This is a genomic window from Luteimonas deserti, assembly GCF_013425765.1.
Taxonomy (GTDB): Bacteria; Pseudomonadota; Gammaproteobacteria; order Xanthomonadales; family Xanthomonadaceae; genus Luteimonas; species Luteimonas deserti.
In genome coordinates this window covers 1-55463 of the sequence record NZ_JACCJZ010000015.1, presented here as the reverse complement: position 1 = coordinate 55463, position 55463 = coordinate 1, and the positions used below count along the sequence as shown (strand labels likewise).

At 69.1% G+C, this 55463-nt stretch carries 53 protein-coding genes, 2 tRNA genes and 1 pseudogene (1 of these 56 running past the window's edge); 36 read left to right on the top strand and 20 right to left on the bottom strand.

Annotation, left to right across the window (positions count from 1 at the left end; translation table 11 throughout):
• The 9 genes from thrS to H0E82_RS08005 form a co-directional block, all read left to right on the top strand.
• Window positions 1-600 carry the final stretch of a threonine--tRNA ligase gene (gene thrS, locus H0E82_RS08045; RefSeq protein WP_180544948.1) on the top strand. 1308 nt of this gene lie to the left of the window's left edge, so 600 of the gene's 1908 nt are visible here — the last part of the coding sequence; its start codon lies beyond the left edge, outside the window; the stop codon is at window positions 598-600.
• Between the two features lie 90 nt (window positions 601-690).
• Window positions 691-1212 carry a translation initiation factor IF-3 gene (gene infC / locus H0E82_RS08040; protein WP_425600328.1) on the top strand — a complete coding sequence of 174 codons (522 nt, stop codon included), beginning with the start codon at window positions 691-693 and terminating at the stop codon, window positions 1210-1212.
• 301 nt (window positions 1213-1513) lie between these two features.
• The gene (rpmI, locus tag H0E82_RS08035; protein ID WP_180544947.1) at window positions 1514-1711 is read left to right on the top strand and encodes a 50S ribosomal protein L35; all 198 of its coding nucleotides are present in this window, start codon (window positions 1514-1516) and stop codon (window positions 1709-1711) included.
• A 12-nt stretch (window positions 1712-1723) separates the two neighbouring features.
• Window positions 1724-2083, top strand: a complete 360-nt coding sequence (gene rplT, locus H0E82_RS08030; protein ID WP_180544946.1) for a 50S ribosomal protein L20 — start codon at window positions 1724-1726, stop codon at window positions 2081-2083.
• A 168-nt stretch (window positions 2084-2251) separates the two neighbouring features.
• Complete coding sequence (pheS, locus tag H0E82_RS08025) at window positions 2252-3247, top strand: phenylalanine--tRNA ligase subunit alpha (RefSeq protein ID WP_180544945.1); 996 nt, start codon at window positions 2252-2254, stop codon at window positions 3245-3247.
• Between the two features lie 123 nt (window positions 3248-3370).
• A complete protein-coding gene (gene pheT / locus H0E82_RS08020) occupies window positions 3371-5761 on the top strand; it encodes a phenylalanine--tRNA ligase subunit beta (protein ID WP_180544944.1) in 2391 nt (796 codons plus the stop codon).
• 21 nt (window positions 5762-5782) lie between these two features.
• A complete protein-coding gene (locus tag H0E82_RS08015) occupies window positions 5783-6094 on the top strand; it encodes an integration host factor subunit alpha (RefSeq protein ID WP_180544943.1) in 312 nt (103 codons plus the stop codon).
• Complete coding sequence (locus H0E82_RS08010) at window positions 6087-6443, top strand: MerR family transcriptional regulator (protein ID WP_096209477.1); 357 nt, start codon at window positions 6087-6089, stop codon at window positions 6441-6443. The genes H0E82_RS08015 and H0E82_RS08010 overlap by 8 nt, the downstream gene beginning before the upstream one ends.
• 45 nt (window positions 6444-6488) lie before the next feature.
• Window positions 6489-6565: transfer RNA gene (locus H0E82_RS08005), tRNA-Pro, on the top strand.
• Between the two features lie 1007 nt (window positions 6566-7572).
• Here H0E82_RS08005 and H0E82_RS08000 read toward each other — a convergent pair.
• The 3 genes and pseudogenes from H0E82_RS08000 to H0E82_RS17075 all read right to left on the bottom strand — a co-directional run.
• Window positions 7573-8346 (bottom strand): hypothetical protein, encoded by a 774-nt coding sequence (locus tag H0E82_RS08000; RefSeq protein WP_180544942.1) that lies wholly within the window; start codon window positions 8344-8346, stop codon window positions 7573-7575.
• A 175-nt stretch (window positions 8347-8521) separates the two neighbouring features.
• A complete protein-coding gene (locus H0E82_RS07995; protein WP_235974236.1) occupies window positions 8522-8698 on the bottom strand; it encodes a tyrosine-type recombinase/integrase in 177 nt (58 codons plus the stop codon).
• A 442-nt stretch (window positions 8699-9140) separates the two neighbouring features.
• Window positions 9141-9254 (bottom strand): annotated as a pseudogene (locus H0E82_RS17075) (SOS response-associated peptidase family protein); the annotation flags it as partial.
• 176 nt (window positions 9255-9430) lie between these two features.
• Here H0E82_RS17075 and H0E82_RS07990 point away from each other — a divergent pair.
• A complete protein-coding gene (locus tag H0E82_RS07990) occupies window positions 9431-10525 on the top strand; it encodes a TraB/GumN family protein (protein ID WP_219338464.1) in 1095 nt (364 codons plus the stop codon).
• Between the two features lie 13 nt (window positions 10526-10538).
• On the opposite strand, the gene dxs is transcribed toward H0E82_RS07990, so the two are convergent.
• The 5 genes from dxs to H0E82_RS07965 all read right to left on the bottom strand — a co-directional run bounded on the left by dxs (window position 10539) and on the right by H0E82_RS07965 (window position 16946).
• Entirely contained in the window at window positions 10539-12455 is a 1917-nt protein-coding gene (gene dxs / locus H0E82_RS07985) for a 1-deoxy-D-xylulose-5-phosphate synthase (RefSeq protein WP_180544940.1), read from the bottom strand.
• Between the two features lie 62 nt (window positions 12456-12517).
• On the bottom strand, window positions 12518-13705 hold the full coding sequence (locus H0E82_RS07980; RefSeq protein ID WP_180544939.1) for a serine/threonine-protein kinase: 1188 nt from the start codon (window positions 13703-13705) through the stop codon (window positions 12518-12520).
• Between the two features lie 135 nt (window positions 13706-13840).
• The gene (locus H0E82_RS07975; protein ID WP_180544938.1) at window positions 13841-14509 is read right to left on the bottom strand and encodes an HNH endonuclease; all 669 of its coding nucleotides are present in this window, start codon (window positions 14507-14509) and stop codon (window positions 13841-13843) included.
• A 109-nt stretch (window positions 14510-14618) separates the two neighbouring features.
• On the bottom strand, window positions 14619-16409 hold the full coding sequence (locus H0E82_RS07970; protein WP_180544937.1) for an acyl-CoA dehydrogenase C-terminal domain-containing protein: 1791 nt from the start codon (window positions 16407-16409) through the stop codon (window positions 14619-14621).
• A 63-nt stretch (window positions 16410-16472) separates the two neighbouring features.
• The gene (locus H0E82_RS07965) at window positions 16473-16946 is read right to left on the bottom strand and encodes an LEA/WHy family protein (RefSeq protein ID WP_180544936.1); all 474 of its coding nucleotides are present in this window, start codon (window positions 16944-16946) and stop codon (window positions 16473-16475) included.
• A gap of 145 nt (window positions 16947-17091) precedes the next feature.
• On the opposite strand from H0E82_RS07965, the gene H0E82_RS07960 reads away from it, so the two are divergent.
• The 3 genes from H0E82_RS07960 (at window position 17092) to H0E82_RS07950 (ending at window position 19118) form a co-directional block, all read left to right on the top strand.
• Window positions 17092-17167, top strand: a tRNA-Phe gene (locus H0E82_RS07960).
• 121 nt (window positions 17168-17288) lie between these two features.
• A complete protein-coding gene (locus H0E82_RS07955) occupies window positions 17289-18560 on the top strand; it encodes a cation:proton antiporter (protein WP_180544935.1) in 1272 nt (423 codons plus the stop codon).
• A 72-nt stretch (window positions 18561-18632) separates the two neighbouring features.
• Window positions 18633-19118, top strand: a complete 486-nt coding sequence (locus tag H0E82_RS07950) for a DUF6491 family protein (protein ID WP_219338469.1) — start codon at window positions 18633-18635, stop codon at window positions 19116-19118.
• On the opposite strand, the gene H0E82_RS07945 is transcribed toward H0E82_RS07950, so the two are convergent.
• Genes H0E82_RS07945 through ftsY form a run of 4 tightly spaced genes read right to left on the bottom strand, consistent with a single transcriptional unit; the run spans window position 19094 to window position 22980 of the window.
• Complete coding sequence (locus H0E82_RS07945; RefSeq protein ID WP_180544934.1) at window positions 19094-19369, bottom strand: oxidative damage protection protein; 276 nt, start codon at window positions 19367-19369, stop codon at window positions 19094-19096. The two genes, H0E82_RS07950 and H0E82_RS07945, sit on opposite strands and share 25 nt — an antisense overlap.
• 1 nt (window position 19370) lies before the next feature.
• On the bottom strand, window positions 19371-20441 hold the full coding sequence (gene mutY / locus H0E82_RS07940; protein WP_180544933.1) for an A/G-specific adenine glycosylase: 1071 nt from the start codon (window positions 20439-20441) through the stop codon (window positions 19371-19373).
• Complete coding sequence (locus tag H0E82_RS07935; RefSeq protein ID WP_180544932.1) at window positions 20438-21715, bottom strand: AsmA family protein; 1278 nt, start codon at window positions 21713-21715, stop codon at window positions 20438-20440. The genes mutY and H0E82_RS07935 overlap by 4 nt, the downstream gene beginning before the upstream one ends.
• Window positions 21712-22980, bottom strand: coding sequence for a signal recognition particle-docking protein FtsY (ftsY, locus tag H0E82_RS07930; RefSeq protein WP_180545001.1), 1269 nt, complete (start codon window positions 22978-22980; stop codon window positions 21712-21714). Before ftsY ends, H0E82_RS07935 begins: the two co-directional genes overlap by 4 nt.
• 81 nt (window positions 22981-23061) lie before the next feature.
• Between ftsY and rsmD the strand changes: the two genes are divergently transcribed.
• The 7 genes from rsmD to H0E82_RS07895 all read left to right on the top strand — a co-directional run bounded on the left by rsmD (window position 23062) and on the right by H0E82_RS07895 (window position 28310).
• On the top strand, window positions 23062-23622 hold the full coding sequence (gene rsmD / locus H0E82_RS07925; protein ID WP_180544931.1) for a 16S rRNA (guanine(966)-N(2))-methyltransferase RsmD: 561 nt from the start codon (window positions 23062-23064) through the stop codon (window positions 23620-23622).
• Between the two features lie 61 nt (window positions 23623-23683).
• Window positions 23684-24178 (top strand): pantetheine-phosphate adenylyltransferase, encoded by a 495-nt coding sequence (gene coaD, locus H0E82_RS07920; protein WP_180544930.1) that lies wholly within the window; start codon window positions 23684-23686, stop codon window positions 24176-24178.
• A gap of 46 nt (window positions 24179-24224) precedes the next feature.
• The gene (locus tag H0E82_RS07915) at window positions 24225-24776 is read left to right on the top strand and encodes a hypothetical protein (RefSeq protein ID WP_180544929.1); all 552 of its coding nucleotides are present in this window, start codon (window positions 24225-24227) and stop codon (window positions 24774-24776) included.
• A 157-nt stretch (window positions 24777-24933) separates the two neighbouring features.
• Window positions 24934-25188 carry a YfhL family 4Fe-4S dicluster ferredoxin gene (locus tag H0E82_RS07910; RefSeq protein ID WP_180544928.1) on the top strand — a complete coding sequence of 85 codons (255 nt, stop codon included), beginning with the start codon at window positions 24934-24936 and terminating at the stop codon, window positions 25186-25188.
• Window positions 25185-26963: a gamma-glutamyltransferase gene (gene ggt / locus H0E82_RS07905; protein ID WP_180544927.1), complete on the top strand. Its 1779-nt coding sequence runs from the start codon at window positions 25185-25187 to the stop codon at window positions 26961-26963. Before H0E82_RS07910 ends, ggt begins: the two co-directional genes overlap by 4 nt.
• A 43-nt stretch (window positions 26964-27006) precedes the next feature.
• Entirely contained in the window at window positions 27007-27906 is a 900-nt protein-coding gene (locus H0E82_RS07900) for an MBL fold metallo-hydrolase (RefSeq protein ID WP_180544926.1), read from the top strand.
• Window positions 27903-28310, top strand: a complete 408-nt coding sequence (locus tag H0E82_RS07895; protein WP_180544925.1) for an MAPEG family protein — start codon at window positions 27903-27905, stop codon at window positions 28308-28310. The genes H0E82_RS07900 and H0E82_RS07895 overlap by 4 nt, the downstream gene beginning before the upstream one ends.
• 66 nt (window positions 28311-28376) lie before the next feature.
• Here the strand turns inward: H0E82_RS07895 and upp are convergent, their stop codons facing one another.
• Together upp and H0E82_RS07885 are read right to left on the bottom strand one after the other, a co-directional pair.
• Complete coding sequence (gene upp, locus H0E82_RS07890; protein ID WP_180544924.1) at window positions 28377-29009, bottom strand: uracil phosphoribosyltransferase; 633 nt, start codon at window positions 29007-29009, stop codon at window positions 28377-28379.
• Window positions 29010-29162: 153 nt separating this feature from the next.
• Complete coding sequence (locus tag H0E82_RS07885; RefSeq protein WP_180544923.1) at window positions 29163-31973, bottom strand: TonB-dependent receptor; 2811 nt, start codon at window positions 31971-31973, stop codon at window positions 29163-29165.
• A 320-nt stretch (window positions 31974-32293) separates the two neighbouring features.
• On the opposite strand from H0E82_RS07885, the gene H0E82_RS07880 reads away from it, so the two are divergent.
• On the top strand, window positions 32294-33694 hold the full coding sequence (locus tag H0E82_RS07880; RefSeq protein WP_180544922.1) for a purple acid phosphatase family protein: 1401 nt from the start codon (window positions 32294-32296) through the stop codon (window positions 33692-33694).
• Window positions 33695-33809: 115 nt separating this feature from the next.
• Here H0E82_RS07880 and H0E82_RS07875 read toward each other — a convergent pair whose 3' ends face one another.
• Together H0E82_RS07875 and H0E82_RS07870 are read right to left on the bottom strand one after the other, a co-directional pair.
• The gene (locus H0E82_RS07875; protein ID WP_180544921.1) at window positions 33810-34487 is read right to left on the bottom strand and encodes a hypothetical protein; all 678 of its coding nucleotides are present in this window, start codon (window positions 34485-34487) and stop codon (window positions 33810-33812) included.
• A 47-nt stretch (window positions 34488-34534) separates the two neighbouring features.
• The gene (locus H0E82_RS07870; protein ID WP_180544920.1) at window positions 34535-36034 is read right to left on the bottom strand and encodes an aminotransferase class III-fold pyridoxal phosphate-dependent enzyme; all 1500 of its coding nucleotides are present in this window, start codon (window positions 36032-36034) and stop codon (window positions 34535-34537) included.
• Between the two features lie 179 nt (window positions 36035-36213).
• On the opposite strand from H0E82_RS07870, the gene H0E82_RS07865 reads away from it, so the two are divergent.
• Window positions 36214-36645, top strand: a complete 432-nt coding sequence (locus H0E82_RS07865; RefSeq protein ID WP_180544919.1) for an Lrp/AsnC family transcriptional regulator — start codon at window positions 36214-36216, stop codon at window positions 36643-36645.
• Window positions 36646-37061: 416 nt separating this feature from the next.
• A complete protein-coding gene (gene queA / locus H0E82_RS07860) occupies window positions 37062-38120 on the top strand; it encodes a tRNA preQ1(34) S-adenosylmethionine ribosyltransferase-isomerase QueA (RefSeq protein ID WP_180544918.1) in 1059 nt (352 codons plus the stop codon).
• Window positions 38121-38236: 116 nt separating this feature from the next.
• On the opposite strand, the gene H0E82_RS07855 is transcribed toward queA, so the two are convergent.
• Entirely contained in the window at window positions 38237-39250 is a 1014-nt protein-coding gene (locus H0E82_RS07855; RefSeq protein WP_180544917.1) for a lysozyme inhibitor LprI family protein, read from the bottom strand.
• Window positions 39251-39301: 51 nt separating this feature from the next.
• On the opposite strand from H0E82_RS07855, the gene tgt reads away from it, so the two are divergent.
• From tgt to secF, 4 genes are all read left to right on the top strand, one after another.
• Window positions 39302-40438 carry a tRNA guanosine(34) transglycosylase Tgt gene (gene tgt / locus H0E82_RS07850; protein WP_180544916.1) on the top strand — a complete coding sequence of 379 codons (1137 nt, stop codon included), beginning with the start codon at window positions 39302-39304 and terminating at the stop codon, window positions 40436-40438.
• 103 nt (window positions 40439-40541) lie between these two features.
• Complete coding sequence (gene yajC, locus H0E82_RS07845; protein ID WP_180544915.1) at window positions 40542-40880, top strand: preprotein translocase subunit YajC; 339 nt, start codon at window positions 40542-40544, stop codon at window positions 40878-40880.
• Between the two features lie 135 nt (window positions 40881-41015).
• Window positions 41016-42899 (top strand): protein translocase subunit SecD, encoded by a 1884-nt coding sequence (secD, locus tag H0E82_RS07840; protein WP_180544914.1) that lies wholly within the window; start codon window positions 41016-41018, stop codon window positions 42897-42899.
• Window positions 42900-42912: 13 nt separating this feature from the next.
• Entirely contained in the window at window positions 42913-43878 is a 966-nt protein-coding gene (gene secF, locus H0E82_RS07835; RefSeq protein WP_180544913.1) for a protein translocase subunit SecF, read from the top strand.
• A 283-nt stretch (window positions 43879-44161) separates the two neighbouring features.
• Here secF and H0E82_RS07830 read toward each other — a convergent pair whose 3' ends face one another.
• On the bottom strand, window positions 44162-44989 hold the full coding sequence (locus tag H0E82_RS07830) for an inositol monophosphatase family protein (RefSeq protein ID WP_180544912.1): 828 nt from the start codon (window positions 44987-44989) through the stop codon (window positions 44162-44164).
• An 87-nt stretch (window positions 44990-45076) separates the two neighbouring features.
• Between H0E82_RS07830 and H0E82_RS07825 the strand changes: the two genes are divergently transcribed.
• The 3 genes from H0E82_RS07825 to H0E82_RS07815 all read left to right on the top strand — a co-directional run bounded on the left by H0E82_RS07825 (window position 45077) and on the right by H0E82_RS07815 (window position 49020).
• On the top strand, window positions 45077-45889 hold the full coding sequence (locus tag H0E82_RS07825; protein WP_180544911.1) for an RNA methyltransferase: 813 nt from the start codon (window positions 45077-45079) through the stop codon (window positions 45887-45889).
• 72 nt (window positions 45890-45961) lie between these two features.
• Window positions 45962-46891, top strand: coding sequence for a phosphate/phosphite/phosphonate ABC transporter substrate-binding protein (locus H0E82_RS07820; RefSeq protein ID WP_180544910.1), 930 nt, complete (start codon window positions 45962-45964; stop codon window positions 46889-46891).
• A gap of 47 nt (window positions 46892-46938) precedes the next feature.
• Complete coding sequence (locus H0E82_RS07815) at window positions 46939-49020, top strand: putative bifunctional diguanylate cyclase/phosphodiesterase (protein WP_180545000.1); 2082 nt, start codon at window positions 46939-46941, stop codon at window positions 49018-49020.
• 33 nt (window positions 49021-49053) lie between these two features.
• Here H0E82_RS07815 and H0E82_RS07810 read toward each other — a convergent pair whose 3' ends face one another.
• Both H0E82_RS07810 and H0E82_RS07805 read right to left on the bottom strand, forming a co-directional pair.
• Window positions 49054-49695, bottom strand: coding sequence for an exopolysaccharide biosynthesis protein (locus tag H0E82_RS07810; RefSeq protein WP_180544909.1), 642 nt, complete (start codon window positions 49693-49695; stop codon window positions 49054-49056).
• Window positions 49685-51022: a hemolysin family protein gene (locus H0E82_RS07805; RefSeq protein WP_180544908.1), complete on the bottom strand. Its 1338-nt coding sequence runs from the start codon at window positions 51020-51022 to the stop codon at window positions 49685-49687. The genes H0E82_RS07810 and H0E82_RS07805 overlap by 11 nt, the downstream gene beginning before the upstream one ends.
• A 288-nt stretch (window positions 51023-51310) precedes the next feature.
• Between H0E82_RS07805 and H0E82_RS07800 the strand changes: the two genes are divergently transcribed.
• The 6 genes from H0E82_RS07800 (at window position 51311) to H0E82_RS07775 (ending at window position 55183) form a co-directional block, all read left to right on the top strand.
• Window positions 51311-51937 carry a DUF47 domain-containing protein gene (locus H0E82_RS07800; protein WP_180544907.1) on the top strand — a complete coding sequence of 209 codons (627 nt, stop codon included), beginning with the start codon at window positions 51311-51313 and terminating at the stop codon, window positions 51935-51937.
• Window positions 51938-51949: 12 nt separating this feature from the next.
• Window positions 51950-53077: an inorganic phosphate transporter gene (locus H0E82_RS07795; protein WP_180544906.1), complete on the top strand. Its 1128-nt coding sequence runs from the start codon at window positions 51950-51952 to the stop codon at window positions 53075-53077.
• A gap of 109 nt (window positions 53078-53186) precedes the next feature.
• Window positions 53187-53561 (top strand): SpoIIAA family protein, encoded by a 375-nt coding sequence (locus tag H0E82_RS07790; RefSeq protein WP_180544905.1) that lies wholly within the window; start codon window positions 53187-53189, stop codon window positions 53559-53561.
• A gap of 127 nt (window positions 53562-53688) precedes the next feature.
• Complete coding sequence (gene crcB, locus H0E82_RS07785; protein ID WP_180544904.1) at window positions 53689-54069, top strand: fluoride efflux transporter CrcB; 381 nt, start codon at window positions 53689-53691, stop codon at window positions 54067-54069.
• Between the two features lie 46 nt (window positions 54070-54115).
• Window positions 54116-54472 (top strand): MGMT family protein, encoded by a 357-nt coding sequence (locus H0E82_RS07780; RefSeq protein WP_180544903.1) that lies wholly within the window; start codon window positions 54116-54118, stop codon window positions 54470-54472.
• 63 nt (window positions 54473-54535) lie between these two features.
• On the top strand, window positions 54536-55183 hold the full coding sequence (locus tag H0E82_RS07775) for a rhomboid family intramembrane serine protease (RefSeq protein WP_180544902.1): 648 nt from the start codon (window positions 54536-54538) through the stop codon (window positions 55181-55183).
• The last annotated feature ends 280 nt before the right edge of the window (window positions 55184-55463 follow it).

Here is a 55463-nt window from a genome sequence, read left to right as displayed (position 1 = left end):
GCCGAGGACGCGCTGCGCAGTGCGCTGCGCTCGGCCGGCGTCGAGTGGTTGGAGCTGCCCGGCGAGGGCGCGTTCTACGGACCGAAGATCGAGTACCACCTCAAGGACGCGATCGGCCGCACCTGGCAGCTCGGCACGATGCAGGTCGATTTCATGATGCCGGGGCGCCTGGGCGCGGAGTACGTCGACGAGCACAGCCAGAAGAAGCATCCGGTGATGCTGCACCGGGCGATCGTCGGCTCGATGGAGCGTTTCATCGGCATCCTGATCGAGCACCACGCCGGCCAGTTCCCGAGCTGGCTGGCCCCGGTGCAGGCAGTGGTGATGAACATCACCGACGCCCAGGCCGATTTCGTTTCAGAGGTTCGGAAATCCCTTTCAAATCAAGGGGTCCGGATCGAGGCCGATTTGCGGAACGAGAAGATCGGCTATAAGATCCGCGAACATACGCTGCAGCGCGTGCCGTATCTGCTCGTGACCGGGGACCGCGAGAAGGAGAACGGCGCAGTGGCGGTTCGGACACGGACCGGGGAGGATCTTGGCACCATGTCGATCGCAGATTTCGTTTCGCGCATTCGCGCGGAGCACGTTTCAGCATGAAACCTTCACCGGTGCAGCGCCAGGATGGTCTGCGCCGGACGGCCCGCAGCCTGACAGGTCGCGGCATGTTCCACACTGGAGAATCCGAGCATTAGCACCCCTGACAAACAGAACCGCCGCAACAGTGACATCCGCGTTCCGCGGGTCCGCGTCATCGGCTCCGACGGCGAAATGATCGGCGTGCTCTCGCGCGACGATGCGTTGCGCGCCGCCGAGGAAGAGGGCCTCGATCTCGTTGAGATCCAGCCCAACGCCGATCCGCCGGTCTGCAAGATCATGGACTTCGGCAAGTTCAAGTTCGAGATGCAGAAGAAGGCCAACGAGGCCAAGAAGAAGACCCGCCAGCAGGAGATCAAGGAACTCAAGTTCCGGCCGGTCACCGACGAGGGCGACTACCAGATCAAGCTGCGCAAGATGCGGGGCTTCCTGGAAGAGGGCGACAAGATCAAGGTCAACATCCGCTTCCGTGGCCGCGAGATGAGCCACCAGGAACTGGGCCGTGAAATGGCCGCCCGCATCGAGGCCGATCTGGGCGACGACATCGTCATCGAGTCGCGCCCGCGTCTCGAAGGCCGGCAGATGGTGATGATGATCGCGCCGAAGAAGAAGTAAGCGGCCGCGGGCCCCCGCGGTCGGTGCTCCGGAAAGGCGCGGCCATGGCCGCGCCTTTTTCGCGTTCGGACACAGGCGGGTGCCGGTGCCCGGCCACTGCTTCAGACCGTGCCGGCATTTGCAAGCCCGGGTCCGGCGCGGCATAATGCGCGGCTCCCGGTTCGCCGGGTGGCATCACCCACATTCCAGGACCGGCCTGGATCCTTCGGGATCAAAGGCTTAGACATTGGCATGGGCAGGATGGAAAGCGTGGCGCAGGCCACCGCCCGGTCAGTACTCGTATCCCAAAAGGACTCTCGCAATGCCCAAGATCAAGACGCACCGGGGCGCCGCCAAGCGGTTCCGGAAGACCGCGTCCGGCAAGTACAAGGCCGGTCACGCAAACCGTAGCCACATCCTCACGAAGAAGGCCACCAAGCGGAAGCGCAGCCTTCGTCAGACGAACCACATCCAGGCATGCGACAGCGGTCGTCTGGACCGCATGCTGCCGTATCTCTGAGGGGACTGAACCATGGCACGAGTCAAGCGTGGCGTTCAGGCGCGCCGCCGTCACAAGAAGGTCCTCGGCCGCGCGAAGGGCTATTACAACGCCCGTCGCAAGGTCTTCCGCGTCGCCAAGCAGGCCGTCATCAAGGCCGAGCAGTACGCGTACATCGGTCGCAAGCTCAAGAAGCGCGACTACCGTTCGCTGTGGATCACGCGTATCAACGCGGCGGCCCGCTTGAACGGCATGAACTACAGCCGTTTCATGAACGGTCTGCTGAAGGCCGGCATCACGCTGGACCGCAAGGTTCTGGCCGACATCGCCGTGCACGATGCCACCGCGTTCACCGCGCTCGCCGACAAGGCGAGGGACGCGCTGGCGGCCTGATCCGCCGCCTCCACCATGAAGCGGCAGATGCCGCCGGATCCGTCCGGTGGCCGACGTGGGGAAGGGCGCAGGTCCTTCCCCATTGTTGTTTTCGGGACCCGCCCCACCGCGCGGTGCGCGGTATTCCGATCCGCTCCCGGATCCCAGACCTGACGGGTGTGTAGTGCGATGAGTGAAATCGAATCCCTGACGACCCGGGCCCTGGCCGACATCGCGGCGGCCGATGCCCCCCAGGCGCTGGAAGCGCTGCGTGTCGGCCTGCTCGGCAAGAGCGGCAGCGTCACCGCCCAGCTCAAAGCCCTCGGCACGTTGCCGGCGGAGCAGCGCAAGGCGGCGGGCGAAGCCATCAACCGCGCGCGCGATGCGATCGGCGAAGCGCTGGCCGCGCGCAAGATCGCCCTCGAAGACGCCGCCCTGGACGCTGTCCTCGCCGCGCAGACCCTCGACGTGACCCTGCCCGGGCGCGACGGCGGGCGCGGCGGCGTGCATCCGGTCAGTCGTACCCTCGAGCGTATCGCCGACATTTTCGGTCGCCTCGGCTACGAGCTCGCCGACGGCCCCGAGATCGAGGACGACTGGCACAACTTCGAAGCGCTGAATTTTCCGCCGCACCACCCCGCGCGCGCGATGCACGACACCTTCTACTTCGGCGACGGTCGCCTGTTGCGCACGCACACATCGGGCGTGCAGGTGCGCTACATGGGCGCGCACGCGCCCCCGCTGCGGATGATCGCAGCCGGCAAGGTCTATCGCTCCGACAGTGACCAGACCCATTCGCCGATGTTCCACCAGGTCGAAGGACTGCTGGTCGACGAGCATGCGACCTTCGCCGACCTCAAGGGCACGCTCAGCGAGTTCGTCCGCGCGTTCTTCGAGCGCGACTTCGAGATGCGCTTCCGTCCCAGCTACTTCCCGTTCGTCGAACCCGGCGCGGAAGTCGACATCGCCTGGCAGCAGTCCGACGGCAGCACGCGCTGGCTCGAGGTGCTGGGCTGCGGCATGGTCCATCCGAATGTACTGAAGGCCGTCGGCATCGATCCCGAGCGCTACACCGGCTTCGCGTTCGGCCTCGGCGTCGAGCGATTCGCGATGCTGCGCTACGGCGTCGACGACCTGCGCGCGTTCTTCGACAACGACGTCAGGTTCCTCAGGCAGTTCGCCTGAGCGCCGGGACCGCTGGTCCGTGATCCGTGATCCGGCACAGCGGTTCGCGCGCGTGCTCGCCGGTCGCGGAAGCGGGGCGTCGTCGAATTCCCAATCACGAATCAAGAATCACGGAATTTCACCATGAAATTCAGCGAGAACTGGCTGCGCCAGCACGTTCGGACCGATGCGAGCCGCGATGAACTCGTGGCCACGCTGACCGCCATCGGCCTCGAGGTCGAAGATATGGTGTCGCTGGGCGACGCGCTGGAAGGCGTCGTCGTGGCGCGCATCGTGTCGGCCGAGCGCCATCCGGAGGCCGACCGCCTGCAGGTCTGCCTGGTGGACGCGGGGCTGGACGCGCCGTTGCAGATCGTCTGCGGCGCACCCAATGCGCGGCCGGGTCTGGTCGCGCCGCTCGCGCGGATCGGAACGCGTATCGGCGAGCTGACGATCAAGGCGGCCAAGCTGCGCGGCGTCGAGTCGAACGGCATGCTTTGCTCGGCCAGAGAACTGGGCATCGATGCCGATGCGTCGGGCCTGCTCGAGCTGCCCGCGGATGCGCCGGTCGGTGCGCCGCTGGCCGCGTATCTCGGCCTGCCGGACGCGAGTATCGAGATCAAGCTCACGCCCAATCGTGCCGATTGCTTCAGCGTGCACGGCATCGCGTTCGACGTGGCCGCCGCCTGCGGCAGCCGGGTGGTCCCGATCGAGGCGGAGCCGGTGCCGGCCGCCAGCGAGGCCGCGCTGTCCGTGGTGCTCGGCGCCGGCGCCGACGCGCCGCGCTATCTGGGGCGCGTGATCGAGGGGGTCGATGCCACCCGTCCAACCCCGGTTTGGATGGCCGAGCGGCTCCGCCGCAGCGGCATCCGCCCCGTGCGGTTTCTGGTCGACGTCACCCAGTACGTCATGCTCGAGCTGGGACAGCCGATGCATGCCTTCGATCGCGACCGGCTGACCGGTCCGGTCGGCGTACGCCGCGCGCACGCGGGCGAGACGCTCACGCTGCTGGACGGCCGTGACGTGTCGCTCGATGCGGAGTTCCTCGCGATCACCGACGGCGCGCCCGGCGCGGACCGGGTGGTCGCGCTGGCCGGCGTGATGGGCGGCTTCGACACGCGCGTGACCGAATCGACCCGCAACGTCTTTCTCGAGGCGGCGCACTTCGCGCCCGACGCGATCATCGGCCGCAGCCGCCGGCTCGGCCTGCACACCGACGCGGCCCACCGCTTCGAACGCGGCGTCGATCCTGCGCTCCCGCCGCTGGCGATCGAGCGCGCGACGCGCCTGATCCTCGATGTCGCGGGCGGCACGCCCGGCCCGCTGACGGATGTCGCGCTGGACGCACATCGCGCGCAACCGAAGACGATCGGTCTGCGCCGCGCCCGCCTGCAGCGGGTGCTGGGGCTCTCGATCGACGATGCGGACGTCGAGCGCATCCTGCACGCGCTGGGACTGGATGTCTCCGCCGCAGCCGATGGCTGGCGGGTCGTCGCACCGACCCGCCGATTCGATCTCGCGATCGAGGAGGACCTGATCGAGGAGGTCATCCGCATCCACGGCTACGACCGCGTGCCGACGACGCTCCCTGGCGGCGCGACCCGGATCGCGGTGCCCAGCGAAGCCCGGGTGGCCGAGGCCGAACTGCGGCGTCAGATGGTGGCCCGCGACTGTCTGGAGACGATCAACTTCGCGTTCGTGGACGCAGCGCTGCTCGCAGCGTGGAACGCCGGGGCCGGCAGTGTGCCGCTGGCCAACCCGCTCAGCGGCGAGCTCGGCGTCATGCGTCCGGCCCTGCTGCCCGGCCTGGTGGCCGCGGTCGGCCGCAACCTCGCGCGGCAGCAGTCGCGCGTGCGGCTGTTCGAGCTCGGCAAGGTGTTTCGCGCATCCGCGGAGGCGTCGACGGCGCCGGTCGAGACGCTGCGCGTGGCAGCCGCGGTCGCAGGCGCTGCACGTGCCGAGCAGTGGAGCGAGGTTGCGCGCCCGACCGACTACTTCGATCTCAAGGGTGACCTCGAGGCCCTCGCGCGGATCGCCGGCACCCGCCTGACGTTCGCGCGCTCGACCGCGCCGCACGGCCACCCCGGGCGCTCGGCCGACATCCTGCACGACGGGGTGCACGTCGGCTGGATCGGCGAGCTGCACCCGCGTCTGCTGCGCGCGCTCGACATCGATGCCCCCGTCCTCGCGTTCGAGCTCGACGCCGCGACCCTGCAGGGCCGTTCGCTGCCGCGCGTGGCACCACTGTCGCGTTTCCCTTCAGTGCGCCGCGACCTCGCCGTGGTCGCGCCGGAGGCCGTGTCGTGGTCTGCGCTCGAATCCGCCGTACGCGCAGCTGCGGGACCGCTTTTGGCCGATATCAGGCTGTTCGACCGTTATGCCGGGCAGGGGGTCGAAACCGGGTCCAGGAGTCTCGCCATTGGCTTGATTCTGCAGGAAAATTCCCGCACTCTCACCGACCGCGATGTCGACGGCGTCGTGGCGGAAGTGGTCGCCGCGCTGCAGCGTGAACATGGCGCGGCACTTCGGAGCTGAGGTCTCACAGGGGGTTGCAGCGTGGCGTTGACGAAGGCCGACATGGCCGAAAAACTCTACGAGGAAGTCGGGCTGAACAAGCGTGAGGCGAAGGAGTTCGTCGATGCGTTCTTCGACGTCCTCCGCGAGGCGCTGCAGCAGGGCCGGCAAGTCAAGCTGTCGGGTTTCGGCAACTTCGATCTGCGCCGCAAGAACGAGCGCCCCGGACGCAATCCCAAGACCGGCGAGGAGATTCCGATTTCCGCGCGGACCGTGGTGACCTTCCGGCCGGGCCAGAAGCTGAAGGAGCGCGTCGAGGCCTACACCGGCCTGACCGGAGCCGCGCATGCTTGATCCCGGCAGCAACCGCGAACTTCCGCCGATTCCGGCCAAGCGCTACTTCACCATCGGTGAGGTCAGCGAGCTGTGCGACGTCAAACCCCACGTGCTGCGCTACTGGGAGACCGAGTTCCCGAGTCTCGAACCGGTCAAGCGGCGCGGCAACCGGCGCTATTACCAACGGCACGACGTGCTGATGGTGCGCCAGATCCGTGGACTGCTGTACGAGCAGGGCTACACCATCGGCGGTGCGCGCCTGCGTCTGGAAGGCGAGGGCGCGAAGCAGGAATCCGCGCTCAGCAACCAGATCGTGCGCCAGGTGCGCATGGAGCTCGAGGACGTGCTGCAACTGCTCAAGCGTTGACGGCGATGGGCGAAACGCCCGCATGGCGGTATAATTTCCAGATTCCGGGGTATAGCGCAGCCTGGTAGCGCACTTGTCTGGGGGACAAGTGGTCGTCGGTTCAAATCCGGCTACCCCGACCAATTTACGGTTTGAATCAGCGGCTTGCAGCTTCCACTGCAGGCCGCTTTTTCGTTGCAACCCTATCGCATCCCTATGGCAACCCTATCGGACGCCGCGGGTGCCGACTCGGCGAAGCCGTGTGATGGATTTCTCCCGCTCCGCGCAGGGGCGCGGAACAGCGCTGTGGCACCTGTATCCACGCACCTAGGCACGCAACTCAGCCTCATCGGATGATTGGCTCATCGAGCCAACGCGTGGCTCTCGAAGGAGGCGAGTGAAATGAAGCGGCCTGACGCCCATGAGCCTCAGGGCTGCCATCGAAGCTGATGCTCAGGCAGTTGCTACTGGTATGGACGAGCGCTCGCCGCGCAATACGAGAAAGGGCCCTTCTCAGGAAGGGCCCTCAAGGCACGGCAGTGGCAGGTCCGGCGACTAGTTGTTCACGTCTCCCTCAAGTTCTGGTCTCCATCCACCACTACCAGGCAAAGAGCTCCGCATGGCTGTGTAGCCACTAACTACTTCTTGTCTTTGGCATGCACCGCTGACACAAACGTTAACCATCTGAATATTTACTTGGAGCCAACAACTCCCCATGAACCAGGAACATACGCGCCACCGTAGATCGTAGCCGCCCCACCGCCCCCAGGGCCCTGCCACGTGCCTGCATTCTCACGGGCGGTCTGACCGCACGGAATATCAATATAAAGCTGTGTCATGCCGCTCATGCCAGCCACGGAAGTGCTCGGGTAGACGTGGCCCTGATAGTTATTAGCCCGCCACGCCGCCGCACCATAGATTGCCTCGCCCTGTTCGTCCAGCTCGGAGAGAAAGGCCGCGTTAGCAGGGTTGGATCGATTTCCTGAGACCCATTCGACCGCAATGTCCAAAATCTCACTTTGACAATAAGGGGGCTAAGAGAATCACGGTACATGCGTACACGATCGGTGCGACGATCAGGAGACCGGTCGCCGCTGCCACGGTCGCTCGTTTCATAATCAGTCTTTTGAATTAAGTGATAGGTGGTTTTTCAGTCTGGGATGGTGGGGCGCGGGTCCATCGGTGGAGCGTTCGGTCCGACGAGCTCTCTCCGCCGCTGCAGGAGAGCGTTGTAGTGAGCGAGCGCCTGAGATTCGGCTTCAAGTTTCTGCGATGGATCCGGCTGAGCTGGAAGCAGCATGTCCCTGACGAGCCCCATCTTTGTGTCGCCTAACATCTCCAGAACGCGGGTGTATGAGTAAGCCTTGGGGACGTCTCGCCCTGTCTGCGAGCCTGCGTAGTAGCCAGCCATGCTCAACAAGGGGTATGTATAGCCCTTTGCTACTTGGTCTAAGAGCCGTACCTCCGCACTCTCATCGCCTTCCATCAACTTCCGCATGTCGAGAAAGGTCTGGGCCACTTGGTCTCCCCTCCGCGACGCCTGTTCGAGTGCAGCGTCCGTAGCGACCGAGTAAGCTTGAATCTGCTCCTTAGTTGGATAGCCGTTACGCTGCAACCATGCTTGCTCGGCTTTTGATTGGGGGCCGAACATATCGTCCTCGAGCGCTGTGTTATGCCGATCCTTTTTGATGCCGGGAAAAGGGTCAGAAACAATCTGCGCAGCGCCAGTTGCAGTTACGCCAGATGCTGCGGGCGACGTTAAGTGCAATGGATCATCGTTAGCGGGAATCGTTGTATCGGTGGGAGCGTTCGCCGAGAGCGCCGGCCCAGCCTGTGGTGAATTTCGATAGCGGAAAAGTGCCGTAAGCCCGACGGCGAGCACAGTTAGACAAAGAAAGACAGCAATCCACTTTGTACGTCCCACAGGTCTCTCCTCTGATCTCTCATTTTCAACAATGAACGAGCGTTAAGTATCTGGGTCGTGGGTGGACCTTGTCCTCTGGTGTAGGGAATTTCCGAGCCAATCACTGGGCTCGCGATCCACTACGTGCAGGATGTTTTCTATCTTCTAAGGCGAGGTTCCTCAGGCTCGATGAGAGTCAAGGACCGTTATGTCCCTGCAGATAGACAGCCGTCATGGCCTCGCTGGCGTGTCCCATCAGCGCCTGGACCTGCTGGAGCGTCCACCCCTGATCGCGCAGCAGCGCGCCGCCCAGGCTTCGGATCTCATGGAACGTTGGCGAATTGTCGACCGTGTTTCGATCCTCAGTTAGCAAGGTCAGGTCATCGGCTCAGTATTCAGCGATGGCGGTATCGGCTGCATTGGCGCGACAGGGTTTATGAGGGCCATGCCGCGTCCCAGGCGCAAGCGATTCGGTTCATGGGCAGGTGGATCACAGCGCGGGGCATGGAGGCTCCGGTCATCGACGCAAAAGAAAAGCGCTTGTTCCTAGTGCCGCTCGGAGATTTCCTGCGCGATTACGCGAACGCCGGCGGTGTCGTCCTTGGCTCCACGCCTAGATGGAGCGGCAGGTTCGGCACGATGATGCCGGCGTCGACAACGTCGTCAGGCAGATACGGAAGGGCCGTCAGCGAATCGAGCCCTTGACTCGCCGCGTTGTAGTCGAGCCACACCAAGCGATGTGTCGGCTTCGAGGATAGCAAAGAGACCACAGCGTTAAAGGGGCCGCAGCTTCGCTTCGGCTCGCCGATCTGAGCTCATGCAGCCTCCCGATGCTCGTAATAGGGGTGCCGCTTGTCGTCGGAGATCGCGTAGAGCGCGTCGAGGTTGTCGGGGTCTGGACATAGCCGAGCGTCCAGATGCTCCGGTCGCGGGACGCAACCGGCGTGGGGCGGGGTGGATGAAGCAAGTGCCGCCGTCAGATGCACGTGTTGCGGCGCATCGCTTCCACATCGCGCATGTCGATGCGCGCATGACCAACCGCCCTTGCGTAGTCCCCGGCGCCGTCGTATTAGTCGCGCTCGACTCAGAGAGGCGCGAACGGACGATGCGGACTTCACGAAAGATGTGGCTTCTCGGGTTGCTCGCCTGCATGGCGGCAGGTGCGTCGGCGCAGGAGCCGACGGTCGAACTTCCAGCGGGACACGCCGACGATGGGCGCGGCATCGTCGACATGAACGTGGTCGTGGTGTCCGGATCGCAGCCGGGGCCAGGCCTTTGGCGCGTGCGGCGCGGCGAGAACACGCTCTACATACTCGGCAGGCAGTCGCCGCTGCCCAAGGGCATCAGCTGGCGCTCGGAGGAGGTACGTGAGGTGCTCGCCGAAGCCGGCGTCGTCCTCGGGCCGCCGGGCATGCGCGTGGGCGCCGGTATCGGCATTTTCCGTGGCTTGACGATGTTGCCGGCAGCCATGCGTGCGTCGAGAAATCCCGACGGTGCCACTTTGGATGAACTGCTGCCGGCGGATGTCTACCAGCGCTGGTCGGTGCTCAAGGCGCGCTACATCGGGCGTGACCGTGGCATCGAGCGCAAGCGGCCGGCGATCGCGGTGTACGAGCTGTATCGCGCCGCGCTCGAGGCCAATGGCCTGCGCGAGGGGGCCGTGATCACGCCAGTGCTCGACGAGGTCCTCAAGGCGCGCGGCATGACGCTGACGCCAACGACGCTCGAGGTCAAGATCGACGATCCACGCGCGGCGCTGGCCGAGTTCCGCAAGGAAGGCTTGAAGCCCGAGGACGTGGCCTGCGTGCGCGACACGCTCGACCTCATCGAGCGGGGATTGCCGCAGGTCGCGGCGCGGGCCAATGCTTGGGCGGTCGGGGATCTCGATGTGCTGCGGGCGACCGCCGGACAGAGCAGCCAGGTGCAGGCCTGCATGTCGTCCTTTCTGCAGACCGAGACCGCGCGCAAGCGCGGGCTCGACGATCTCGATGCCCAGGTGCGTGCGCATTGGGTGAAGGCGGCCGACGAGGCGCTCACCCGCCACCGCGTCTCCTTCGCAACGCTGTCGATCGACGATCTGCTGGGCACGTCCGGGTATCTCGCCGCCTTGCGACCGCGCGTAGACGCGGTGCTGGCGCCGGACGAGCCGGATGTCGTCGAGGACGAGGATGACGCGACACGGGGTGTCGCGACACCCTGAACCGGGCGGACGATCAGCCCGCCGCGGCCTGGCTGGTGATGGACGGCCGGGCCGCGAGGTCCGGCCAGCGTTCGAGCACCGCGGCGCGGATGCCTGCGGCATCGAGTCGAGCTTCGGCCAGCAGGTCCTCGCGGCTGGCGTGATGCTGGAACGCATCCGGCAGCCCCAGGTGCAGCATCGGAAGCAGCACGCCTTCGGCATTGAGCAGTTCGGCGACGCCCGAGCCCGCGCCGCCTGCGACGACATTGTCCTCGAGTGTCACGAATGCATCGTGGTTCCGGGCCAGCTCGAGCACGAGTGCACGATCGAGGGGGCGCACGAAGCGCATGTTCACCACGCTGAGGTCGAGTTCCGCCGCGACCGTTTCAGCCGCCGGCACGATCGCACCAAAGGCGAGCAGGGCCACGCGGCGACCGCGCCTGCGCACTTCGGCCTTGCCGATCGGCAGGGTCTCGAGGCGGGCGTCGAGCGCCACGCCTGGACCGGTGCCGCGCGGGTAGCGCACCGCGGCGGGGCCCGCGTGGCGGAATCCCGTGGTGAGCATCTTCCTGCACTCGTTCTCGTCCGCGGGTGCCATCAGCACCATGTTCGGCACGCAGCGCAGGAAGCTCAGGTCGAGGTTGCCGGCATGCGTGGCGCCATCGGGGCCGACCACGCCGCCGCGGTCGATCGCGAACAGCACGTCGAGCTTCTGCACCGCGACATCGTGGACCAACTGGTCGTAGGCGCGTTGCAGGAAGGTCGAATAGATCGCGACCACCGGCTTGGCGCCTTCACACGCCATGCCTGCGGCAAGGGTGACGGCGTGCTGCTCCGCGATCGCGGTATCGAAATAGCGCTGCGGATATTCCTTCGAGAACCGCACCAGACCCGAGCCTTCGCGCATCGCCGGCGTGATGCCGAGCAGGCGGTCGTCGGCCGCGGCCATGTCGCACAGCCAGTCGCCGAACACATCGGTGTAGGTGGGCTTCTTCGCGCCGCCGGCCTTGGCCACCAGGCCCTTCACGGGATCGAACGGCGCGACCGCGTGATAACCGATCTGGTCGCCCTCGGCGAGTTCGTAGCCCTTGCCCTTCGTGGTGATGACGTGCAACAGCTGCGGGCCCTTGAGACCCTTGAGCGTCTTCAGGGTTTCGACCAGCGCCTTGACGTCGTGGCCATCGATCGGACCGGTGTAGTGGAAGCCCATTTCCTCGAACAGCGTGGACGGCACGAACATGCCCTTCCAGTGTTCCTCCCAGCGGCGCACGAAGCGTGCCGTGGGGTTGTTCTTGTCGCCGAGCAGCTTCTTGCCGCCTTCGCGCAGCGCATTGAGCGTGCGGTTGCCGGTGGCGCGGCCGAGCATCTTGGTCAGGCCCCCGACCGCCTCGCTGATCGACATGCGGTTGTCGTTGAGGATCACCAGCACGTCGGGCTCGGGCTCCATGCCGCCGGCGTGGTTGAGGGCCTCGTAGGCCATGCCGGCCGTCATCGCGCCGTCGCCGATCACCGCGACCACGCGCCGCGCGTTGCCGGCGTGCGCATTGGCGACCGCCATGCCCAGCGCGGCGGAGATCGAGGTCGAGGAATGTCCGACGCCGAAGGTGTCGAACTCGGATTCCTCGCGCTTGGGAAACGGCGCCACGCCGTCCTTCTGCTTGACCGTATGGATGCGGTCGCGCCGGCCGGTCAGGATCTTGTGCGGATAGGTCTGATGGCCGACGTCCCAGACGATGCGGTCGTCCGGCGTTTCGTAGAGGTAGTGCAGAACAGTGGTGAGCTCGATCACACCGAGGCCGGCGCCGAAATGGCCCCCGCTGCGCCCGACGGATTCGATCAGGTAGGCACGCAGCTCGTCGGCGATCGCGGGCAGTTCGGATTCGTCGAACTGGCGGAGGTCGGACGGCGCGTCGATGCGCGCAAGGCGCGGATAGCGCGAGGAGTCGATCATGCCCCGCATTGTACGACCTGCCCCCGGGAGGAGGTCACACGGCGGTCATGTGCCGGACGGATTCAGCGTCGGCGCAGGCGGGAGAAGAAGCCGCTGGATTTCTGCGCGTCGGTCGCATCCTCGGGCACGTCGATCACCGGCTCGGCGTAACCGGTGGCCAGGCTCGCATTCACGAACCGGTAGACCTCGTCGGCCGGCAGGCCGCTCGCGGCGATGACCTCTTCGAGGGTCGCCGGCCCTTTCATCATCGCGGTGGCGATGCGGAAATGACGCGGGTACTCGCGTTCCGTCTGGGGCCACTTGTTGAGCACGTAACGGGCGTCCGGATCGTGCCCCGGCGCGAGGCTGCCGTCTCCCGCCAGCAGCGCGCCCAGCCAGCGCAACCGCAGCAGCGGCTGCGCCGGGCCCGCGGCGGCGGTGTCCCGCGCCCACTGGGCGTCGTCCAATGATTCGAGCGCCTCGCGTGCCACCAGGCCCTGGAAGTAGGGCGTCATCGGCTTGAGCGTGGTCGGGCCGTGGTAGAGCTGCGCATCGAGATCGATCAGCAGGGTCGGGCCGGTGTCGGTGCGGTATCGGCGGCGACCGCGCAGGGCCCGGCCCGCCAGCCAGTCGACCAGCGGGAGCTCGTCCGCCAGCTGCGCATCGACTGCGGTCTCCACCGGCAGGCCGGCATCCGAAGGCACGGACGGAACGAGCGCCGCCCACGCACCGTTCGCCGGCGTGGCAACGGCGGGCGCATCGTCTCCGGCTTTCTCGCGATCCCCCTGCGTCGGCACGTGCACCGGGGCGGCCTCCACGGCGGTGGCCGACGGCGCCGACTCGGCCGGGCGCGTGGCCTGGGCCTGTGCGGGCGCCGGTGCAGGCGCAGCCGGCGCCGGCGTGATGCGTGCCGCATCGTCGGCCTGCCGTGGGGCCGCCGCTGCGGTACCGCCCAGCGGGATACCTTCGCTGTCCGCGATTTCGCGCAACAGGACCACAAGGGCCGCTTCGTCGAACGGACGCCCCAGGCGGAAATGCGTCTGGACCCGGGGCGCCGAGGTCAGGCCGATGACCTGCTTGCCGGCGGCATGCAGGCGCAGCCAGCTCATCGGCCCGTACATGCTGTCCATGTCGACGATGACCAGACGCGATTCCGGCTCCGAGACCAGCGCACAGGTATCGCCGAGCTGCCGGTTCGCACTGGCGAAGGCGGCGCGCAGGGCGGTTTCGGTGGCGCTGTCCATTCCGCTCAGGGCGATGGTCACGGGCATGCGGGGTTTACCGTCGGAACAATGCCGCGAGTGTAGCGAGACGCATGCGCGCTGTGGGCGGGGACCGGAATCGGCCGGTCCGAAACGTGCGCTTCAACCGGAGCCCGCGTGCACCGCGCGAAGCGACGGCGGACGTCAGGCCAGCGCGTGTCGCCGCCGCTTGGGCAGGTGCGATTTCAGGAAACTCATCTGGTCGGCCAGGATGCCGCGATTGCTGAGGATCAGATGCTCGATCCAGCTGGGACGGAACGGGACCGCGAGCAGCGGCATCGAGGCCTGCTGCGGGGTGCGCCCGCCCTTGCGCGAGTTGCAGTGCACGCAGGCCGAGACGACGTTCTCCCAGATGTCGAGCCCGCCCTGGGACAAGGGATCGACGTGATCGCGGGTCAGCAGCTGACGGCTGAAATGGCGACCGCAATACAGGCACAGCGACTGGTCGCGTGCGAACAGGGCCGTGTTGGTCAGGGCGGGCGTGGGATCCACCGCGGACGCGCGGACATGGCTGCGCCCGGCGATGATCGGGTGCAACTCCATCCGGCTCTGCCGTCCGGTGGCTCGGCACAGTCCTCCGTAGAGCGTCATGCAGGGCTCGCCGAGGGTCCACGCGACCGCGCCGCGGGCGTACAGGCAGGCGGCGTCCTGCCAACTGATCCAGTTCAATGCGCGGCCGTGCGCGTCGAGCGCGAGCAGTCTGACCACGTCGCGACGCGAAGGCCGGGCGTCCGGGTCGAGGGAGAGCAGCGGGGCCGGCGCCTGTGCGGAACCGGTGGGGACGTGGCGATGTCGCGCGCGATCGGTCTCCATCGGGGATCGAGCATATACCCGAACCATGACGGTTTGTGCAATCGGGCCGCGGTCCGACAAGGCCGCCCTTCGCGGGACGACGCGGGCGCCGCGCCCGCGTCGTCGCGACTCAGCTGTCGAAGGCCTCGTCCGGAACCGAGAGCAGGGTCGCCGGTCCGCTGGTGATGGCCGCGGCGTGCATCGCGGTGCGCGGCAGGATGCGCGCGAAGTAGAAGCGGGCGGTTTCGCGCTTGCCTGCCTTGAACGTCTCGGGGTGCGAGGACGCGTCCGCCACCGCGACGCTGCGGGCCCACCAGTAGGCGAGCGCGACGTAGCCCGAGAAGAACATGTAGTCGTAGGCGGCCGCGCCGATCTCCTCCGGATCCGCTGCCGCGCGCTCGGCGATCGATCCGGTGATCTGCTGCCACTGCGCGGCATGCGCACGCAGCGGTCCGGTGAACTCGGCGAGCGTGGGTGTGCCTTCGTGCTCGGCGCAGAACGTCTCGATCATCCCGAGAAACACGCGCAGTCCGGCACCCTGCAGTTGCAGCACCTTGCGGCCCATCAGGTCCAGCGCCTGGATGCCGGTGGTGCCCTCGTACAGTGTGGTGATGCGCGCATCGCGGGCGAGCTGCTCCATGCCGTGCTCGGCGATGTAGCCGTGACCGCCGTAGCACTGCAGAGCGTGCGAGGTGCACTCGTTGCCCCACTCGGTGAGGCAACCCTTGACGATCGGAGTGAGGAAGCCCAGCAGATCGTCGGCGTCCTTGCGCGCGGCCGCATCCGCGCCGTGCGCGGCGCCGTCGACCAGCGAGCCGGCGTGGTAGGCCAGCAGACGTCCACCCTCGGTCAGCGCCTTGCAGGTCAGCAGCATCCGGCGCACGTCGGGCTGGACCAGAATCGGGTCTGCGGGCTTGGCCGGCAGCTTCGGCCCCGACAGTGCTCGCGACTGCAGCCGCTCGCGCGCGTAGCGCAACGCGTTCTCGTAGGCGCGGGTGGCCAGGCCCAGACCCTGCACGCCGACCCCGAGCCGCGCGGTGTTCATCATCGTGAACATCGCCATCAGGCCCTTGTGCGGCTGGCCGACGAGATAGCCTTCGGCGCCGTCGAAATTCATCACGCACGTCGCCGAGCCGTGGATGCCCATCTTGTGCTCGACCGCCCCGCATCGCACGGCATTGCGCCCGCCCACCGTGCCGTCGCGGGCGACCCGCAGCTTGGGCACGACGAACAGCGAGATGCCGCGGCTGCCCTCAGGCGCATCGGGCAGGCGCGCGAGCACCAGGTGGACGATGTTGGGCGTCAGGTCGTGCTCGCCGGCGGTGATGAAGATCTTCGTGCCGGTGATCGCATAGACATCGGTGCCGACGGGCTCGGCGCGGGTCTTGAGCATGCCCAGATCGGTGCCGCAGTGCGGCTCGGTCAGACACATGGTGCCGGTCCAGGTGCCCGCGATCAGCGGCTTGAGGAAGACCTCCTTCTGCCAGGCTTCGCCGTGATGGTGCAGCGCATTGACCGCGCCGTGGGAGAGCAGCGGGAAATTGCTCCACGCCAGATTGGCCGCGTCGATCATCTCCTCGAGGCAGATCCCGATCGCGTGCGGCATGTTCATGCCACCGAACTCGGTCGGGGCGCTCATGCCGGTCCAGCCGCCTTCGACGAACTGGTCGTACGCGGCCTTGAAGCCGTCGGGCGTGGTCACGGCGCCGGTGGTCTTGTCGAAGCGCACGCCCTGCACGTCGCCGACACGGTTGAGCGGAGCGAGCACGGTCTCGCACAGCCGCGCGCATTCGTCGAGCACGGCGTCGACGGTGTCGCGGGTGGCGTCCTCGAAGCCGAGCCTCGCGAAAAGCGACTCGACCTGCAGCACGTCGTGCAGGGCGAAGCGGATGTCGTTCATTGGGGCGATATAGGTGCTCATGGACTCAACTCGTCGGACGGAAGGCGCGGCGCAGGCCGGCGGAATCGAAGCGGGTGCAGCGGATCAGCGCAGTACGCCGGGCAGGCCCGGGACCGGGCTCAAGGCGCTCTCGCGGCGGACGCGGTAGTCGCGGGCATTGCCCCTGTCCTCGGGCGCGGCGCGCAGGCTGCCCTCGATGCGATAGGCCAGCGAGCGTCCGCCCGCGAGCGCATCGGCCACGTGCAGGCGTGCCTGCGACGTCGGATCGAGTGCCAGTGTCACGACGTCGGCGGATTCCGAGCCGATGGTCAGCGCCGACGTTGAGGCGAGCGTCCCGGCCGGTTCGCCATCGACGCGCAGGTCCAGCTGCACCGCGTCGAAGCGCATCGGGATGCTGCTGTAGTTCTGCAGGCGCACGTCCACCGACCAGCTGCCATCGGCGGCGACGGTGACCTGCTGCAGGCTCGCGGCCGGTTCGGACACCCGACGCGGCCCGGTGGCGCACGCGGCGACCACGCAGGTCCCGAGCAGGACGATCAGCAGCTTCCGTGGATTCATCGTGGTCTCCGGCATCGTGGCAACAGCCGGATGTTAGCGCGTCGTCGGCCCGCGCCGCCGGGGGGCGGCCGCCGTGCACGCGGGGGCGTGACGCGGGAACGGTTGCCGTTCCTGCGTCCGCCCCGTATCATGCGCGTCCCGCAGTGGCCGGGTAGCTCAGTTGGTAGAGCAGGGGATTGAAAATCCCCGTGTCGGGGGTTCGATTCCCTCCCCGGCCACCATTGCGACACGCTTGATGAGGCCCGCAGCAATGCGGGTCTCTTTTTTTGTGTCGCCCGCAGAGGGGCGGGGATATGGCGGGCTATCATCGCGCCGCGCCGACGAGGCGCTGGAGACCGCGAGATGCCGACTGCCCAGTTGTCCGTGTACTTCTTCCTGCAGGTTGCAGTGATCCTGCTGGTCTGCCGTCTGGTGGGGCGGCTGGCGCAGCGGCTCGGGCAGCCGCAGGTGGTCGGCGAAATGATCGCGGGTGTCACCCTCGGCCCGTCGCTGTTCGGCTGGTTGCTGCCGGATCTGCAGGCGGCGCTGTTTCCCGCGCAGACCCTGGACACGTTGTACGTGTTCGCGCAGTTCGGCGTGGGCTTCTACATGTTCCTGGTCGGCACGGAGTTCCGCGGCGACCATTTCCGAAGCCGCGCGCGCGGTGCGTTCATGGTGTCGGTGGCCGGTATCGCAGTGCCGTTCGCACTTGCGTTCCTGATTACGCCGTGGCTGATGGGCCTGCCGAACCTGTTCTCGGAGAGCATCAAGCCCGCGGACGCGTCGCTGTTCCTCGGAGCGGCAATCGCGATCACCGCGTTCCCGATGCTGGCGCGGATCATCCACGAACGTGGGCTGTCGGGCACGCCGATGGGCACGTTGGCCCTGACCGCGGGAGCGGTCGACGATGCCGCGGCGTGGTGCATCCTGGCCGTCGTGCTGGCCAGCTTCGGCGGCAGCTGGGACAGCGCCTGGCTGGCGATCGGCGGTGGCGTTGCCTATGCGGTGTTCATGCTCACCGTCGGTCGCAGGCTGCTGCGCCGTCTTGCCAGCGCCGTACGTCCCGACGCGCCGCTCGGCTCGACGACGCTGGCGGTGGTGCTGATCCTGTTCTGCCTGAGCGCGTGGACGATGGACGCGGTGGGCATCCATGCGGTGTTCGGTGGTTTCCTGCTGGGTGCCTGCATGCCCAAGGGCGCGCTGGTGGAGAAGCTGCGCGCCATGCTGCAGCCGTTCGTCGTGGTGTTCTTCCTGCCGATGTTCTTCACCTTCTCCGGCCTGAAGACCGACCTCGGCATGGTGTTCGAGCCGCAGATGCTGCTCGCGGCCGGAGCGATCCTGCTGGCCTCGTTCGCCGGCAAGGGCCTGGCCTGCTGGGGCGCCGCGCGGCTCGCGGGCGAGAGTCCGCGCGATGCGCAGGCGATCGGCGCACTGATGAACGCACGCGGCCTGATGGAACTGATCCTGATCAACATCGGCCTGCAGGCCAGTGTCATCAAGCAGGGACTTTTTTCGATCCTGGTGCTGATGGCGATCGTGACCACACTGATGGCCACGCCGCTGTTCAACTGGATCATGCGTCGCGGTCGTGCAACTGCCGCCAACGACGTGCCGACCCCCTCCGGCGCAGGCTGAACGCGGCGCATGCGCGAAGGCTTCATGAGGTGCGGCGCACGATCAGGTTCCATTCGCCAGGCAGAGGTCCCGATGCTGATCCCGCACCCGCGCCGCCTGCTCGTGCTGGTCCTGCTCGTGCTGCTCGCGGGCTGCGCAACCCAGCGTCCCTCGGATGCCGACCGGTATGCCCTCTATGCCGCCCACGCGGGTGCGGAAACCGACCACTTCCGCTATTTCGGGCGCATCAATGGCTGGACGCCGCTCGGCGACAGTGCGCTGGCGGTGTGGACGCGGCCGGGTGAAGCATGGCTTCTGGATCTGGCGGGACCCTGCCACGACCTGCAGTCCACACCGGCGATCGGCCTCACCAGCACCATGAGTCGGGTGAGCGCGCGTTTCGACCGGGTTCTGGTGCGCAGCCGCGGCACGATCGAGATGCCCTGCCACATCCGTACCATCCGTCCACTCGACACCCGCGCCATCCGCGATGCGGAGCGGCGCAATCCTGACGATACGACCCCGGTGGACCGGCCTTCCGGGGCGTCTCCGGCTCAGCCCTCCGGCTCGGGGACGTAACCCGCGACGCTGCCGGTCTGGCGTTCGAACAGGTACTTGCGCATTTCGCCTTCGAGAAAGGCGCGGTGCTTCGGATCGAGCGGCGACAGCCGGTTCTCGTTGATCAGCATCGTCTGGTGGGCCAGCCAGCGCGACCATGCGGGCTTGCCGATCCCGGCGAAGACCTGCTGGCCCAACCCGCCCGGCCATGGTGCGAAGTCGAGGCCATCGGCTTCGGTCTGGTCGTGCACGCAGTAGACGCGTCGGCTCATGTCAGTCCTCCAGGGCGCGCGGGGGCGCGAGCAGCAACGTGCGGATCGGGGCGGGGATGCCGAGCGCGGCGAGATCCTCGCGCGCCACCCAGCGCAGCGCGTCATTGTCGCGCACCCCGTTACGCGGCGCGAGGCCACCCCAGCGCACCGGATGCAGGCGCAGCCGGTAGTGGCTGAACCCGTGGTCGATCGACGGCAGGCGGGCAGGCGTGTCGAGGTCCACGGCATCCAGCAGTCCGGCCGCGTGCGCACCGAGCCAGCCCTGCACCTCGTCACCCGGTGCGAGCTGCGGCAGCGACCACAGCGACGCCCATACCCCGCTCGCCGGGCGCCTTTGCAGCAGTACGCGGCCTGCGCGGTCCTCGAGCACCAGCACGGTCGCCTCGCGCTGCGGCAGCACCTTGCTCGGCCTCGGCGTGGGCAGTTCGTCGACCCGGCCCTGCGCGAACGCCGCGCAATCGTCCGCCACCGGGCACAGCAGGCAGGCGGGTGCATGGCGGGTGCAGAGGGTCGCGCCGAAATCCATCTGCGCCTGGGTGTAATCGGCCAGGCGTGCCGGCGGCAGCAGGGTGTCGGCGATGGCCCACAGCGCGGCTTCCACCTTGGGCAGGCCCGGCCAGCCGTCCACGGCGTGGCGCCGCGCGAGTACCCGCTTGACGTTGCCGTCGAGAATCGCGGCAGGCTCGCCCCAGGCCTGCGACAGGATCGCAGCCGCCGTGCTCCGGCCGACACCGGGCAAGGCGACCAGCGCCTCGAGATTGCGCGGCAGATCCCCATCGTGCAGATCCACGCAGCGTTTCGCCGCGGCATGCAGGTTGCGCGCGCGGGCGTAGTAGCCGAGCCCCGACCACAATGCGAGTACCTCGTCCTGCGGTGCGGCCGCGAGCGCGCGCAGGTCCGGCAGCGCGGTGACGAAGCGCTCGAAGTACGGCACGACCACCCGCACCTGGGTCTGCTGGAGCATGATTTCCGAAAGCCACACGCGATAGGGCGTGCGCGGGTGCTGCCAAGGCAGATCGTGCCGGCCGTGGACGTCGAACCAGGCGAGCAGCCGCGCGGCATACGCAGTCATGGAGCGCCGTCCTCGAAATCGATCTGCACGCCTTCGAGCACCGCGCCCGGCAGCTCCAGCCGCCCGGCGGTCAGGCGGCCGCGAAGCGGCGGCAGCGGGCTGCCGGTGTCGAACGCGTCGAACCACTGCAGCACGGCCCGCAGGCGGGTGTCGCCGTCGAAGCGCGCGCCGGCATGCTCGATTCGGAACGCGAGCGGTGCGTCGAGCGTCGATGGGCCGGTGTAGCGCAGTGCGAAGGGCAGGGGCGATCCGTCCGCGGACAGGGGCGCAGGAAGCGACGGCCAGGCGTCAGGCCAGTGCGCGAGGCGGCCGTCGAGGGCGAGCACGAGGCCTTGGTCGAGCACGATCCGCCCGCCGGTCGCGAGGGTGGGCACCGGGCCCTGGCCGCGGATCGCGATGCCGACCGGCGCGAGTTCGAGTCGCCCCGCGCGATAGGCGAGGCTGCCGTGCAGGCCGAAGGCGAACGGCAGGCTGGTCGCGCGGGCACGCCAGTGCGCCTCGCCGGCGATCCGGACCGGCGACAAGCGGAGCCCGGGCATGGCGTCGTCGTCGGCGCGCGCCGCATGGAGATGCAGCCGGGTATCGAGACGCCCGGTCGGCAGCCGCAGTCCGAGCGTGCCGTCGGCGTCGAGGCGCTTCGCACCCGCCAGACGGTCACTGCGCATCCGCAGCCGGAACGGCGCCGTCACCGCGCCGGCGATCGCGCTGCCTTCGATCCGCAGGTCAACCGGACGATCGGCTTGCAGCGAGGGCGCGTCGAGCGCGAGTCCTTCGATCCGCCAGGTGTCCGCGTCGACCACGCCGTCGCGGATGCGCACGCCGTCGGTGAATGCCGGCGAGGGGCCGTCTCCCGGCGGACGCGTCCCCAGCCAGCGCAACAGGGCGGGCAGGTGCAGGATGGGCGAATCGAGCTCGACACGCGCGATCTCGAACACCTCGCCGCGGCTGCGAATGGTCGACCACGGCAGCGAGAGCAGGACGCGATCGGCGCGCAGCAGCGCGGTCGCCTCACCGGGCATGCGCGCCGTCACGTCGCGCGCCACCAGTTGCGGGGTGCCGCGCAGGCGATACTCGATGTCGCCATCGAAGGTGATCTCGAGACCCAGCGCCGGGCCGAGCCGGTCCAGCGCCAGCCGCACCGCGCGTTCCGGTGGCAGCAGCACGTACACGGAACCGGCGAGCAGGCCGAGGCCGACCACGACTGCCAGCACGAGGCGCCGCCAGCGCCGACGTCGCGGCCCCGATGCCTCGGGCGCCGGGGCCGCCGTGGTCACGCGCCGAGCGTCTCCGGCAGCATCGCGTCGACGAAGGCTTCGGCATCGAACACCCGCAGGTCCTCGGGGCGTTCGCCGATGCCGGCGAAGCGGATCGGAATGCCGAATTCGCGTGCGAGCGCGAACACCACGCCGCCCTTGGCGGTTCCGTCGAGCTTGGTGACCACCAGCCCGGTCACGTTCACGGCGGCGTTGAACTGTCGCAGCTGCGACAGCGCGTTCTGCCCGGTGGTGCCGTCGATGACCATCAGCACCTCGTGCGGCGCGGCGGCATCGATCTTGCCGAGCACGCGGCGGATCTTGCCCAGCTCGCCCATCAGGCCTTGCTGGGTATGCAGGCGGCCGGCGGTATCGGCGATCAGTACGCCCGTACCGCGCGATTTCGCGGCCTGCAGCGCGTCGAACGCCACCGCGGCCGGATCGGCATCCTGGCCCTGGGCGACGACGGACACACCGTTGCGCTCACCCCAGGCCTTGAGCTGCGCCACCGCAGCGGCGCGGAAGGTATCGCCGGCTGCGAGCATCAGGCCGTGCCCCTCATCCTTGTAGCGCTTGGCCAGCTTGCCGATGGTGGTGGTCTTGCCGACGCCGTTGACGCCGACGGTGAGGATCACGAAGGGTCTTGCGGACGCGTCGATCACGAGCGGCTTCGCCACCGGTTCGAGCATCGCGATCAGCTCGGCGCGCAGCGCCTGGAGCAGCGCATCGGCGTCGGCGAACTCGCGCTGCTTCATCCGCTTGCGCAGCGATCCGACCAGATCGGTGCTCGCCGCGACGCCGACATCGGCGGTCAGGAGCGCGGTTTCGATCTCGTCGAGCAGGTCCTCGTCGAGTCTGGGATTGCGCGAGAAGAGCCCCCCGAAGCTGCGCGCGAAGGTATTGCCGCCGAGGCGCTCGCGCCAACCCGACTTGCCGGGCGCGGCGGCGGGCATGGTGCTCGCGAACACGTAGTCGGCCAGCGCAGCTGCCGGGTCGACGAAGGCGGGCGACGTCCGAGGCACTGCATCCGTCGCGGGCCCGGTCGGGCCCTCCACGAAAGCGGATTCCGCGGCTTCCCTGACGGCGCCGGCGGATGGATCATCGCCACCGGCCGGCACCGACCGCGTCACGTCGTCCCGCAGCGTCGCGCCGAGTGGCGGGACCGACGGCGCGGACGCTGCGGGAGGCGCGAACGCAGCGGCGATCTCTTCGGCGCTGAGGCGGCGTCGGCCGCTCTCGGCCTCGGGCGTGTCGGGGGTCTTGTCGCGCTTGAACCAGCTGACCATGCGGCGGTCGTGACGGGGATGGGGGAGAATGGCGCGCATGGTATCACCCGCCTTTCCACGGCCCCGTACGGGCCTGCGCGCATGAATCGTGCTCCCGGCAGGATCCGCATCATCGGCGGTCGATGGCGCGGCACGCGCCTCGACGTGCCCGATGCGGACGGCCTGCGGCCGACCGCCGACCGGGTCCGCGAGACCCTGTTCAACTGGCTGCAACCAGTGCTCGGGGGTGTGCGTGTTGTCGACGCGTTCGCAGGCACCGGTGCGCTCGGGCTTGAAGCCGTGTCGCGCGGCGCGGCTTCGGCCCTGCTGTTCGAACGCGATGCCGCCCTGGCCGCGGCGCTGTCGGCGACCGCGGCGCGTCTTCCCGGCGGTGAGGTGCTCGAAGTGCGACGCGGCGACGCCGTGCAGGGCCTGAAGGGCCTGTCTCCGGGCAGCGTCGATCTGGCGTTCGTCGACCCGCCGTTCGCGCTCGATCTCTGGGAACCGGCACTGGCTGCGCTCGAGCCTGCACTGGCCGAAGGCGCCTGGCTCTATCTCGAGTCGCCTGCGGGACGTCCCGCCGAGCCGGGCGGCGGATGGCGCGCGCATCGCGAGCTGCGGACCCGCGAGGCGTGCTGCGCCCTCTATCGCCGCGCCGGTTGACGCCCCTGGCGCGCTGCTACACTGGGCGCCCGCGCCTCACGCCACTACACGACCCTGCAGCATGAGTGCGAACCGCAAACGCATCGCGGTCTATCCCGGCACCTTCGACCCGATCACCAACGGTCATGTCGATCTCGTCGACCGGGCCGCGCCGCTGTTCGAACGCCTGATCGTGGGCGTGGCCGAGAGCCCCGCCAAGCGTCCGGCGATGTCGCTCGACGAGCGCGTGGCGCTGGCCCGCGAAGCGGTCGCCCACCATGCGAATGTCGAAGTCACCGGCTTCCATTCGCTGCTCGCGCACTTCGTCGACGAAGTCGGTGCGGGCGTGCTGTTGCGCGGCCTGCGCGCGGTTTCGGATTTCGAGTACGAGTTCCAGCTCGCGAGCATGAACCGGCATCTGATCCCCGAGGTCGAGACGCTGTTCCTCACGCCGGCCGAGCAGTACGGCTTCATCTCCTCCACGCTGGTGCGCGAGATCTCGCGTCTCGGCGGCGACGTGTCGGGGTTCGTTCCCGCCGCAGTCGATCGCGCGCTGCGCGCGCACATGCAACGCTGACGTTGCCCCATCCACGCCACACCCAAGAAGAACGAGAGGGAATCCCATGAAGTCCATCAACCGCGCCCTGCTGGTCGCCTGCCTGGTCCTGCCGGTCGTCGCCTGCAACAAGGACGCGCCGCAGCAGGAAACGGTCGCCACCCCGGTGGCCGCGCCGCAGACCGCTGACCGCACCCAGTGGAACAACTATCTCAATGCGGTCGCCGACCGGCACATGGACGGCATCAACAGCTCGCCCTACGTCTATCTGGTGCCGCCGGCGCCCGCGGCGGCGGCCGACGCGCCGGCCGAGCCCGTGGCCGGCGGCGACGCCGATCCCGTGCTCTCGGCACCGGTCGACGGCGACTACGAGCGTCTGCTCGACAAGGCCAAGACCGATGTCTCGCGCGGCATCGTGCGGGGCAACCTGCTGATCTTCGCCGGCCTGGATTCGGCGCGTACCGCCAATCTCACGGTCGGCGCCTTCGAGGATGTCGAGGCGGGCACCATGCGGGGCGTGCGCCTGCTGTTCATCGGGGCGGCCGCCGATGCCGACCGCGTCAGGGCGGCGGTGGAGCCGGCCGGCGTCGAGTACGTGCACGTCGATACCGCCCAGTAAGCCGTTCGCCGGCCGGCATGTCCGGCCGACACCGACCGCCGCCGGGTTTCCGCCCGGCGGCGGTTCCGTTTCCGGAGTCCGCGCGGCGGACGCGGGACGTGCGTCGCGGTTCCAGGGTCCGAACGCCGCGCACGAGCGCAGTCACTACAATGTGCCGATGTCCCTGAAGATCAATGCGCTCTGCGTCAACTGCGACGTCTGCGAGCCGGCCTGCCCGAACCAGGCGATCGCACAGGGCGAGACCATCTACGTCATCGACCCCGCGCGCTGCACCGAGTGCGTGGGCCATTTCGACGAGCCGCAGTGCGTGGTGGTCTGCCCGGTCGAGTGCATCGATCCGGACCCCGACATCCCGGAAACCCACGAGCAACTGCTGGCCAAACTGGCCCGGTTGCAGCAGGAGACGCCATGAGCCGTTCGCGACCGACCCCTACCGGATTCGGGGCCCTGCTGCTGGCCGCGCTGCTGTTGGCGGTGGCGCCGTCCTGCGCCCGCGATGCACGGCAGGCCCCGGTCCCGGCAGCGGAGCAGACCGGCGAGCGGCCGCCCGGCAACGCCGTGGCCTCGGCCCATGCGCTGGCCACCGAAGCGGGCCTGCAGATCATGCGCGAGGGCGGCAATGCCTTCGACGCGGCCATCGCGACGTCGGCGGTGCTGTCGGTGGTCGAGCCGATTTCCTCGGGACTCGGTGGCGGCGGCTTCTTCCTGCTGCACGATGCGCGCAGCGGACGCGACGTGTTCATCGACGCGCGCGAGACTGCCCCGGCCAGCATGGACGCCGACCGCTACCGCACCGCCGATGGTGGCTTCGACCGCGACCGCGCCGAGAACGGGCCCTGGTCGGCCGGCATCCCGGGGCTGCCGGCGGCGTTCGTGCACATCGCCGAGCGCTACGGCGCGCTGCCTCTGGCGCAGTCGCTGGCGCCGGCGGTGCGGATCGCCGAAGAAGGCTTTCCGGTCTACGCCCGCTTCGCGCGCGGTTACCAGGCGCGTCGCGCGGTGATGGAGCGCTACCCGGGCACGCGCTCGGTGTTCCTGGTCGACGGCCGCGCGCCGCAAGAGGGCGACGTGTTCCGCCAGCCGGAGCTGGCGCGCACGCTCCGGCTGCTGGGCGAGCGCGGGTTCGACGGCTTCTACCGCGGCGACGTGGCCGACAAGCTCATCGCCGGCGTCAACGCCGAGGGCGGGCAGTGGACCGCCGGCGACCTCGCCGGCTACCGCGTGGTGGAGCGCGAGCCGATCCGCTTCCGCTACCACGGGTGGACCGTCACCACCGCGCCGCCGCCGTCGTCGGGCGGTATCGCGATGGCGCAGATGCTGCAGATCCTGGAGCCATGGGACCTGGCGGCGCTCGACGAGACCCAGCGCACGCATCTGGTCGTCGAGTCGATGCGACGGGCCTTCCGCGATCGCACGTTCTTCCTCGGCGATCCCGATTTCGTGCGCATCCCGCAGCGCACGCTGCTCAGCCGGGACTACGCGGCCGGCCTGCGCGCGACGATCCATCCGGCCCGCGCCACGCCGAGCGACCTGCTCTCCGGCGAGGCCACGCCGCTGGAAGACGAGGAGACCACGCATTTCTCGATCGTCGATGCGCAGGGCAATCGCGCCGGCGTCACCCAGACCGTCAACCTGCTGTTCGGCAGCGGCCTCGTCGCACCGGGCACCGGCGTCCTGCTCAACAACGAGATGGACGACTTCGCGCTCCAGCCGGGCGTGCCCAACGCCTTCGGCGTGATGGGCTTCGAGGCCAATGCTCCCCAGCCCGGCAAGCGCCCGCTGAGTTCGATGACGCCGACGTTCCTCGAGTCCGACGATCGGGTGGCCGTGCTCGGCACGCCGGGCGGCAGCCGCATCATCACCATGGTGCTGCTTGGCATCCTCGGCTACGACGCCGGTCTCGATGCGCAGGCCGTCGCGGCGCTGCCGCGCTATCACCACCAGTGGACGCCGGACCGGATCTCGGCCGAGTCGGGCACCTTCTCCGGGGCCACTGTCGCCGGCCTGCGTGCGCTGGGTCATACCGTCGACCTGCCCGGCGACCGCGCCGCGGGTGGTCGCGGGTCCAGCCATGTATGGGGCAACCTGCAGACGGTGCTGTGGAACCGACGCGACGGTACCCTGACCGGCGGCAGCGACCCGCGCAATCCGGTGGGCGAGGCGAAGGTCGAACCGGTCGCGAACTGAGGCGCGGCCTGCACCGGCGGCCGCCTGGACACGGGAGAACGCGATGGAACTGTGGTCGATCGAGGGCAACTCGCAGAAGCTCGACGGCGGCTCGATGTTCGGCAATGCGCCGCGCGCGATGTGGACGAAGTGGGCCCGGCCCGACGAGCTCAACCGGATTCCCCTCGCAACGCGCGGGCTGCTGGCGGCCCCGCTCGACGGCAGGACGGTGCTGTTCGAGACCGGGATCGGCGCGTTCTTCGACCCGGCCATGCGCGCGCGCTTCGGCGTGCAGGAAGAGCGTCACGTGCTGCTGGACTCGCTGCGTGCCGCCGGATTCGACCACACCGACATCGACGTCGTCGTGCTCAGCCATCTGCATTTCGACCACGCCGGCGGCCTGCTCGCGCCCTGGCGCGAGGGCGCCGCGCCGGAGCTGCTGTTCCCCAACGCGACCTACGTCGTCGGTCGCGCGCACTGGGAGCGGGCCATCCACCCGCATCCGCGCGACCGTGCCAGCTTCATTCCCGAACTTCCCGGCCTGCTTCAGGCCAGCGGCCGGCTCGCCCTGTTCGAGGGAACGCACTCCGACGTGCTGGGTGATGCGGTGCGCTTCCATCGCAGCGATGGCCACACGCCGGGCATGATGCTGGCCGAGCTGCGCGGACCGGATATCCGGGATGGCGAGGCCCACGGCGGGGTGGTGTTCTGCGCCGACCTGGTGCCGGGGCTGCCCTGGATCCACGTGCCGATCACGATGGGTTACGACCGTTTTCCCGAGTTGATCATCGACGAGAAGCAGGCCTTCCTGGGCGACATGGCCGCGCGCGGCGTGCGCCTGTTCCTGACCCACGATCCGGGCGCCGCGCTGGTCCAGGTCGTGCGGGACGATTCGGGCCGGTTCGTCGCCCACCACCACACCGCCGCGCTGTCGGCACGTCCCATCGATGGAGCACTCGGATGACCCCGCGCATTTCCCTGCTGATCGCGTCGCTGCATGTCCTGCTCTACCTGGTGTTGACGACGCGGGTCGTAGTGCACCGGCGCGCGCACAAGGTAGGGGTCGGTACAGGGGGCGACGCCGTGCTGGTGCGCAAGGTTCGCGTGCACGGCAACTTCGGCGAGTACGTCCCGCTGGCCCTGGTGATGCTCGCGCTGCTCGAGCTCGCAGCGGTGTCGACGCGCCTGCTGTGGGTCTTCGGCGTCGCCCTGCTGCTCGCGCGCGTGCTGCACGCGATCGGCCTCGGCGGGTCCGCCGGCTATTCGTTCGGACGATTCAGTGGCGCACTGCTGACCTTCCTGACGCTGGCGGCGATGGCGGGCGTCGGAATGTGGCGCTTCGTCGCAGGCGCGATCCTCGTGCCCTGAAGCGAGCGTCTGCCGGCAGGCCCGCTCGCGGTGCCGAGCCTGGCGATCCGCGCCAGGACTGGCAGTTCAATCCACCCGCGTGCCGAAGATCTTGTCGCCTGCATCGCCCAGGCCGGGCAGGATGTAGCCTTTCTCGTTGAGGCGCTCGTCGATCGACGCGGTATAGACCTCGACGTCGGCATGCACCGCCTCGAGTGCGCGCAGGCCCTCCGGCGCAGCGACGAGGAAGAGCCCCTTGATCCGGCTCGCGCCGGCAGCCTTGAGCATCGACACGGTCGCGATCAGCGTGCCGCCGGTCGCCAGCATCGGGTCGAGGATCAGGGCGGTGCGGTCGGCCATGTCGCCGACCAGATTCTCGTAATAGGGCACCGCTTCCAGCGACGCCTCGTCGCGCCTGATGCCGACCACGCTGACCTTGGCCGCGGGAATCAGCTCGAGCACGCCCGGCAGCATGCCGATTCCGGCACGGAGGATCGGCACCAGGGTGATCTTGCGGCCCTTGATCCGGCGCACGTGCACCTCGCCCGCCCAGCCCGCGACCGTGGCCTCCTCGGTCTCCAGATCCGCCGTCGCCTCGTAGGTGAGCAGCGTGGCGACTTCCGCCGACAGCTCGCGGAATGTCTTGGTGCTGTTGTCGGCACGGCGCATCAGGCCGAGCTTGTGCTGCACCAGCGGGTGGCGGACTTCGATGATCTTCATGGGCGGACCTGCGGCGGATAACGCGCCTAGGATATTTCACCGCCGCCAGGGCCGCCCGTCCTTGGCGAACAAACTCCGGCCGCGTCGATCCGCGCGCCGGAAACGCGGAAGGCCGGCAGGGGCCGGCCTTCCGTGTCCACGGCCCGGGCAGGCTCAGAACTGGTAGCGCACGCCCGCCAGCCACGAGCGGCCGAAGCCTTCCATCTCCAGCACGCGGTTGCGCTGGCCCTGGAAGCGGATCTGCCGGGTGTCCCGGATGTTGTTGACCTCACCGAACACGCTCCAGCCCAGCCCCAGCGCATAGCTGGCCGAGAAATCCAGGCTCGCGCGCTCGTCCCAGTACACGTTGAGCTCGGGCTCGCTGATGTCGAAGGTCTGGATGAACTTCGAGCGGTAGTTGTAGGCCAGCCGCGTGTTGAGGCCGTACTTCTCGTAGGTCAGCGCCAGGTTGTAGTTGGTGCGCGAGGTGCCGGGCAGCTCGGTCTGGCCCAGGCCGAAGGGCAGCTCGGCGCGCGATTTTGCATAGGTGTAGTTGGCATAGATGCCCAGACCGTCGAGGGCGCCGGGCAGCATGTCGAAGGTCTGCTGCCAGGTCAGTTCGGCACCGTGGATGCGGCCGCGCTCGCCGTTTTCGGCGCGCGTGATGCGCAGGGTCTGCGCGCCTGCCGCCTCGTCGCGCGAGGCCACGAACAGGGGATCGTCGATGCGCTTGTAGAACACCGCCGCCGACAGCAGGCCCAGCGGGCGCAGGTAGTGCTCGAACGACAGGTCCGCGTTCCACGCGAAGGCCTCGCGCACCAGCGGGTTGCCCTCGTTGATGGGCACGATGGTGCCGTCCGGCTCGTTGATCACGCGGTACGGGGCGACCTGGATGAAATCCGGCCGGTTCAGCGCCGAGGAGACCGAGCCGCGCAGCACGGTGTCGGGCGAGAACTCGTAGCGCAGATGCACGCTGGGGAGGACGTTGTCGTAGCGTCGCCGCGCGGTCTGCGGGGTGACCGCACGGGTCACGGAATCGAACTGGATCGCGCTGCCTTCGGTCTCGGTGCGCTCGTAGCGCAGGCCGGTGATCATGGTCAGGCGGTTCCAGTTGGCGTCGAGCCGCACGTAGCCGGCCTGCACGTCCTCGGATGCGCGGTAATCGCCGGTCAGCGAGTCGGGAATCAGGCGCACGTGGTTGGGGCTCGCGATCAGCTGCCCGGCGTAACGGTCGAAGATGTCGCGGCAGAAGCGGCGACCGGTGAGGAAGTAATCGAAGTTGTTGGAGACGCTGTCGCAGAGCATGTCCGACATGGTGATGCCGAGCGCGGCGAAGTCGGCCGCGCTGCCGTTCCGGTTGCGCTCGTCGTCGAACATCTTGTCGCGCTGGCGCGTGCGTACGCCGAAGCGGATATCGCCGCTGTCGCCGAGGAAGGTCTGGCTGCGGCCCAGATCCACGCGCAGCGCGTTCTCGTCTTCCTCGCCGTATTCGTAGCGGTCGTTGAGACGGCGGAACGCGAACCAGCTTTCCGGCACGTTCACGCCGGTCGCGGGAGCGTCGGGGCGTCCGAGGATGGTCCATACCGGGAAATCGGGATTGCTGTAGTCGTAGCGCATCTGCGGGCGCACGCCCGAGCGGAAGATGTACTGCATGCGCGGACTGGTGGTCTTGGTGGCCTCGCTGCGCGATGCCTGCCAGTCCAGCTTCCACGCGTCGCCGAGGAAGTGTTCGCCGCTGAGGTTGTAGGTGCGGATGGTCTTGTCGTAGGTGCGCTCGCGCAGTTCCTTGTCGAACGTCGCACGGGCCTGGCCGTTGGTCTCGCCCGAGCCGGCGGCGAAGTTGTCCAGGGCGATGATCAGGTTGTCGCGGAACTCGCGGTCCTCGAAGTTCGAGTCCGACGCCACGAACGTCAGCAGGTGGTCGGGATTGATGCGGTAGTCGAAGCGGCCGGTGAGGCCCTTGCGCGTGCGCAGCCCCTCGTAGTCCTTGATCTGCACCTCGGTCGGGCGGAAGCCGCCGCCGCCCGCCTGGTAGAGCGTCTCGACGTTGTCGGTGAAGCGGCCCTGCCGGCTGATCGACCCCGAGACCAGCACGCCGATGTTCTGCTCGGCGCCGAAGCGGTTGCCGACGGTGGCGTTGTAGCGCTGGTTCTCGCCGTCGCCGAGCTGGTACTTGCCGCCTGCCAGCGATGCACGCAGGGTCAGCCCCTCGCGGTCGAGCGCGCTCTGGGTGCGGATGTTGATGTTGCCGGCGATCGCGTCGCCGTCCATGTCAGGCGTGAGCGCCTTGGTGACCTCGAGCGCGGCGATCACGTCGGACGGAATGGTGTCGAGTTCGACGCCGCGGCTGGCGGCATCGGGATTGGCCAGCTGCACGCCGTCGATGGAGACGGTGGTGAATTCCTTGGGCGCGCCGCGCACGGTGACGTAGCGGCCTTCGCCCTGGTCGCGCTCGATCGACACGCCGGGAATGCGCTGCGTGGACTCGGCGATGTTGTTGTCGGGGAACTGGCCGAGAAGATCGGCCGAGACGACGTTGACGTAGTTCGTCGACGCGCGCTGCTGGTTGAGCGCCATCGCCTGCGCGTCGCGGCTGGCCCGTACCTCGACCACGCCGACCTCCGTCGCGGCGACGGTACTGCGCAGGGTCACGTCGACCTGAGCGCCGCGGCTGTCGCCCAGCTCCACCTCGGATTCGTGGCGCACATACCCCAGGTAGTCCACCTGCAGCGCGTAGCGGCCCGGGGCCAGCCCGGTGACGCGGAAGAAGCCTTCGCGATCGGTGCTGACCTGGCGTCCACCGACGGTCACGATCGCGCCTTCGAGCGAGACGCCGCGCGAGGCCTCGCTGACCTTGCCGACGATCGTATTGGCCATCGCGGCCATGGTCCCGCTGGAGGTGGACTGCGCCGTGGCGGGCGCGGTCCAGGCAAGAGCAAGGGTGGCGGCGATCGCAGTGGCGATGGCGGTGCGATTGGGTGACATGACGGCTCCGGCAAAAAGGATGTGCGCGGGGGAGCACCGGCGCCGTCGCAACGGGCCCGTCCTCTTCGATCGTGGGTCGCGCTCTCCGGCGCATCGATGGGCGTTGCTACCCCTGCGGCGGCGGAGTCTGCGTCCGCTCGATGACAGTTGTGTTGAATGCATGCGACCGTGTGGCGTCAGTCCGATGCGGTGCAATGCCGATGTCATCTCGGCGCGCGAACATGACGTTCTCGCGCTGGAGCGATGACGGTTCAGCGTCACCGCAATCCGTGCCCCGATAGGCGAGCGCATGCCGCGCAGCCCGACAAGTCAGGAGTGTCATGATCCAGATCCGCCGCCCGCGCCTGCCGCGCCTTCTGCTGCTCGGCGTCTGCCTGCTGGCGACGCCCGCATTCGCCGAGCGCGTCGTCGAGACCACGGTCGAGCCGAACACGCTGGTGCCCGCCGGGGTGATGCGTTACGCGGCCACCGTGTTTCCCGATCGCGTGATCGCGACGCCCGCCGAGGACGCCGCCCGTGGCTTCGGGGTGTCCTGGCGCACCTCCACCGACGTGGCGGCGCCGGTGCTTGAGATCGTGGTCGCGGGGGATTCACCCGACATGGGCGAGCGCCGCCGCGTGGTCGCCCGCAGCGCGACGCTGGAGACCGAGAACGGCGAGGCGCATTTCCACCGCGCCGACATCGACGGCCTGGAGCCCGACACCCTGTATGCATGGCGGGTGCAGGGCGGCGGCACCTGGAGCCCGTGGATGCACACGCGCACCGCGGCGGCGGCCGATGCGCCGCTCACCCTGTTCTATTTCGGCGACACGCAGAACAAGAACGCCAGCCTCACCACGCGGGTGATGCGCGAGGCCCAGCGCCACGCGCCGGACGCCCGGCTCGCGCTGTTCGCCGGCGACCTGGTCAGCGGCGGCGACGGCGAGGACGACAACGAGTGGGGCGAGTGGTTCGATGCGGTGGGGCCGCTGGCCACGATGGTGGTCAACGCGCCGGCGCCGGGCAACCACGAATACTGGGAAGAGTTCGAGGACACGCCGCAGGAGCGCCGTGTGCTCGGCAGGCACTGGGAGCGGACGTTCGCGCTGCCCGCCAACGGCGCGGCGGGCGCCGATTCCACCAGTTACTGGTTCGACTACCAGGGCGTGCGGGTCGTGGTGCTCGACGGAACCTCCGCGCTCGACCTGGGCACGGCCGAAGCCCAGGCCGCCTGGCTCGACCGCACGCTGTCGGCCAACCCCCATCCCTGGTCGATCGCGCTGATCCACCAGCCGATGTATTCGCCGCGCCAGGACCGCGAGAACACACTGCTGCGCGAACACGTGCTTCCTGTGCTCGAGCGGCGCCGTGTGGACCTGGTGCTGCAGGGACACGACCACGTGTACGGACGCCGCGGCGGCGAGGACGCCGCTCGCGCGACACCGCAGTATCTGGTCTCGGTGGTGGGCGCCAAGCAGTACCGCCTGGGCGCCCGGGCCCGCGCGGACATGGACCCCACGGCCGAGGACACCCAGCTGTTCCAGGTGATCAGGATCGACGGCGACCGCCTGCGTTACGAGTCCCGCACGGCCACCGGCCGGCTCTACGATGCGTTCGAGATCCGCGGGGAGACGCCCGCCACGCGAACCCTGCACGAGATCACCGAAGGCCGGATTCCGGAGCGCGACTGCAATGCGCGTGCTGCGACGCTCAAGGGCCGGGCGGATCGCTGCTGGGAGTGATCCGCCGGGCTGATGGCCGCTTCCCCTCGAGGGTCGCGTCCCCCGACCGCGCTTCGACAGCGTCGCCGTCCATGCGGGTCGGGTCGCATCGCGGAGGTCGACGCCGACCTCGCGCTCAGCGGCAGAACCGCTCGCGCGCGAGCACCGCGTCCTGCAGCAGCGCCAGTTCCCGTGGCGAGGGCGCATCGGGTGTCGTCTCGACCAGCCTGCGCAGCGCCGGGCAGGGACTGGCGGTGTAGCCGGGCGGCCACAGACCGACGAGCCGGGCGAAACCGCGCAGGACATCTTCAGGCGTGACCTGCCGCCGCATGCGGAACCGCCCGGGCGGTGAGTCGAAGGGCGTACGCACGGTGTCGCGCTGCCCGGGCCGGCGTTCGGCGAAGGTCAGTGACGTGTCCGCGCCGAGCAGTGACCCGTAGTCGAGCGGCCGTGCCGGGAACTCCGGCGCTTCGGCCGGCGCGTCCGCTGCACTCCCGGTCGGCGCGACGATCCGGTCCGGCGCACGTGACCGCGGACGTGCGCGCAGAGTCGGAACCGGAACGGACGGAGTCATCACGACGGGCGGAGGCGGCGACGGTGGCGCCGGCAGCGCGAGCATCACCACCTGGAGCGTGGACGCCGCGGCCGGCGCCGGGCGGGTCGGATCGAACAGCCGGATCACCGGGGCGGCCAGCACCAGCGCCGTGAGCACGGCGGCCATGACGCGGGCACCCCGTTCGTCGCCGACGCTGCGGGTGATGCGGCCGCGCCGCGTGGGACCGGCGGCACCGGTGGATGACTGGCGGGGCTGCATGTTCGATTCCATCCGTGGAACCGTCGCAGCTTAACGCGCGGGGCGTATCACGCGGCCGCCTGCTCGCTCTGGCGCGGGCCCTCGCGCAACGCACGGCCGACCATCGTCACCATCAGCTCGATCTCGTCGTCGCGGATCGCGAAATGCGGCGTGAACCGCAGCGAGTTGACGCCCCCGTGGATCACGCCCAGGCCCTGCTCGCGCAGCCACTCCTCGGTGGACCCGGCGCCGTAGCACTTGAACTGCGGCGCCAGCTCGCAGGAGAACAGCAGGCCTGTGCCCTGCACCTTGGTGATCAGGCCGCCGAGCTCGGTCCTGAGGGCTTCGAGCTGCGCGACCGCCTTGCGGCCGGCATCGCGGATGTTGGCGCGCACCTGGGGCGTGAGCTGCTCGAGCACCGCGCAGGCGACATCGAGCGCGCGCGGGTTGGCGGTCATCGTGTTGCCGTAGACGCCGCTGCGATAGAGCTGCGCGGCGCGTTCGGTCACGGCGAGCACCGACAGCGGGTACTGGCCGGCATTGAGCGCCTTGGAGTAGGTCTCCATGTCCGGGGCCTCCAGGCCCTCGAAGCCCGGATAGTCCACGACCGACAGCACCCCGTGCGCACGCAGGCCGGCCTGGATCGAATCGACCAGCAGCAGGCTGTCGTGCGCGCGGGTGAGTTCGCGCGCGGCGGCATAGAACGCGGGTGGCAGCGCGCGGCCGGGATCGCCTTCGCCCATCACCGGTTCCAGGAAGACGGCCTCGATGAACCAGCCGTTCGTATCGGCTTCGGCGAACACCCGGCGCAACGCATCCACGTCGTAGGGCGGCACGGTGATCAGCGAGTCCTCGTCGCGGAAGCTCGCCAGATGCTTCTTGTACGCCGCGCGCGACGAATCGGAATAGAGCGCCGGGCGCTCGGTGCGGCCATGGAAGCTGCCCTTCACCACCACACGCTTGATCACGCGGCCGGAATGACGCCCGCCCGGATCGGTCTGTACGCGGGTGTTGATGTCGGCGATGCGCGCTGCCAGGCCCACCGATTCCGAACCGGAATTGAGGCTCATGAAATGGCTGAAGGGGCAACCGTCCGCGCGGGTGTGGCCGATCTCGCGGCGCAGGGCGCGATCGAGCTTCAGCTGCGACAGGCTCGGCGTCATGATGTTGGCCATCGGCACCGGCCGGGCCATGGCCTCGAGCACATGCGCCGGCGTGTGGCCGAAACCGAGCATGCCGTAGCCGCCCGAGTCGTGCAGCACCGCGCCCTTGAGCGTGACGATCCACGGACCGCGCGCGGCCAGTGCCACATAGGGGTTCACGGCATCGGCCGCATAGAAGTTGACGTAGCCCGCCTGCACCGCGCGCGCCTGTGCATCCTCGTCCAGGTCCAGCAGATCGGCGAAATCGTCGTGCAGCGCGGCATGCGCCTCGGCGGCCGCGCGTGCGGCGTCGGGCAGGTCGGGGTGGTGCGCCGCGAACCGCTCCAGCACGTCGTCCGGCAGGCCGTGGGTGCGGCGCTGGCCGCCGTGGGCACGCAGCGGTGCGAGGAGATCGATCACGGACATAAGGCGCTCCTTGGAGGACGTCGGGATTGGCCGGCAACCCCCTGCAGCAGGCATGGGCGGATGCCCGGAACGAGGCGCTGGCCGGCGATCGTTCCATTATCTGGACGATTGTGTCGGGGGAAAGCGACAGATCGCCGTGGCATGGGTAGAATTTCGGCGGATCGCCGAAACCGCCCGCCATGCCCGTCGCATCGCCCGATGTCCGCCTGCTGACCCTGCTGCGCGAGAACGCCCGTCTCTCGACAGCGGAGATCGCGCGTCGTCTGGGCCTGTCGCGCACGACGGTGCAGAGCCGGATCGAGCGGCTCGAGCGCGAAGGCGTGATCACCGGCTACGCGGTGCGCGTGCGCGAGGATTTCGAACAGGGTCATATCCGCGCGCAGATCATGATCACCGTACGCCCGCGCCAGCTCACGCCGGTGGTGACCGCGCTGCGGTCGATCGACGCGGTGCGTGCGCTGCATTCGGTCAGCGGGCCCTACGACCTGATCGCGCTGGGCGTCGTGCCGACGGTCGCGGACATGGACGCGCTGACCGATCGCATCGGCTGCATCGAGGGCGTCGAGCGCACCACGTCGGCCATCGTGCTGTCGACGAAGTTCGAGCGTTAGTCGCGGGGACGCGGACGCGACGGACGCCGGTCGAACGGCCACGTGCGCGCATAAGGATCTCCCGGAAGGACGATTCGCGCAGGCGCGCCCCGAGACGGGACGTGCAGGCGCTGCGCATCGGGGCAGGGCGGGCGACGAGCCCGGTGTGCGACCGGTGAGTCGGAGCGCGCCTGCGCGCGCGCCGCATCGCGAAGGTCGTCCGCGCGCCGGCGCGTGCCGGGCCGAGAGCCGGAGGCTGCGGAAACGGAGCCGGAGCGATCGATGGGGATTCGAGCGGGATCTCCGGAACCGGTGCGCACCCGTGGCACCGGGGCGCTCGTCGCGCGAGTGTGCGCCCGCCGCGGTCTGCCGCGACCAGGCGATGCGCCAGGCCGGCTTCTCATTACACTGTGCGCCCGCACGTTTCCGCACGACAGTTGAAGAAATCCGACTTCCATTTCGACCTGCCCGACGCACTGATCGCGCAGGCGCCGCTCGCCGAACGGTCCGCGAGCCGCCTGCTGCTCGTGCCGCCGGGCCCGGCCGCCTTCGCCGATCGCCATGTCCGCGACCTGCCGGATCTCGTGCAGCCGGGTGATCTGCTGGTGTTCAACGACACGCGGGTGATTCCGGCGCGGCTGTTCGGGCACAAGGCCAGTGGCGGCCGGGTCGAGATCCTGATCGAGCGCCTGCTGCCGGGCAACGAGGCGCGGGCGCAGATCGGCGCGAGCAAGGCGCCGAAGCCCGGTGGCCGGATCCTGCTCGACGGCGGCGGCGAAGCCGAAGTGCTGTCGCGCGACGACGGGTTCTATCACCTGCGTTTCGAGGTCGACGACGCGCTGGAGTCCTGGCTGCTGGGCGCCGGGCAGATGCCGCTGCCGCCCTACATCCGTCGCGCGCCGGGCCAGGACGACGTCGAGCGCTACCAGACCGTGTTCGCGCGCGAAGTCGGTGCGGTCGCCGCGCCGACCGCCGGCCTGCACTTCGACGATGCCCTGCTCGAACGGCTGCGGGCGCGCGGCGTGCAGTTCGGCCACGTCACCCTGCACGTCGGGGCGGGGACGTTCCAGCCGATGCGCGTCGACGACATCCGCGAGCATCGCATGCACAGTGAATGGCTCAACGTCGGCGCGGAACTCGTGGCGCAGATCCGGCGCACCCGCGAGGCGGGAGGCCGCGTGATCGCCGTGGGCACCACGGTCGTGCGCGCTCTGGAAAGCGCCAGCGTCGACGGCGAGCTGCATCCCTTCGCCGGCGAGACCCGCATCTTCATCTTTCCCGGCTACCGGATCCGCAGCGTCGACGCGATGGTGACCAACTTCCATCTTCCCGAATCGACCCTGCTGATGCTGGTCTCGGCCTTCGCCGGCCGCGAACGCATTCTCGCTGCCTACGAGCATGCGGTGCGCGCGCGCTACCGGTTCTTCTCCTATGGCGATGCCATGCTCTTGTGGAGCGCAGAGGCCGCGGACCGGGCGGTCGGAGCGGCGCGCTGAGCGCAGGATGCGCGTGGGGCAGCGGCGTGCTCCCTGTGAAGTGACGGGTCGTGGAAGAAGGACGGCCCACCGCGTCCTGCTGTCACGGCGCGTAACCGCACCACGACGCACGCGGCTCACGGGTCCCCGGTGATCGCGCCGAGTGCGCCGATGCGCGCGTGGGTGAGCCAGGCACGCCAGGCATCTGCCGCCGCGTGCGGCCAGCGTGTCGCGGCGAAGACCACCCAGGCCTCGCGATAGCGCAGCCATGCACGCTGTGTCCGGCGCACGCCGTCCGCGTCGACGGTCCCGAACGGGCTGTACTCGCTCGCTGCGGCGGCGGCCTGCAGGTCGGCACGCGTCCGCCGATAGACCGCATTGAGTTCACGGTCCAGTGCCGGCAGACCGGCCGCGGTCTGCGTGGGCCGCGCGCCGCGCTCGAACGCGCCCACGTCCTCGAGCAGGGCGGTCTCCAGGGCCTTCCGCGCGTGCACCACGAAGGCGCCTCGCGCGCTGCCGCCGAGGTCGACCTCGTCCTCGCTCGCATGCGCGAAATAGGCGTCCGCGGCGGCGCGCAGGGACCGCCAGGCCGCGTGCTGCGCTGGTGTCCAGCCCGAGCTCAGGGCCCGCCAGTGGCGGTCCCGGACGACGTGGGCGAAGCCGGCGTCACGGCTGGCGCAGAAGCCGGACATCATGCCGCTGGTGATGTCGTCGCAGATGTCCAGCCTGCCGGTCCCGGCATCGGCCATGGTCTGCAGATGCGCCAGGCGGCCGCGCAGCTCGGCCGGCGCGCCGCCGTACTCGCAGGCGAAGCGGCGGGCGAGGGCGGGGTCGCGCGGCACGCCCTCGCCGTTGGCATACACCATCATCAGCACACCGCTGCCTCCGAACAGCACGTCCGGGGAGACCGTCCGCCGCTCGAAGCCGCGCTCGCGGTAGGCGCAGTGACGCGCGGCCACGGGATCGCCGCGTAGCCCGTCCGCCCCGTAGTACAGCGCCCGGGCGCTGCAGGCCTGGGACGCAGCCCCCATGTCCGCGGCCGGCACGGGGACCTGCAGCCAGGCGCGGCAGGCGGCGGCGTCGCTTCCGGCTGCGCCGGCCGCCGAGGCGAGGGCGCACAGGAGCAGCGACAGCCATCGGAAACGCAGCATCGGCGCGTCTCGCCGCAGCGGGGCGTGCGGAGGGTCGGTCATACTAGCGCGATGTCCAGAATGTCCTTCCAGCTGCTCGGCAGCGACGGTGCCGCGCGGCGCGGGCGGATCACCTTTCCACGCGGCAGCATCGAGACCCCGGCGTTCATGCCCGTGGGCACCTACGGCACGGTCAAGGGTGTTCTGCCGCACCAGATCCGTGCGCTGGGCGCCGAGATCATCCTCGGCAATACCTTCCATCTGTACCTGCGGCCGGGCCTCGAGGTGATCGAGGCGCACGGCGGCCTGCACGGCTTCGCGCGCTGGGACAAGCCGATCCTCACCGATTCCGGCGGATTCCAGGTCTTCTCGCTGGCGCACAAGCGCAAGATCACCGAAGAGGGCGTGACCTTCGCGGCACCGACCGACGGTTCCCGGGTGTTCCTGGGGCCGGAGGAGAGCATGCGCATCCAGAAGGTGCTGGACTCGGACATCGTGATGATCTTCGACGAATGTCCGCCGGTGCAGATCGAAGGCAAACCGGTCGACCCGCGTGTCATCGAACGCTCGATGGAACTGTCGCTGCGCTGGGCCGAGCGTTCCAGGCGCGCACACGCCGGCAACGACGCCGCGCTGTTCGGCATCGTCCAGGGCGGCGTGCACCACGACCTGCGCACGCGCTCGGCAGACGGCCTCAAGGCCATCGGCTTCGACGGCTACGCGATCGGCGGCCTGGCGGTCGGCGAGACCGAGGACGAGCGCAACGCGATGCTCGAGCACACCGTGCCGCAGCTGCCGCAGGACCGTCCGCGCTACCTGATGGGCGTCGGGCGTCCGGAAGATCTGGTCGAGGCGGTCGCCCGCGGGGTCGACATGTTCGACTGCGTGATGCCCACCCGGAACGCGCGCAACGGTCACTTCTTCACCTCGACCGGGGTGATCCGCATCCGCAACGCCCGATACGAGAAGGATCTGCGGCCGATCGAGGCGGGCTGCGGCTGCGAGGCCTGCGCCGGTGGCTACACCCGCGCCTACCTGCGCCATCTCGACCGCTGCGGCGAGATGCTCGGGCCGATGCTGGGCACCCTGCACAATCTCTGGCACTACCAGACCCTCATGGCCGGCATGCGCGAGGCCATCGCCGCGGGAACCTTCGGCGCGTTCCGCGAGTCCTTCTACCGCGCCCGGAGCACGGGGAACGCGCACTGACCCTGCGCCGCCCCCGCTCCGGCCGCCGCGCGGCTCCGGCCTGCGCCGGCGGCCGGCCGTGGCATAATCGCCTGCTGTCTGCTCTCGACCCACGGATGCCACGATGAACCTGCTGGACCTCCTGATCGCTCCCGCCCACGCCGCCGCCGGGGCCCCCCAGGCGCCGAGCCTGCTGTCGACGCTGGCCTTCCCGATCATCCTGATCGCGATCATGTATTTCCTGATGATCCGCCCGCAGATGAAGCGCACCAAGGAACACCGCGCGATGCTCGAGAAGCTGTCGGTGGGCGACGAGGTCATCACCAACGGCGGCATCGCCGGCACGGTGCGGTCGATGGGCGAGAGCTTCATCACCGTCGAGGTCGCAGATCGCGTGGAGATCCGCGTGCAGAAGGGCGCCATCGGCAACGTCCTGCCCAAGGGCACCCTCAAGTCGGTGTGACGCACCGGAGCCCGGGCCACGCCCGGGCCGGTCGCGCACTGTCCGGTCCACTCCGATGTCGTGGCCTCCGCTCCGGGCGGATGCCGCCGGCGGGCGCGGGGACGCTCACACATAGTCCGCTAGGCGGTATCCGCAATGCTTGAATTCCCGCGCTGGAAGTACGTCCTGATCCTGGTGGTGCTGGTGGTGGCGGCGCTGTACGCGCTGCCCAACGCCTACCAGAAGAATCCCTCGGTGCAGATCACCGCCAGCACCAGCGAGGCGCGGATCGACGCCGCCCTGCGCCAGAAGGTCGACGGCCTGCTGCGGCAGGCGGGCGTGACGCCGCTGGCGACCGAGATCGACGAGGACCACCTGCTGGTCCGGCTGCCCGATTCCGACACCCAGACGCGCGCCTCCGACGCGCTGCGCGGCGCGCTGGGCGAGAACTACTCGGTGGCGCTCAACCTGGCGTCCACGGTGCCGGAATGGCTGGCCAACCTCGGCGCCAAGCCGATGTCGCTGGGTCTCGACCTGCAGGGCGGCGTGCATTTCGTCATGCAGGTGGACCAGGAGGCCGCGCTGCAGAAGCGCGTGGAAGGCTATGCGGACGGTATCCGGACCGTCCTGCGCGATGCCCGCATCGGCTATTCGAGTGTGGAGCGTCGCAACGACAACAGCATCGGCGTGGTGCTGGTCGAAGGCGCCGACGTCAACCGCGCGCGCAGCGAGATCGCCACCAGCCTGGCCAGTGCCTCGGGCCAGGCCATGGGCGGGAGCGGCCCGCAGATCCTCGCCGACGGCAACCGTCTCACCGTGCGCCTGTCGCAGGGCGAGATCACCCGCATCGCGACCGACGCGGTCGAGCAGAACCGCACCGTGATCTCCAATCGCATCAACGCCATCGGCGTGTCCGAACCGGTGCTGCAGCGCCAGGGCGACGACCGCCTGGTGATCCAGCTGCCCGGCCTGCAGGACACCGCCGAGGCCAAGCGGCTGATCGGCGCCACCGCGACGCTGGAGTTCCGCGCCGTCACCGGTGACGAGAACCAGGCCGCGGCGGCGGTCGCCTCGGGCAGCATCCCGGCCGATTCGCGCATCTTCTACAACGAGGCCGGGCAGCCGCTGCTGCTGTCGCGGCGCATCCTGGTCTCGGGCGACCAGCTGATCAATGCCAATCCGCAGACCGATTCGCAGACCGGCACTCCGGCCGTCGGCATCACGCTCAACAGCGCCGGCGGCAAGCGCATGCTCGATCACACGCTGCAGAACGTCGGCCAGCGCCTGGGCATCGTGTACGTCGAGCGCATTCCGACGGTGCGCATCGTCGACGGGCAGGAGGTGCGCTCGGCGCGCAGCGTGGAGCGCGTGATCAGCTCTTCGACGATCCGCGGCGTGTTCGGTCGCGAGTTCCAGACCACGGGCCTCTCGCGCGAGGAAGCCAACGATCTCGCCCGCCAGCTCAAGGCCGGTGCACTGGCCGCGCCGATGGATTTCGTCGAGGAGCGCGTGGTCGGACCGAGCCTGGGCGCGGAGAACGTGGAGCGCGGCATCACTGCGGTGGTCTACGCCTTCATGTTCACCCTGGTGTTCTTCATGTTGTATTACCGCATGTTCGGCATCGTCACCTGTCTGGCGCTGATCCTGAACCTGCTGATCGTGGTCGCGGTGATGTCGCTCTTCGGTGCCACGATGTCCTTGCCCGGTTTCGCCGGCCTGGCGCTGTCGATCGGCCTGTCCGTCGACGCCAACGTGCTGATCAACGAGCGCATCCGCGAGGAGCTGCGCGCCGGCATGCCGCCCAAGGCGGCGATCGTGACCGGCTACGAGAAGGCGTCGGACACCATCTTCGACTCCAATCTCACGGGCATCATCGCGGGCACCGCCCTGTACGCGTTCGGCACCGGTCCGCTGCAGGGTTTCGCGGTCACCCTGGTGATCGGCATCATCGCCTCGATGTTCACCGCGATCGTCGTCTCGCGCGCGCTGGTGACCCTGGTCTACGGGCCGCGCAAGAAGCTCAAGTCCCTGGCGATCTGACGGGAGAACCCCTATGACCATTTTCCCGCTGACCCTCATCCCCGCCGACACCCGCATCGATTTCATGCGGTTCCGGCACATCTTCATCACGATCGCCGCGCTGGCCTTCTTCGGCGCGCTCGCCGTGATCGGCGTCAAGGGCTTCAATTTCGCGCTCGACTTCACCGGCGGCACCGCGGTGAATGTGCGGTTCGCGCAGCCGGTGAGCGTGGACGAGGTGCGCGAGCGCCTGCAGGCCGCCGAGGTCCAGAACGCGCAGGTGCAGACCTTCGGCAGCGGCAACGATCTGCTGATCCGGGTGCGCGCGGCCGAGGACATCGCCCACGTCAACGACAACGCCGAGCTGTCGCGGCATGTGGTCGAAGCGGCTTCGACACCCGACAATCCGGCGCAGGTGCTCGGCACCGAGTCGATCGGCTCCCAGGTCAGCGGGGACCTGCGCCAGAACGCCATCTACGCGGCGATCTTCGTGCTGGTCGGCTTCCTGTGCTACATCAGCTTCCGCTTCGAGTGGAAATTCGCGGTGGTGGCCAGCATCACCACGATGTTCGACGTGCTGGTGGTGGCCGGCCTGTTCGCGATGACCGGGCGCGAGTTCGATCTCACGGTGCTCGCCGGCCTGCTGTCGGTGATGGGCTTCTCGATCAACGACACCATCGTGGTGTTCGATCGCGTCCGCGAGAATTTCCGCGGCATGCGCGCAGATCCGCTGGAAGTCTTCAACCGCTCGATCAACCAGACGCTGTCGCGCACGATCATCACCTCGCTGGTGTTCTTCCTGTCGGTGTTCGCGCTGTTCCTCTACGGCGGTGGCTCGCTGGAGGGGCTGGCCCTGACCCAGATGCTGGGTGCGGTGGTGGCCACGCTGTCGTCGATCCTGATCGCCTGTCCGCTGCTGACCTACGGCATGCTGCGGGTGACCAAGCAGGACCTGCTGCCCAAGGCCCGCGACGAGGAAGCGCTCGCGCGTCGTCCCTGAGCGGCGAAGCCGGCTGTACCTCGGAAGAAGCCGCGCGTCGCGCGGCTTCTTTTTGTCGGGACGCACAGGACGCGATGCGCCTGTGCGGCACGCGGGCCGGTGGCCGTCGACCTCCGTCGGTCAGGTCCGCTCCGGTCGGCCGGGCCCACCATGCGTGTGCGCCGGGGCGACACATCCGCCCATGCCGCGCAATGCCCGGCGCCCGACGACGACGCGGTCCTTCCGCCGCCCGAAAAAAAGGCCGCGCTTCCGCGCGGCCTTCGGGCAAGCGGGCCTGCGGCGCTCAGAACTCCTTCGCGTAGCCCGAATCGACGAGCGTCTTCTGCAGCGGCGCGACGATATGCACATTGCCCGCGACCACCTGGCGTCCACCGGCGAAGGCGACATTCATCGGGCCGAGGGTCGCGCCCTTGAAGTCGCTGATGCGACCACCGGCCTCGCGGACCAGCAGCATGCCCGCGGCGATGTCCCAGGGATGCACGCCGGCCTCGAAGTAGCCGTCCGTGCGGGCCGCGGCGACGTAGGCGAGATCCAGCGCGGCGGAACCGCTGCGACGCACGTCCTCGGCCGAATCGAGCAGGGCCTCGACCGCACGCAGCTGCGCGCCGACGCGCTTGCGCTCGCGCGGCGCGAAGCCCGTGGAGAGCATCGCACCGGTCAGTTCGCGACGCTCGGACACCCGGATGCGACGTTCGTTGAGCTGGGCGCCGGCGCCCCGCGTGGCGGTGAAGAGTTCATTGCGCAGCGGATCGAAGATCACGCCGTGCAGCGGCTCGCCGCCCTCGACCAGCGCGATCGACACGCACCAGTGGGGCAGGCCGCGCAGATAGTTGCTGGTGCCGTCGAGGGGATCGATCACCCAGGTGTAGCGGCTCTGGCCGCCGCGACCGGGCTTGGCCCCGCCTTCCTCACCGAGCACCGCATATTCGGGATAGGCACGACGCAGTTCCTTGACGATCGCCTCTTCCGCCAGGCCGTCGACCTCGCTCGCGTAATCGTGCCGCGCCTTCTCCACGACGTTGAGCGCATCGAGCTTGTGCATGTTGCGCAGCAGGACGCCACCGCCGGCGCGCGCCGCCTTGACCATGATGTTGACAGCAGGTTGAAGCATCGCGGAGGGCTCCGGGCGCGGACGGCATTCGAGGGGAGAAAGAGCGGTGCCGGCGCGGGGCCGGGCGCGCAGTTTACCATTCGCCCCATGCAAGCGCCCCTGAACCCCGAGCACACCGTGTCCGACGCCGCATCCACTTCACCGCAGCAGGCCGCGGCGCGTATCCGCGTGGTGCTGGTGGGCACGCAGCATCCGGGCAACATCGGCTCGGCCGCACGCGCGCTCAAGACCATGGGACTGTCGCGTCTGGTGCTGGTGGCCCCGCAGAAGTACCCGCACAACGAGGCCGACATGATGGCCGCCGGCGCGGAGGACGTGCTCGCCGCGGCCGTGGTCCACGACACCCTGGCCGAGGCCCTGTCCGATTGCCGCCTGGTGCTCGGTTGTACCGCGCGCAGCCGTCGCGTGCAGCTGCGCGAGCTCGGCCCGCGCGCTGCAGCCGCGGCGGTGCGGGCCGATGCCGACGCGGGGGGCGAAGTCGCGCTGGTCTTCGGTCGCGAGCGCACTGGCCTGGAGAATGCGGAACTGCAGCTCTGCCATGCCGCGGTGCATATCCCGGCGAATCCCGATTACAGTTCGCTGAATCTCGCGGCCGCCGTGCAGGTGCTGGCCTACGAAGTGCGGATGGCGCTGCTGGGCGAAGCCGGCGCCGCGCCGGCCGCGGTTGCCGTGCAGCCCGACGCGGCCCCGCACGCCGAACTCGAGGGGTTCTTCGCGCAACTGGCCGATACGCTCGATGCCATCGACTTCCACAAGGGACGCACCCCCGATTCGGCGATGCGCAAGCTGCGGCGTTTGTTCGTACGCACCGGGCTCGACCGGCAGGAAGTGAGGTTGCTGCGGGGCGTGCTGGCCGATGCGCAGCGCATGGCCGGGTTGGCCCGCAAGCCCGAGGATTAGGCGCCCGTCCGGCCTGTTGCGGCACAGCGCTTTCGGCTAGGCTTCCGCGGGACCGGCCATCGTGGATCCGCCTTGACCCTCCGCACGTCCTGCCGCTGGCTCCTTCTCGGGTTCGTGCTGGTCGCATCCGTCGTGGCGTCGCCCGCATGGTCGACCCCCGGCTCGCACGTCCTGGTGCTCGGACGGGTGAGCGACGATCCCAAGGCCCACTACGGCCAGCTCAAGCCGCTGCTCGACTACGTCGTCGCCCGCATGGGCGACGTGGGCATCACCGAAGGCCGCGTGCTGATGGCGCGCGACACCCATCAGATGCAGAGCTACCTGCGCCGCGGGCGCGTGGACTGGGTCACCGAGACGGCGGGCAGTGCGATGCTGCTCGAGGCACGCGGCGGTGCACGGCCCATGCTGCTCACCGAGCGCAGCGGGGTGAGCCGCTATCACACGATCTATTTCGCGCGGCGCGACAGCGGAATCAGCAGCCTCGACGACCTGCGCGGACGCAGCGTGGCCTTCCAGAACCGGCAGTCGACAAGCGCCTACATCGTGCCCGCTGCGCAACTGCTCGAACGGGGACTGTCGCTGGACATCCTGCTGTCGCCGCACGACGCGGCCGAGCCGGCATCGGTGGGCTATCTGTTCGCGCGCGCCGAGGTCAACACGGCCTCGTGGGTGCACAAACGGCTGGTCGATGTCGGGGTGCTGAGCAACATCGACTGGGACAATCCGCGCCGCGTGCCGGCATCCTTCAAGCGCGACATGGCGATCTTCGCGCGCAGCCCGGAATTTCCGCGTGCGCTGGAACTGGTCCGCGGCGACCTGCCGCCCCGGGTGGCCGCGCGGCTGCGCGAGGTCCTGCTCGAGGCGGGGACCGATCCGGCGGCAGCCAACGCATTGGCGTCCTTCTTCGGAACCACGGCCTTCCTCCCGGTGGACCCGCGCACGCGCGGCGAGCTCGACCGGCTGCGCGCCGGTGCGCTGCGCGTGGCGGCGGAGGTCGAGTGAGGCTGCGCGGTGGCCTGCAGGCCGGGTTCGTCGTCATCGCCGCCGGCATGCTGGTCAGTGCCCTGGTCGGCGCCGGGATCCTGTTGCGCCAGCAGGAGCGCACCCACGGCGACATCCTGCAGCTGAGCCGGGATTCGATGCATGCGCTCGCCTCGCAGCGCCTGCTCGCGCGCGGCGAGGGGATCACCACCCAGCTGGCCGAGGCCCTGGTCAACCCGCTGTACTACTTCGACCTCGACGCGATCGGCAGCGCGGCCGGCAACGTGCTGCAGCAGCCCGACGTCGCCTACGTGGTCGTCTACGACCCGGACGGCAACATCGTCCACGACGGCAGCCAGGACATCGCGGCCTTCGGCCGGCGCATGGAGGGACCGTTCGCCGACGAAGCCATCGACAGCGTCACGCGGCATGTGCAGAACGACGGGCGACGGCTGGATATCTCGATGCCGATCCGCATGGGCGACCAGCGCCTGGGCGGCGTGCGCGTGGGCTATTCAATGGACTCGGCGATGGCCGACGAGCGCGCGATGGCCACCACCATGCGCCAGCAGCTCGACCGGATCGCACGGCGTGATCTGTGGACGGTCGCCCTCGTGCTGCTGGTGCTGGTGGTCACCGGGGTTGTGCTGGCGGTGGTGCTGCAGCGCCGTCTGATCCGTCCCGTGCGCCAGCTCGCGGCGGCCGCCCAGCACATCGAGGCCGGCAACTATGCCGCCACGGTGACGGTGGACGTGCGCGAAGACGAAGTGGGCGATCTGGTGCGCGCGTTCGCGCGCATGCGCGACAGCATCGCCCGGCACGATCGCGACATCCGCCGGATGGCCTATACCGATGCCTTGACCGGGCTGGCCAACCGCCTGGCACTGCGCGAATCGCTCGACCAGCGGCTGCTCGAAATGCAGGGCGCGTCGGGCCGCCTGGCCCTGCTGTTCGCCGATGTCGACGATTTCAAGCGGGTCAACGACACCCTCGGCCACGACGTCGGCGACCTCGCACTCGTCCAGTTCGCCACGCGCATCGCCGCCGCGGTGGAAGCGCAGGGCGTGTCCGATGCGCTGCTGGCCCGCTTCGGCGGCGACGAGTTCGTGGTGCTGTTGCAGGTGCCGGGCGGCAGCGAGGCGGACCTGCGTGCGGTCGCGCGCAACCTCGCCGAGCGCCTGGTCGAGGATGTGTCCCGGCCGATCGACGTGGGCGGGCGCGAGGTGTTCCTGGGGATCTCGATCGGGATCACCCTGTTTCCCGAAGACGCGGCGACCGCCGGCACGCTGCTGAAGAACGGCGACATCGCGATGTACCAGGCCAAGCTCGACGGCAAGCACGGCTATCGCTTCTACAGCCTGGCGATGGACCAGGCGGTGGAGCGCCGGATGCACCTCGAGCACGAGCTGCGCGGCGCATGGGCGCGCGGCGAGCTCGACCTGGTCTACCAGCCGGTCTTCCGGATGGAGGACAACCGGCTGACGGGCGTCGAGGCCCTGCTGCGCTGGCAACACCCCGTCCTCGGCGCAGTGGCGCCATCGGTGTTCATCGACGTGGCCGAGCAGAGCGGGCTGATCGACACGATCGGCCCGCTAGTACTGGAAGCGGCCTGCCGTCAGGCCCGGGCGTGGCAGCAGGCCTTGCCGGCGGCGGCGGGCCTGTTCGTCTCGGTCAACGTCTCGCCGCGCCAGCTGCGCAGCGCAGGCTTCGCGGACGAGGTCCGGCGGGCGCTGGCCGCGACCGGGCTCGACGCCCGCCAGCTGCACATCGAGCTCACAGAGACCGCGGTGATCGGCGACGAACTGCGCGTCGGCGAGCTGCTGGGGGGGCTCCGTGCGCTGGGGGTGAAGATCTGGCTCGACGATTTCGGTACCGGATTCTCGGGATTGAGCCATCTGCGCCGGGTGCCGGTGGACGGCGTCAAGATCGACCGCAGCTTCATCGCCGACATGCTCCGCGATCCCGACGACCTCGCACTGACCTCGGCGATCATCTCGATGGGGCATTCCATCGGCATCACGGTCGTGGCGGAGGGCGTGGAGACCGAGGGTCAGTTCGACATCCTGCGCGAACGCGGCTGCGATCTCGGCCAGGGCTACTGGCTGGGCCACCCGCTCGCGCCGCGCGCGTTCGAGGACCTGCTGCGCTGACTCAGATGCCCGCGACGCCGCCCGCGGACGCGGTCAGAACAACCGGCCGAGCCACTCCGTCGCGGCGGTGGCCAGCGCGCCGCTGAGCACGCCGAACACGGCGATCGCAATGATGCCCACCAGCCAGGCGCCGAGCATCAGCGCGCCGTCACGCTCCAGCAGGCCGAGTGCGAAGGCCAGCAGCAGCAGGCCGAAGACGTAGTTGGTGAAGGGGATGGGCAGCGCCAGCAGCACACCCAGCAGGACCAGCAGCAGGCCGGTGAACATGGTCGCCGCGCGATGGTCCAGCAGGCCGGGCATCCGCGGCCGGCTCACCCGCTCCAGCCGACGGAACCACGGCGCCAGGAGCTGTTCGAAGCGCTGCACCGAACGCCGGTGCGGGCCGCGCTCGGCGAGCATGCGCGGCAGCCAGGGCTTGCGCATGCCGAGCAGCAGCTGCACGCCGACCAGCACCACCAGCGGACCGCCCACCGCGCCGCCGACGCCGGGCACGGGAATGAAGGCCGGCAGGGTGGCGACGAAGAGCATCATGCCGAAGACCCGCTTGCCGAGACCGGCGAGCAGATCGCGCAGCCGCAGCTGGTCCTCCGGATCGCCGAGCGACATCGCCGCCAGCAGATCACGCGTCCCGGCCTCGCCCCGATCGAAGCTGGATGCGCCCGGCTCAGGCGCCATCGGGCGCGGCCTCGTCGCCCGGCAGGCGTTGCAGCAGCAGCTTGTCGACGCGCGGGCCGTCGAGATCGACGATCTCCAGCCGCCAGCCGTTCCAGTCCACGTATTCGCCCACGTTCGGAATGCGCCCGAACTGCGCGATGACCATGCCTGCCGCGGTGTGGAAGATGTGCTCGTCCTCGCCGGGAAGCACACCGCCGCCGAGCAGCTCGCGCAGCGGGTCGACGCCGAGGCTGCCGTCGACCAGCAGCGAACCGTCCTCGCGCGTCACGACCAGGGGCGATGCATCCACGCCGCTGCTCTGGGTGCGGCCGATGACCGCTTCCATGACGTCGTTGACGGTCACCATGCCGGTGATGTCGCCGTACTCGTCCACCACCAGCGCCAGCGACTGCTGGTTCTCGCGCAGGATCTCCAGCAGCTTCATGGCCGGGGTGGATTCCGAGACGAACAGCGGCTCGCGCAGGTACTTGAAGAGGTCGAACTCGCGTTCCTCGAGCCGATCGATCAGCGACTTGATCTCCAGCACGCCGACCACGTCGGCATCGCTGCCGCGGAAGACCGGATAGCGCGAATACGGCGTCGCGCGCATGCGTTCGAGGTTGTCCTCGAAGCCCGCGCCCATGTCGAGCCAGGTGATGCGCGTGCGCGGCGTCATCAGGCTCTCGGCCTCGCGATCGCCCAGGGTCAGCACGCGATTGACCATGTTGCGCTCGTCGGTGTCGATGACGCCCTGCTCGTGGCTCTCGCTGACCAGCATGCGGATCTCTTCTTCGGTCACCTGCGCCGCTTCGGTCTTGTCCAGGCGCAACAGCCGCAGCAACACCCGCACCGAGGCGCTTAGCAGCCAGACGACCGGCGTCGCCAGCCGCGACAGACCGTGCATGGGCAGGGCCACGAAGGAGGCGACACGCTCGGGGGCGAGCAGGGCCAGTCGCTTGGGCAGCAGTTCGCCGAGCACGATGGTCAGGTAGGTGATCAGCCCGATGGCCAGCACCTTGCCCAGCACCGCTCCCCAGCTGATCGACAGCGCCGGCATCGTGGCCTGCAGCGGCGGCACCGTGCGGTCGAGCCAGGCACCGAGCGAGCTCGCGATCGCGTCGCCGCCGTACATGCCGGTGAGGATGCCGATCAGGGTGATGCCGACCTGCACGGTGGAGAGGAAGCGCTCCGGATGCTCGGCCAGATCCAGCGCCACGCGTGCGCCGCGGTGGTTTCCGGCGCGTTGCTTGAGGCGTGGCTTGCGCGAGGTGACGACCGACATCTCCGACAATGCAAAGAACGCATTGCACGCGATCAGGGCCAGGACGATCAGTCCGAGCTCAAACATCGGAGCGGGTCCTGTGCGGGGCAGCGCGGCCGTTGCGCATCACGCGGGCGGGCGGGGCATGACGGACCTTCGGGCCGAGGGAATCCGGGTCGCAGGGAGGCACAGGGGGCGGTCTAGAGTCGTCGTCCATTGAAAGATGAACAGCGCAGGGAGGCGCGGCCGGGACTATAACAGGTGGCCCCGTGACGGCCGGGCGCCCACCCCGCTGGCCGGAACTGTCACACAACCGTCATAATCCGCGCCGCGCAGGCGTCCACGTCCCGTGGCGCGCGGATCGAAGGCGGCGGCATGTTCTCCCTGCAAACCATGTTCGGGCAAGGCAACCAGTTCTACACGCTGCTCGAGGAGGCTGCGGTCGCGGCCCACGACAGTGCCCGCGCCCTGCACACCATGCTGCGCGAGGCCGACCGCCAGCCTGCGCTCGATGCGTTCAAGCTCGCCCGCATGCGTGAGCGCGAAACGTCCGAGAAGATCAGCCAGGCGCTGGTCGACAGCTTCATCACGCCGATCGAGCGCGAGGACATCGAGGCGCTGGGCTCGGCGCTGTACAAGATCCCGAAGCAGATCGAGAAGTTCGCCGACCGCTATTCGCTGGCCACCCAGCATCTGGAGCACATCGACTTCGCGCCCCGCGCGGCGATGCTGGAGCAGGCGTCGGCGGTCGTGGTGCAGATGGTCAGGACCCTGCGCAGCATGAAGCTCGAGCCGATGAAGGCGCTCAACGACCAGCTGCGCGCGCTGGAGAACGAGGCCGACCGGCTGATGCTCGAGCTCTACCGCGACATCTATTCGGGCAAGCTCGATCCGCTGCAGATGTTCCTGCTCAAGGAATTCTTCGAGATCCTCGAGAAGGCGATCGACCGCTGCCGCGAGGCCGGGGTGGTCGCCTACGAAATCGTGCTCAAGAATTCCTGACGGCCGCGCCCCATGCTGACCCTCGTGCTGATCGTGGTCGCGACCGCGCTGGTGTTCGAATACATCAACGGTTTCCACGACACCGCCAATTCGATCGCGACCGTGGTGGCGACCAAGGTGCTCTCGCCGATGCAGGCGGTGGGCCTGGCGGCCTCGATGAACCTGATCGGCGCGCTGATGGGCACGGCGGTGGCCAAGACCATCTCGTCCGGTCTGATCGATGCCGGCGTCGTCGACGTCGGCTCCCAGCTGATCCTGTGCGCGCTGCTCGGCGGGATCGTCTGGAACCTCATCACCTGGTGGTTCGGCCTGCCGTCGTCCTCGTCCCACGCCCTGATCGGCGGCCTCATCGGTGCTGCGCTCGCCGCGGCCACGAACGATTTCAACGTGGTGATCTGGTCGGTGCCCACCGAGCCGCTGTGGCAGAGCGCCGGCGTGCTGTGGAAAGTGATCATTCCCATGGTCAGTTCGCCCGTGCTCGGGTTCGCCGCCGGCTTCCTGATGATGGGCGTGCTGTTCTTCGCGATCTCGATGATGGCGCGCAGCGGCGGCGTGCTCGCGCGCATCGCGCGGCCGCGCTGGGTCAATGCGTTCTTCGGCAAGAGCCAGATCGTCTCGGCCGCCGGCATGGGCTTCGCGCACGGCATGAACGATGCGCAGAAGACCATGGGCATCGTCGCGCTGACCCTGGTCAGCGCGCAGAGCGTCGGCACGCTCGACAACCTGCCGGGCTGGCTGGCTTTCCTGCATCCCTCCGACGCCGCGCTGGCCGAGGGCGACATCGACCTGTGGATCAAGATCACCTGCGCCGTGGTCATGGCCGCCGGTACCGCTGCGGGCGGCTGGCGGATCATCAAGACGCTGGGCCACAAGCTGGTCAAACTGCACCCGATCCACGGCTTCGCTGCCGAAACCAGCGCCGCCTCGGTGATCCTGGCCGCCTCGTCGCTGGGCATTCCGGTGTCGACCACGCACAACATCTCCTCGGCCATCATGGGCGTGGGCACGGCGAAGCGCCTCAACGCGATCAAGTGGTCGGTGGTCAACAAGATGATCTGGGCCTGGATCCTGACCATTCCGATGTCGGGCGGCATCGCCTACATGCTCTTCCGCGCATTCCAGCAGGCCGGCTGGGTCTGAGCTGTCCGCGTCCCGCGCAATGCCGCGGGCGCGGAACGCCCGGTCCGGCGTTCGCTCCGCGTCGACGGCCGCCGCCACAGACTGCGCCTCTTTTCGCGAGGAGGCGGCGATGCACAACGTGATCCGGGTGGACCCCGACCGGCTCGATCTCGAGATCGGAGGCCGGCTGGACCGGGATGCGATGGTGGCGCTGCTCGACCTGTTCGTCGCCCGCTCCGAGGGCATCGAGCACGGTGTGATGCTCTACCGGATCCACGACATGGACCTGCCGAGCCTCGGCGCACTGGCGGTCGAGCTCTCGCGCCTGCCGCTGTTGCTGCGCACGGTGCGCCGCTTCGATCGCATCGCGGTCGTCGCCGATGCGGCGTGGGTGCGGCGGGTGGGTGAACTCGAAGGCGCCCTGCTGCCGGGGCTGGAGATCCGTGGCTTCGCACCCGAGCACGCGGGCGATGCACAGACCTGGCTGCGCTCGGCGCGCGACTGAGGCGCCGCCGGGATCGCGCGGCGCGCGTTTCGACGCGGCCGCACTGCGCCCTGGGTGCGGCGCGGCTCTTGGCCGCTCGCGCGCGTGGGTATGATCGGAGTCACCTCCGGCCCGCCACGCTGCCCGCATGCATCCGTTCCTGCTCGTCTTCCTCGGTGGTGGCCTCGGCGCCGTGCTGCGTCATGGTGCCGGAGTGATCGCGGTGCGCGCGCTCGGCACGCAGTTTCCGTACGGCACGCTCGCGGTCAATGTCGTCGGCGCACTGGTGATGGGCGCCGCGGTCGCCTGGTTCGGCGCACGGGGCGAGCTGTCGTCGCCGCTGCGCCTGTTCCTCACCACGGGTCTGCTCGGCGGCTTCACCACCTTCTCCGCGTTTTCGCTCGAGACCGTCCTGCTCTACGAGCGCGGCCAGGCCGGTCTGGCCCTGCTGTACGTGCTCGCAAGCGTGGTCGTCTGTGTCGGTGCGCTGGTGGCCGGCATGGCGCTCGTCAAGGCGCTGCCGGCGTGAGCGCAGCGGTCCGGCGCGGTCGCAGCTCGGCGTTCCCGGGTCCACGATGAAGAGCGGCACGGCCGACGCGGCCACGCTGCGCATACTCGCCGCGATCCGCGCGGTGCCAGCCGGACAGGTGGCCGGCTACGGACACATCGCGCGCCGCGCCGGTCTGCCCGGCCGGGCCCGCCTGGTGGCGAGGGTGCTCGGTGTCAGTACCGACACGACGCTTCCCTGGCACCGTGTCGTGCGCAGCGACGGCGTCATCGCCATTCCGCGGGGCACGCCGGGTCACGACGAACAGGTGCGCCGCCTGCGAAGCGAGGGGGTGACGGTGACCAACGGCCGCGTGCGCATGCCGCGCAGTGCGGACGGCGATGCGCTGGATGCCGCGCTCTGGGGACCGACGCCGCGGCGATGACGCGGTGGCGACATCCCGGCCGGATGTGCCCGGTATCATGCTCGGCACCAACGAGGAGTCCGGATGTTTCCCAGGTTGCCGCAGGCCGTCAAAACGATTCTGGCCATCAATGTCGCCGTCTTCCTGGTGCAGCTGGCCGCGGGTGGCATCCTCGCGCCGATGATGCTTTGGCCCTGGGGCGGCGCGGACGCCGGCGGGCTCGGTTTCCAGCCCTGGCAGCTGGTGACCTACGGGTTCATGCACGACCCGCGCAATCTCGCCCACCTCGTGTTCAACATGCTGGCCCTGGTCATGTTCGGCTCGCAGCTCGAGTACACCTGGGGCACGAAGCGCTTCGTCACCTATTACCTGGTCTGCGTGGTCGGCGCGGGCCTGTGCCAGCTCGTGGTCGTGACGTGGTCGCTCGCGCAGGGCGCGTTTCCGTATCCCACCCTGGGCGCGTCGGGCGGGGTGTTCGGCCTGTTGCTGGCCTACGGCCTGCTGTTCCCGAACCAGCGGATCATGTTGCTGTTCCCCCCCATTCCGATGCGCGCGCGCACGCTCGTGATCGTCTACGGTCTGGTCGAGCTGGTGCTCGGCATCACCGGTACGCGCTCGGGCGTGGCCCATTTCGCGCATCTGGGCGGCATGCTGTTTGGCTGGCTGCTGATCCAGCACTGGCGCGGGCGGCCGCCGTTCAACCGGCGCCGCGCCCACGTCCGCCGGCTGTAGCGGGGGCGTCGACAGGCGCCGTCGTCGCCGATATGCGGCGGCGCTGCGGAAGGATCGACGGCGTGGGCATGCGGACCTCGCGCCGCCGTAGCGATGCCGTCCGGCAGGCGGTACCGGGCACGCGATCCACCGGTGGGACCGGCGCGGGCGCCCGCGTGCTCCAGCGCTGAACCTTTCCGCAAACCCCCGCGCCATCGGCATCAGCCGGCCGGGGGGGCGAATGCCTCGGCGAAAATCGGCACCCATAGCTCCGCGGGCTCGGCGACGGGACGTCGTGCGG

What these genes read in the sequence shown, in the direction of transcription:
- rpmI (WP_180544947.1), top strand. Translation starts at nt 1,514, where the DNA reads ATGCCCAAGATCAAGACGCACCGGGGCGCCGCCAAGCGGTTCCGGAAG.
- rplT (WP_180544946.1), top strand. Translation starts at nt 1,724, where the DNA reads ATGGCACGAGTCAAGCGTGGCGTTCAGGCGCGCCGCCGTCACAAGAAG.
- pheS (WP_180544945.1), top strand. Translation starts at nt 2,252, where the DNA reads ATGAGTGAAATCGAATCCCTGACGACCCGGGCCCTGGCCGACATCGCG.
- pheT (WP_180544944.1), top strand. Translation starts at nt 3,371, where the DNA reads ATGAAATTCAGCGAGAACTGGCTGCGCCAGCACGTTCGGACCGATGCG.
- H0E82_RS08010 (WP_096209477.1), top strand. Translation starts at nt 6,087, where the DNA reads ATGCTTGATCCCGGCAGCAACCGCGAACTTCCGCCGATTCCGGCCAAG.
- H0E82_RS07990 (WP_219338464.1), top strand. Translation starts at nt 9,431, where the DNA reads ATGCGGACTTCACGAAAGATGTGGCTTCTCGGGTTGCTCGCCTGCATG.
- dxs (WP_180544940.1), bottom strand. Translation starts at nt 12,455, where the DNA reads ATGATCGACTCCTCGCGCTATCCGCGCCTTGCGCGCATCGACGCGCCG.
- H0E82_RS07980 (WP_180544939.1), bottom strand. Translation starts at nt 13,705, where the DNA reads ATGCCCGTGACCATCGCCCTGAGCGGAATGGACAGCGCCACCGAAACC.
- H0E82_RS07975 (WP_180544938.1), bottom strand. Translation starts at nt 14,509, where the DNA reads ATGGAGACCGATCGCGCGCGACATCGCCACGTCCCCACCGGTTCCGCA.
- H0E82_RS07970 (WP_180544937.1), bottom strand. Translation starts at nt 16,409, where the DNA reads ATGAGCACCTATATCGCCCCAATGAACGACATCCGCTTCGCCCTGCAC.
- H0E82_RS07965 (WP_180544936.1), bottom strand. Translation starts at nt 16,946, where the DNA reads ATGAATCCACGGAAGCTGCTGATCGTCCTGCTCGGGACCTGCGTGGTC.
- H0E82_RS07955 (WP_180544935.1), top strand. Translation starts at nt 17,289, where the DNA reads ATGCCGACTGCCCAGTTGTCCGTGTACTTCTTCCTGCAGGTTGCAGTG.
- H0E82_RS07950 (WP_219338469.1), top strand. Translation starts at nt 18,633, where the DNA reads ATGCTGATCCCGCACCCGCGCCGCCTGCTCGTGCTGGTCCTGCTCGTG.
- H0E82_RS07945 (WP_180544934.1), bottom strand. Translation starts at nt 19,369, where the DNA reads ATGAGCCGACGCGTCTACTGCGTGCACGACCAGACCGAAGCCGATGGC.
- mutY (WP_180544933.1), bottom strand. Translation starts at nt 20,441, where the DNA reads ATGACTGCGTATGCCGCGCGGCTGCTCGCCTGGTTCGACGTCCACGGC.
- ftsY (WP_180545001.1), bottom strand. Translation starts at nt 22,980, where the DNA reads ATGGTCAGCTGGTTCAAGCGCGACAAGACCCCCGACACGCCCGAGGCC.
- rsmD (WP_180544931.1), top strand. Translation starts at nt 23,062, where the DNA reads ATGAATCGTGCTCCCGGCAGGATCCGCATCATCGGCGGTCGATGGCGC.
- coaD (WP_180544930.1), top strand. Translation starts at nt 23,684, where the DNA reads ATGAGTGCGAACCGCAAACGCATCGCGGTCTATCCCGGCACCTTCGAC.
- H0E82_RS07915 (WP_180544929.1), top strand. Translation starts at nt 24,225, where the DNA reads ATGAAGTCCATCAACCGCGCCCTGCTGGTCGCCTGCCTGGTCCTGCCG.
- H0E82_RS07910 (WP_180544928.1), top strand. Translation starts at nt 24,934, where the DNA reads ATGTCCCTGAAGATCAATGCGCTCTGCGTCAACTGCGACGTCTGCGAG.
- ggt (WP_180544927.1), top strand. Translation starts at nt 25,185, where the DNA reads ATGAGCCGTTCGCGACCGACCCCTACCGGATTCGGGGCCCTGCTGCTG.
- H0E82_RS07900 (WP_180544926.1), top strand. Translation starts at nt 27,007, where the DNA reads ATGGAACTGTGGTCGATCGAGGGCAACTCGCAGAAGCTCGACGGCGGC.
- H0E82_RS07895 (WP_180544925.1), top strand. Translation starts at nt 27,903, where the DNA reads ATGACCCCGCGCATTTCCCTGCTGATCGCGTCGCTGCATGTCCTGCTC.
- upp (WP_180544924.1), bottom strand. Translation starts at nt 29,009, where the DNA reads ATGAAGATCATCGAAGTCCGCCACCCGCTGGTGCAGCACAAGCTCGGC.
- H0E82_RS07885 (WP_180544923.1), bottom strand. Translation starts at nt 31,973, where the DNA reads ATGTCACCCAATCGCACCGCCATCGCCACTGCGATCGCCGCCACCCTT.
- H0E82_RS07880 (WP_180544922.1), top strand. Translation starts at nt 32,294, where the DNA reads ATGATCCAGATCCGCCGCCCGCGCCTGCCGCGCCTTCTGCTGCTCGGC.
- H0E82_RS07875 (WP_180544921.1), bottom strand. Translation starts at nt 34,487, where the DNA reads ATGCAGCCCCGCCAGTCATCCACCGGTGCCGCCGGTCCCACGCGGCGC.
- H0E82_RS07870 (WP_180544920.1), bottom strand. Translation starts at nt 36,034, where the DNA reads ATGTCCGTGATCGATCTCCTCGCACCGCTGCGTGCCCACGGCGGCCAG.
- H0E82_RS07865 (WP_180544919.1), top strand. Translation starts at nt 36,214, where the DNA reads ATGCCCGTCGCATCGCCCGATGTCCGCCTGCTGACCCTGCTGCGCGAG.
- H0E82_RS07855 (WP_180544917.1), bottom strand. Translation starts at nt 39,250, where the DNA reads ATGCTGCGTTTCCGATGGCTGTCGCTGCTCCTGTGCGCCCTCGCCTCG.
- tgt (WP_180544916.1), top strand. Translation starts at nt 39,302, where the DNA reads ATGTCCAGAATGTCCTTCCAGCTGCTCGGCAGCGACGGTGCCGCGCGG.
- yajC (WP_180544915.1), top strand. Translation starts at nt 40,542, where the DNA reads ATGAACCTGCTGGACCTCCTGATCGCTCCCGCCCACGCCGCCGCCGGG.
- secD (WP_180544914.1), top strand. Translation starts at nt 41,016, where the DNA reads ATGCTTGAATTCCCGCGCTGGAAGTACGTCCTGATCCTGGTGGTGCTG.
- secF (WP_180544913.1), top strand. Translation starts at nt 42,913, where the DNA reads ATGACCATTTTCCCGCTGACCCTCATCCCCGCCGACACCCGCATCGAT.
- H0E82_RS07830 (WP_180544912.1), bottom strand. Translation starts at nt 44,989, where the DNA reads ATGCTTCAACCTGCTGTCAACATCATGGTCAAGGCGGCGCGCGCCGGC.
- H0E82_RS07825 (WP_180544911.1), top strand. Translation starts at nt 45,077, where the DNA reads ATGCAAGCGCCCCTGAACCCCGAGCACACCGTGTCCGACGCCGCATCC.
- H0E82_RS07815 (WP_180545000.1), top strand. Translation starts at nt 46,939, where the DNA reads ATGCTGGTCAGTGCCCTGGTCGGCGCCGGGATCCTGTTGCGCCAGCAG.
- H0E82_RS07810 (WP_180544909.1), bottom strand. Translation starts at nt 49,695, where the DNA reads ATGGCGCCTGAGCCGGGCGCATCCAGCTTCGATCGGGGCGAGGCCGGG.
- H0E82_RS07805 (WP_180544908.1), bottom strand. Translation starts at nt 51,022, where the DNA reads ATGTTTGAGCTCGGACTGATCGTCCTGGCCCTGATCGCGTGCAATGCG.
- H0E82_RS07800 (WP_180544907.1), top strand. Translation starts at nt 51,311, where the DNA reads ATGTTCTCCCTGCAAACCATGTTCGGGCAAGGCAACCAGTTCTACACG.
- H0E82_RS07795 (WP_180544906.1), top strand. Translation starts at nt 51,950, where the DNA reads ATGCTGACCCTCGTGCTGATCGTGGTCGCGACCGCGCTGGTGTTCGAA.
- H0E82_RS07790 (WP_180544905.1), top strand. Translation starts at nt 53,187, where the DNA reads ATGCACAACGTGATCCGGGTGGACCCCGACCGGCTCGATCTCGAGATC.
- crcB (WP_180544904.1), top strand. Translation starts at nt 53,689, where the DNA reads ATGCATCCGTTCCTGCTCGTCTTCCTCGGTGGTGGCCTCGGCGCCGTG.
- H0E82_RS07780 (WP_180544903.1), top strand. Translation starts at nt 54,116, where the DNA reads ATGAAGAGCGGCACGGCCGACGCGGCCACGCTGCGCATACTCGCCGCG.
- H0E82_RS07775 (WP_180544902.1), top strand. Translation starts at nt 54,536, where the DNA reads ATGTTTCCCAGGTTGCCGCAGGCCGTCAAAACGATTCTGGCCATCAAT.